The organism is Sinosporangium album (assembly GCF_900100605.1).
GTDB classification, from domain to species: domain Bacteria; phylum Actinomycetota; class Actinomycetes; order Streptosporangiales; family Streptosporangiaceae; genus Sinosporangium; species Sinosporangium album.
Window position 1 is genome coordinate 1,177 of record NZ_FNCN01000010.1, and the last position, 57,671, is coordinate 58,847.

The window sequence follows — 57,671 nt, forward strand, 5'->3', positions numbered from 1 at the left end:
GTTTCGATGCTCACCGGCCGCGAAGGGCCGGTGCAGGTGTCCCCGAACAGGAAAAACGCTTCCGAGAGACGTTCCCCGCAGGCGTCGAGGAACCCGAACGTCACCTATGTCCCCGATTGCGCTTCGGAACCCCCGGCGTGTCGCATGAGCACTGGAGGTTCCTAGATCATCTAATGCTGGCACTCGCTCTCCCAGGGCTGCGACACCAAGCCCCCTCGGCCGGCCCTCACGCCCAAGCGGGAAAAGACGCTACGGCTTCGCTCCCGATTCTCTTGTCAAGCAACACAACCAGGTCGAACACACGGACCTACATGATCAACGGATCGCTGTGGGGAACCGGCTCCGCCACCCCAAGCCGATGAACCGCGGCGAACCCGTTCGCCGGAAGCCGGTAGATCCGGGCCGAGTCAGCGGACGCGTCCATTATGCGCGTCGAGCCGTCGAGCGGCGTCAGCAGCTTGGCGTCGTCGCAGACGATCTCAAACACCGACTTCTGCACCCTGTGGCCGTACTCCTCACAAAGCTTGGTCATCTCGCACTTAGGCGGGCAGGATCACGCCGGATATGCCGGGCCGGCACAGGCGACTGTACAGCAGACAAGGTATGCCTGGCCTGGGGCTTCACGTGCGGCCGCTGTACTGCCGTTAGTTGTGGATTGTTGGTTGCGGGGCCGGGGTGGCCGAGCGGGGGCGTCGCCGGTGAGGGGGTCGGAGCAGGATGCGTTGGATTATGAAGTATTCGGCCACGATTACGTTGCCTATCAGGGAGGCCCAGCCGCTGGCGGTGTAGATGTCTTTGAAGGTGAGCTCGGGGGTCAGTGGGAATAGTTGCAATCCGGTGATCAGGTAGACGCGCAGGGTCACTGCCGTGAATGTTAGTGCGTAGTTGCGGATCATCCATATGCGGTGCATGGTGATTTCGCCGCGGCGAATGTTGAGGAATGCCTGGGCCAGGGTGTAGAGCCAGAGTGCGGTGATCAGGTAGAAGGCGACTTGGAGTGCGAAACCGCTGAGTGAGACTGCGGCGGAGAAGAGTGCGGCGGCGGAGGCGGCGATGACGGAGGCCATGTAGATCTTGCCCAGGATCCGATGTAGTCGGGGGCGGCGGGCGCGTAATGCGGTGATGAATTGCAGTGGGCCGATGGCGAGGGCCAGGCCTCCGGGAACTGCGTGGACCGCGACGGATAGGTAGTGCAGGGTGACGTCGGGGTCGAGTGGCACGATGCTGAGAGCCGGGCCGCCTGCGAGGTAAGTCGACACGGTGTAGCCGGCGATGCCGACGGCGGCGACGGCCATCAGCCCCCACAGTGTCTGCCGCCGCCAGCGGCGGGAGGTGGAGTCGGTGTTTGTCATCGCGGCTCCTCTGTCGTGGGTGGGCACTTTTAAAGGCTCAAGGAAAATGGATGGGGGCGTGGGGAACGCTCGGTCTAGGCGTTGTCGACGGCTCTGGCCAGCAGTTGCATCGCTACGGCGACGCGGTGGCAGGTCCCTCTCATTGGAGGGGTGCGTCTTATCTGTGCCATCGCCGGCTTCGCCTCGACTCGCTCGGAGACTTCCTGTGCGGCAGGCGCTTGGGGTGCTTCTCACCATGCGCCGTTTATCCTTGCGGCAGCGTGGGATCAGCTCTCACGACTGCGTCGACCGGTCCCACACGTGCGCTATCGCGAGCGCCGGATCCGCGGCGGCGCCCTTGCCCCGCTCGATCCGGACGCGCTCGATCGTCTTGAATGCGCGCACGTGAATGCGCCGCTACGCAGAATAGCGAGATTCTCGGAGAGAAGAAACGGTCACCGGCTATGAAAAAGTCGCCATGTCTCGACTTCACGTGGAGACATGGCACGTCACACGGAGAGTATGCGGGCCTTTAATGGGGTGGCTGCGGCAGCGCCGCAGCCAGACCTTCACCATCTTTCCGCGAGCCCCGCTGCCGCCATGGAGGCGGCGCTACTCCGGGGCCATGACCGAGCCGCTTCTTCGCGTGTCGCGCGATGCAACAAGATCAATTTTGGTGCCCGGGGGTGCCGGCCGCTGCGCCGAGCCGGTTCGGCTCGGCGCAGCGGTTGTTCGGTTAACGGTGGCAGGGACAGCCGGCCGGCCGAATGGTGCGCGAGTGGCGAGAAAGCGGAGTGGAGGGTCGAACCAGGCGAGCGGCGAGGTGCTGCCCAGTTATCCGCACCTTGGCGTGGCGCGCCCACATCAAGGCGCTGCAAACGCTACCTGCGTTTCTCGCGATCCGCCACTTAAACGGGCAGAAATACATTCCCCTACTGCCGTTGACGAGGAATTGTCTTTAAGCTCAGACAAGGGTTTCCAGGACTCTCCCGGGTCTATGTTGACTATGTCCGAAACGCCAATGTGGGCAGCGATGGTGAATCCGGCGATGAGGTTTATCCGTTGTTCTCCCCGGCTGTGGTGCCGTCTGTCGATACGTGCTTCTCCCCCGGGCCTCGCGTCATCCGAGACACTAATGGCCGCTCGGCTGAATGCCCTCGCCGAGGCGGGCGGAACGCGAACGGCGGAGCCGGGCATCCGCCCGGCTCCGCCGTCTGCTGTCGAGGGGTTGCTACGCCTTCTGGCAGGTGCTGCCGTACCGGATACCAGGTGTCGTGTACTTCTTACCCTTGTAATGGAGTTTCAGGACGAACTCGCCGGTATCACTGCCCCGCATGGGTGCGGTCACGGAGAGACGGATCTGCTCGTTTTCGGCTCCCGTGAACTTGGCCTTGCCCGCGTCGCCGATGCGGGTCCACGTGCTTCCGACGAGCTTGTACCACTGGTAGCTGAACTTGGCGCGCGTGCGGTTGGCGGTGACCGTGGCCTTGGCGACGCGTGCCTGCAGTGTGTCGCAGTATTCGGGAGCGTTGTCCTCGGTCACGGTGACGACGGTGAGGTCGCGGCGACTGTTCGCGCAGAGGGAGCTGTAGTGGTTCGTCGCGGACACCTTGCCGTGGGCGGGCAGGCTGATGGCCACAGAGCCCGAGGTGGCCGCTTCGCCCTTCAACGACAGCGGGACGGCGGTGACGGTCTCGCGCCCGCCCTTGTGGTTCTCGGCGTCATGGCGGACCCCGACGGGCTTGCCATTGTGAATCCACTCGTAGGGGACCTTGCCCGGTCCGCGCCCGAACTTCACGTGCCCCTTCGCGTTGAGCTGCATGGGCCGCTCACAGGGAGAGTCCCAGGTTCCGGCGAACCCGATCTCGGTGACTTCGGCGATGGCGTCCAGCACGGGGGTGGGGGTCGGCACGCACGGGGAGCCGGTCGGGCTGGTCGAGGGTGTGGCGGTCACGGTGGGGGTGGGGGTCGGGGTGAACGTGCGGGTCGGCGTCGCCGTGGGCGTGCGGGTCGGCCTGGGGGGCCTGTCGTGGCCCCGGAGAGCGGCGACTCCAGCGGTCGTCGTCGGTGACGCGGAAGGAGTGGGAGTGACCACGCACGTGGGAGTGGGGGTCGCCGTGCTGGTGGGCGTGGCGCTGCCCGTGGGCGAGGCGGTACCGGTAGGTGAGGCCGTGTTGGGGGGCGTGGCGGTACCGGTGGGGGTGGCCGTGGCGGTGGGCGACGGGGTGCCGGTGACGGTCGGGGAAGGGGTGGCGCTGGGCGGGACGGTGGGCGTCTTCGACGGCGTCGGGGTCGAGGTCGCGCCGCCCTTGCCGCGCTCGCCGGCCGTGGTGTCGCCCAGCGAAATGGCGGGACCGTCGCCCGTCACAGTGCATTTGACCGAATACTTGGCCTTGCCGTACCGCTTGGGCTTGGCGCCCAGGACCTCTACGGCCTGCCAGCCCGTAGAGCTCTTGCGGAAGACGAAGGAGTCGGCCACTGAGACGGTCTTGCGTCCCTCGACCTTGAACGACCTCACCTTTCCGCGTGCGCCGTTGTCACGCACCCAGCGGTAACGGACGACACCCGTTCCGGCGGTCGTGAACGTGGCGCGGAACTTCACTTCCACCGGGCATGTGCCGCGGTAGCGCGGCGGCGTGGCCTTGACCTTGCCGACCGACGACACTTTGACCGCGGTCACCGTACTGGGCGCGGCGGCATAGGCGGGTACGGCGAGCGCCGGCAACGCGGGCGCGGCCACGGATAACGCCGCTGCGGCGCTCAACAACCATCGAGACGATCTCAAGGCGCATTCCTCTCTTAAAAGTCTCGATGATCCTGCACCAGGCATGACATAACCGCTATGGCAGATACCGGCTCTTCATCACCTTTGATGAGCAATGCGATGAATCTAAACATCACAATTCAGAAAATGTGATCAGATAGCCGCCGGACGACAAGCCGCAGAGCCGGACGAGGGGGCCGACGCGGGATTCTCCACCTTCCACGAAGGAAGTTACGGCCGACCATTATCAATCCAATACCGCCAAGGCCAGCTATCGGCCCGATGGGGGGCGGCGGCTTCGAGGTCGATGCCATCGGTCTCGTCACCCGGGTCGCGGAAGGACGCAGTGGATCACGGAAGGACGCAGTGGGTCACGGAAGGGCACGGAAGGACACGGAAGGAAACCGTGGAGCACGGTGGGGCACGAGCGGCATTCCCCCGCCGTGGTGCCCGTGGATCGCCAATGATCTCAAGGGGCATCGGGGGGATTCCCGCGACGGTCGCGGGCCGGTCGGCTTCCCAGGGGGGACGAGGAGAGGGCTTCCGCAGTGCCGTGCGTGCCACGTCGTTGGGGCACGCACACAGTGCAGTGAGCGGCGCTGCGCGCCGGGGTGTCGGGCTAGATCAGCCCGAGCATGTTCATGGCGGACGAGACTTTGAGGAATCCGGCGATGTTGGCACCGGTGACGTAGTCGCCCGGCTTCCCGTAGTCGGCCGCGGTGGTGAGGCAGATGTCGTGGATGCAACGCATGGTTTCGGCGAGCTTCTGGTCGGTCTCCGGGAACGACCATTGGGCGCGCGACGCGTTCTGCTGCATCTCCAGGGCGGAGGTGGCGACGCCGCCAGCGTTGGCGGCCTTGCCCGGGGCGAAGGCGATCTCGGCTTCTTGGAAGACGTTGACGGCCTCGGGGGTGCAGGGCATGTTGGCGCCTTCGGCGACGGCGATCAGCCCGTTCTTGACCAGTGCGATGGCGTCGGCTTCGCCGAGCTCGTTCTGGGTGGCCGAGGGGACGGCGATGTCACAGGCGACGTTCCACGGGGTCTTGCCCGCTACGAACTTCGCGGTGGGGACGGCTTCGGGGTAGGCGTCGAGTTTGCGGCGGCGGACATTTCTGATCTCGTTGAGCACGTCCGGCTGGATGCCCGCGGGGTCGTAGATGTAACCGCTGGAGTCGGAGCACGCGACGACGGTCGCGCCCATCTCCTGGAGTTTCACGATGGCGTGCTGGGAGACGTTGCCGCAGCCCGACAGGACGGCGGTCTTGCCTTCGAGGGACTGTCCACGCTGGGCGAGCATGGCTTCGAGGAAGTACACAACGCCGTAGCCTGTGGCCTCCGGACGCACGAGGCTGCCGCCGATGGGCAGGTCCTTGCCGGTGAGGGTGCCGGCTTCGAAGCGGTTGGTGATGCGCTTGTACTGACCGAAAAGGTAGCCGATCTCGCGTGACCCGACGCCGATGTCACCTGCGGGGACGTCGGTCTGGGCACCGATGTGCCGGTGCAGCTCGGTCATGTAGGCCTGGCAGAAACGCATGATCTCGCCGTCCGAGCGTCCGCTCGGGTCGAAGTCCGCCCCACCTTTTCCGGCTCCGATTCCAAGCCCGGTGAGCGCGTTCTTGAAGATCTGCTCGAAGGCGAGGAACTTGACGATGCCAAGAGTGACGGTGGGGTGAAAGCGCAGGCCGCCCTTGTAGGGGCCGAGCGCGGAGCTGAACCCTACGCGGAACCCCCGGTTGACGTGCGCTGCGCCGTTGTCGTCGGTCCATACCACCCGAAACATGCTCTGCCGCTCCGGCTCGCAGAGCCGCTCCATCAGCCCGGCGTCCCGGAGGGACGGGTCGCGCTGCAGCGCGGGCTGGATGGAATGCAGAACTTCCGCAACAGCCTGGTGAAACTCCGCCTCCGCAGGGTTGCGGCGGACGATGTCGCGATAGAGGGCCGTTGTGGCGGCATCGAGAGTCATCGGCACCGGTCCTTCCTGGTTGATCCGTGGAAAATGGTCACACCCGCAGGGTACGCTCCGCTGCGAGCATGACTGTGCACCGATGGGCGACCGGAACCGCCGGTCACCAGGGTGTCGGCCCGCCTGAGAAGTGATCGGGCCGCGGGCGAAGACGGGGATCATCGCGTCCGGCACGTTGTCGCAGGCTTCGCCGTTCAGGTGCGGGTTCATCACGATCAACCTGATGGTGCGCATCACTCCTATCACCGCATCAGGCGTGATATCGCTGATAGTGAGGCCGTTTGCCTGCTTCTTGGCGTTGTGTTCCAGTCGGCGGACCGATGGCGTACGGCGTGACCCGGGCGACCTCATCGCGGCCGATTCTTCCGGCCACGGCCTGCAGTACGTGGGGGTGCGTGAACAGCCGCTGGTAGAACGGATCTGTGGTGAGTATCACCGTCGAGGTCCGCGTCACTTCCGCCCGGGACTCCACACTCTCGGGCGCGGTGGGGTCGTGCGGTGAGCTCCTCAAGGAGAAGTGGACTCAAGGGGAAGTGGACGACCCACCGCCGCGATCTCGCTGCCGCTATCCCACCGCCGCGATCTCACCGCCGCGATCTCGCTGCCGCTATCTCGCTGCCGCTATCTCATCGCTTGTCGAGCTTCGCGAACACCCAGCGGTTGCTCGCCAGGGTGTCGTTGGGCTCGGGGAGCGGGCCGCGGCCGTGGTGGCGGGCGAAGTCGAAGGGGGTGTGGATGGCGGTGGACCAGCCCCGCGCCTCCAGGGAGCCGGCGGAGTCGGGGCGCGGCTCCCTGTCGAACAGGGCGAGCAGATCAACGCCGATCTGCTGTTTTGTCGTGGTGTAGACGGGGTTGGCGCGGACTTCTGGGGACTCTGTGCCGAGTTTCACCTCAAAGGCCAGCGTGCTGCCGTCGACACTCAGGTCATCCACAATGTGGATGAGACGCTGTTCGGCGGCCGACGGGAGATAGAGCAGCAGGCCCTCGGCCAGCCACGCGGTCGGAGCGGTACGGTCGAAGCCCGCGTTCACCAGCGACCGGGCCCAGTCGTCGCGCAGGTCGGCCGCGATCGGGCGGCGTGTCGCGGTCGGGGTGGCGGCGAGGCCGTCGAGCACACCGTGTTTGAACGCCAGGACGCCGTCGCGGTCGATCTCGTAGACGGTCTGGCCCTGCGGCCAATCGAGCCGGAAGGCCCTCGTGTCGAGGCCGGCGCCGAGCAGGACGACCTGCCGGATGCCCGCGCGGGCCGAGTCGGTGAGGAAGTCGTCGAGGACTCGGGTGCGCAGGCCGAAATAGCGGCCCAGCCTGCCCCACAAGGGGTTGGCGTCGCCGTACGGCACCTCCTCGGGGCGGGTCGGCCACGCCGTGGACGCCCTGGAGGCGCGGACGAAGTACTCGGCGAAAGTGTCGGAGGCGAGGGAATCGGGCCGGTGGGTCTCGATCGCCCGCGCGGCGGCCACCATGAGGGCGGTCAGACCGACGCCGTCTTCGACGCCGGTGCGCTGTGCGGTCGGCACGTGTCCTCCTCCTCCGCCGGTGGCGCCCATTCGTCGGCGAGGTGGTGGGTGGTGGTGTGAGCGCCGTAGACGGTGGCCATGAAGCGCAGGATGTCCGTGTCTGACAGGTGCAGGCTCGCGGTGCAGTCGGTGAGCACGGTGACGTGGAGGCCCTTTTGGAACGCGGTCCGCGCGGTGGAGTCCACGCAGACGTCGGTGTAGAGGCCCGCGAACGCGAGACGTCCGACACCGCGCTGGGCGAGATGCTGCTCGAACCCGGGGGCGAGGAAGGCGTCGAAGCATGCCGGCTTGGTGAAGACGGCCTCCCCCGGCAGAGGCGACACCGTGTGGAACTCCGCCCCCCATGAGCCGTCCAGGCACTTGGGGCGCTTCCCCAGCACCCGGTCGCGGCGCCGCCAGCTCGACCCCTGGTGTACGGCGTCGCCGGCGAACCTGACGAAGACCACGTCGATGCCGCGGGCCCGCGCCTGCTCGACGGCCAGCGCGGTGTTCGCCGCGACGTCGTTCAGCCTGGCCGGGTCGCCGGCGTATCGGGCGAGGGCGGTGGGCCCGGCGCAGAAGTCGTTCTGCAGGTCGACGACGACGAGGGCCGTCTTCTCCACAGGGCTCACGAGTCCCCCGCCAGGATTGGCCGCCCCTCCGGCTCCAGCGCGTCGAGCAGCGCGTCCACCACGGCGGTGGTCGAGTGCCGTCCGCCGAGGTCCGGGGTGCCGATGCCCTGGAGGCGGAGCGTTTCGAGGCCGCGCTCCATCATCCGCACCGCCCCGGCGCAGCCGGCGTGCCGCTCGGCGAGCATTGCCGCCGCCCGTACGGTCGCCACCGGGTTGACCGTGTCCTTGCCCTCCAGGTCGTCGGCCGAGCCGTGCACGGTCTGGTATTCGGCCAGTCCGTGCAGGGCGGGGTGCAGGTAGACGTTCTCGGTGCAGCAGTTCTCCTGCCGCTCGGAGCCGAAGCGGTCCAGCAGGATCACGTGCATGATGTCGGCCCATTCGTTGCCCGCGATGATCAGGGTGCGGGGGCGCGGGCCGCGTTCGATCAGGTTGCGGTTCACCGTGTCCGGCTGGCACAGCCGGATGGCGACGCCGTGCCGCGCGGCGCTCTGGGCCACCCACTCGTCGAGGGCGCCGTCGAGCAGGTGGAATTTGTAGGCCATGACGATCTCGTCGGCTCCGCCGTCCGGCCATTCTTGTCGCGCTCGCCGTACGGCGAAGGCGATGATCTTCTCGGTGATTTCCCGGCTGAACGTCATGGTGCGGACGAGGGCGCCGGGAACGTGGGTGTTCTCCCCGGTGTAGAAACCCTGGGCCGCGTCGCGGACCAGCAGCAGCGACGTGTCGGGGGCGGTGATGAGATCGATTTTCACCGCTTGGAGGCGCCGGCGGACGAGGTAGAGCGACTGGGCGTTGATCGCGGTGCGGAAGACGGCCGGGACTCCGAGGGCCGCCTGGGTGCGGCAGAACTCGGCGTAGTGGTCGGCGTCCTCCCGCGTGAGTTCGCGAGTCTGTTCGATCCCGGTGTCGGCCTTCAGCGATGAATACGAGTGGTAAAGCCTTTCCGATCGCGTGAGCTGGATTCCGACGTCGTATATGTCGTTGATCCTGGCCAGTACGCGCTCGAAGACGGCCGCGAGCTCGGGGCCCGTTCCCCGGCCGACGGCGAGTCCGATGACGGGTTCCACCTGTTCTCCCTTTCCGATGGCCGGGGCGTGAAGGCAGCGGTGCCGATCAGGCCGGGGTCTCGACCAGGCGGTCACCCGGAATTCCAGCTTTTTCCGGGTTGTAGTAGTCCTTGATTCCGGCGGCCCAGACGGAGACCTCGATCTGGTCGTCGGCGGACGGCTGGAACGCGTCGAAGAGCGCGTCGATGTTGGCCCGCTGGAAGCCGATGGCCGTCATGAGCGCCACGAAGCGGCTCCGCTCGATGAGGCCGTCGCCGTCCGGGTCGCCCAGTATGGCCAGCCCCTCGGCGAAGTCGTTGAGCGCCGCGTCGAAACGCTCGGGGGCGAGCACGCAGGCGGTGTATTCCTCGAAAGTGATCCGGCCGTCGCGGTTGGCGTCGAGTTCGGCGGCCAGGGTCGTCCAGTAGCGCCGGAAGGCGGCGATCATGGCCGCCTTGGCCGCTTCACCGGAGTCGGGGGACACGGCCACCACTCGGGTGGCCATGAGCTCGAAGTCCTCGGCTTCAAGAGCGCCGGTGCCGTCGGCGTCGAACAGGGTGAAAACCAGCTTGACTCGGTCGATGGCCGCTTGCTGCATTTCCCGTGCCTTTCTTTGGTCGCCACTCACGATGAAAGTCGCGAACGCTGCGGACGCTGCGAACACCGTGAACAAGGTTCAGACGAGAAGTACTATGCCAGACCATGACCAGCTCTTTGCAAGAGAATAGGCATTCGGACAAACGAAAGATATATCTACTATTCATCAGAGATTCAGGCGATTCACCCTGCCACTCCGCAGCACCGACCACCCAAAAGATCCGCAAAATACACTAATTACCGGTTCCTATGGAATTGGCCATCGATATCGCGAACACCGCTTAAATCCGTACCGGTCGGGGCGGGCCCGGTCGGGGCGGAGGCCGGCGCGACCGCCCTCCCCCGCCCTCGGCGCATGTCGGGTCAGGGACCGGTGATGGTGTTGACGAGTTCGCCGATGCCCTCGATGGCGACCCGGACCTCGTCGCCGGCGCGCATGAAGACGGGAGGCTTGCGGCCCATGCCGACCCCGGCCGGGGTGCCGGTGCTCAGGACGTCGCCGGGCTCGAAGGTGAAGTAGCGCGACATCTGCTCGATCAGCTGGGGGATGCCGACGAGCAGGTCGGAAGTGTGCCCCTTCTGCATGAGCCGGCCGTTCAGGGTCGTGGTGATCGTCAAGTCCGCGGGGTCGGCGATCTCGTCGGCGGTGACGACAACGGGCCCCATGGGGCAGAAGGTGGGGAACTGCTTGCCCAGCAGCATGTCGGTCCAGGCCCAGCGCCCTTCCTCCGGGGTGGTGGCCTTTCCGATCGCGATGAAGGCGTCACGGGCGGAGACATCGTTGATGATGGTGTATCCGCCGATGTAGTCCATCGCGTCCGCGGCGGTGACGGCGTGGCACGTACGGCCGAAGACCACGCAGAACTCGCCCTCGAAGTCGACCATGTCCGGTGCCGCGCGGGGAATCCGCACCGGGGCCCCGGTGCCGATCACGGAGTTGGAGGACTTGATGAACCACGCGGGCTTCTTCGGCGGCTCCTCCCCCATCTCCTCCACGTGCGACCGGTAGTTCGTGCCGGCGGCCACGATCAGGACGCGCTCGCCGAGAGGGGCCAGGAGGGCGACGGGCGGGGGAACCACCCAGCCCCGGGCCTCGGCCTGCCGGTCGTCGCCGGCGACATCCGCCAGCACACGCCGTACGGACTCCTGGTAGTCCTGCCCGCGCCGGAAGACGTCGGCGACGGTGGAGGGCGCCGCGACGCCGTGCGCGTCGAGGACGCGTGACAGGTCCACCACGCCGACGTCCGGAAGGTCGGCGCCGGGAGCCGGCCTTCCGGACGGGTCCATGTAACTGACGAGACGCATGAGGTTTCTCCAAGCTGGTGGCGCGCCGTCGGGCCGCGCCGGTGGGTGGGTGGTGCGGCGGACGGCCCCGCCCGGGGGCGTGGGCGGGGCCGTCCCGCATCGGTGCCGGATGCGGGGCCGCTGCTACATGAAGCTCTCCGGCGGGAACGAGCCCCACTCGTCCATCGACCGGTGGTCGCCGCCCGACCAGCGCTGGGGCGAGTAGTTCTCGTCGTCGAGGATGGTCTCCTCCTCCGAGGAGAACTCCATGATGTGCCCAACATGGTCGCGGAAGTAGATCGCGACATTGTGGCCGGGACCGTGGCGCACCGGCCCCCAGAGCACCTCGACGCCGTTCTTGGTCATCGACTCGTGGGCCTCGAGTACGGCGGGGCCGTCCTTGACGGTGAACTGCACGTGGTGCAGCCCGTCGACCTCGGAGCGCGCCAGCGCCAGGCAGTGGTAGAGCTTGTTGGCGCGGAAGAACACCATCAGCGGGGAGCCGTCGGGCAGCTGGATCCGCGAGCTTTCCATCAGGCCCAGCGTCGTCGCGGCGTAGTCGATCTCGGCGTCCATGTCGGCCGTGCGCATCACGACGTGGTCGGACGCGATCGGCGCCGGCGCCACGTTCGGCCGCCGTGTCGAGGCGGCCACCGGCACGTTCGGCGCGTGGCCGATCCTGAGCTCGATCGGGTGGCCGGCCGGGGTCTGGAAGCGCACGGTCGGTCCCGAGCGGAACTTCGAGGTCTCGTTGCCGCGGGTGATGGCGATGCCGGCCTTGGTCAGCGTCGCCGCCGCCTCCTCAAGCGCCGCCTCGTCGGTGACGATGTAGGAGATGGCCTCGATGCCCTTCACGCCGGGTGTGTAGACGAGCGAGTAGGCGTCCGGTCCGTGACCCGCCAGGTAGTAGCGGCCCTCCTCGTCGTGGCCGGCGTGCAGGAAGCCCAGCTTCTCGACGGCGTACTCGGCCGACGCGGCGGGGTCGGGGCTGAACAGCGTGACGTGGCCGGTGCGGTGGACGCCCAGCCCCTTCGGCTTCTGGATGGGGTCGCCGGTCTGCGGGATCTGCAGGAATGTGGATTGGGAGTCGACGGACATCGTGGTGCTCCAATCGGTGACGGGTGCGATGTCTGGCATGTCGTTGTGCTGGGTGGATGTTGTGCTGGGTGGATGGGGTGCGGCCGGGTCAGCCCGCCGTACCCGCGGTTTCGATGCCTTTGGTGACGGCCTTGATGGACTCGGCTCCCAGAACCGAGATGATGCTGGCGATGTCCTCCTCGCCGTAGCCCTGCGCGCAGGCCTCCTCGCAGATCTTCAGGGTGGCGCTCAGCAGGGGCATCGTCGCGCCGGCTTCGGCGGCCGTGGCCTTGATGGCGTCCATCACGTCGACCATGCCGGCGACGGTCCCCTTCACCGGGCGGAACCGGTTCTCGGCCATCATCGGTGCGCGGACGTTGAACATGGTCGACGCCGCGGCGGACGGTTTGATCCGGTCGATGACCTGCTGCAGGTCCAGGTCCATGGCCTTGGCCAGCGCGATCGCCTCGGCGGCGACCGCGGTGTGCACGGCGACCAGGGTGTTGGCGACGAACTTCATCTTCGACCCCGAGCCGAACGCGCCGGTGTAGACGATCGAGCCCAGGGCGGCGAGCGCGGGGCGGACCCGTTCGAACTGGGTCTCGTCGCCGCTGGCGAACACCACGGCGCGGCGCTCGGCCACCATCGGCGGGGTGCCGCTGACCGGGGCGTCGAGCATGGTGATGCCGTTGGCCGCGAGGACGTCGCGCGCGGCTTCCTTGCGGCTGAGGGCCATCGCTCCGATGTCGACCACCAGGACGTCGGAACGGCCGGCTGTGAGCAGCCCCTGCTCGCCGCTGATCACTGTGTCGAGCGCGTCCGCGGAGGTGACGCAGGTGTAGATCACGTCGACGCGTTCGGCGATCTCTTTCGCCGAACCGGCGGCCTTGCCGCCGAGCGCCTCGAAGTCGGCCATCGAGCCGCGCCGGTAGCCCCACACGGTGTAGCCGTCGGCGATGAGATTGGCCGCGAACGGCAGGCCGATCTTGCCGGGTGCGATGAGACCGACGGTGGGCCCGGAGCCTGGTGTCGTCACGGGAATGCCTCCTTGCGGTGCGCGCCGTTCACGCGGGGGGTGTTTGCGCCATCGGGGTGTGTCATCGGGTGTGTCATCGGGTTGGGCCGGGTCGCGCCATCAGCGCAGGTGGTAGGTGCGGTCTGAGAGGTCGACGGCGATGTCGATCCGGCCTTGGTGCACCTGCCACTCCTGGACTCGGAACGACCGGGCGCCGCTGCTGTGGAAGGGGTCGCCGGCGGCGATGGCGGCGGCCTCGCCGGTACTCGTCGCGCGGACGATCAGCATGCCGCTCGGGCCGGGGTTGCCCGAGACGTCGAGGAACGGCCCGGACATGAACAGCGTGCCCTGCTTTTCCAGACCGGTGAGGTAGTGCAGATGCGCCGGGATCTGAGCGGGGAGCTCGTCGGGCCGGGGCCCGGCGTCGGAGAAGATCACGAAGAGCTGCTTGTTCAGCGAGCCCGCGGTGGGGTTCGGCTGCGGCGCGGAGCTCTGCGTGGTCATCCCCGCGCGCCCTTCTCGGCGGCCAGTTCCATGATGCGGGCGTTGCCGTCGTTCCACAGCAGGGTCATGGTCACCGCGTCGATCCGCCAGCCGGATCCGGCGCGGACCAGGCCGAAGGTGTATGTCCCGTTGGTCGAGGTGGAGGGGCTTCCGCCGGGGTTGGATAGCCGTATCTCGACCCGGGCGTGGACGACGCAGCTCGCGTGATCGCCGTTGACGGTGATGTGCGGCAGCGACAGGAAGTGCTGGGAGGCGTCGGTGTGCACGAGTGTGGCGTTCCACCGGGCGGCGAGGTCGTCGGGGCCGAGTTCGGCGGCCGGGCGGCCGTTCACCGACTCGTAGTTCCACGTGACCCGTTCGGCGAGGCGGTCGACGGCGCCTTTGATGTCCCGCGTGTCCAGTGCGAGGACGAAGCCCGCGATCGTGTTCTCGATCTTGGCACGTTCCAACGCGTAGTCGGTCTGCGATTCGAGGTTGGTCACTCCGCCCTCCCCGGGTGTGTGCCGATGGCGATCACGCCTGCCGCGGGCATGACCGCTCCTGGTAGAAACCGAGTGCCTTGAGCACGGGGATGTCGGTGTGCGAGAAGAGGACGGCCGGCTCGTTCTCGGTGTTGATGTGTTCGTGCACCGACCATCCCGGCACCGCGAAGGTGTCGCCCTGCGACCAGTCGAGCACCTGGCCGTCGACGATCGTCCGGCCGCGTCCGCGCACCACGTGGTAGATCGCACTGCTGGTGTGCTGGTGCGCCTCGGTGTGCATCCTGGCCGGCAGCGCCTGGATGTAGGCGCCCATGGTCGGCATGATGGAGCCGCCGCTCCTGGGGTTGGTGAACTCGAAGATGACGCCGTCGGTCGGCGAGCCGCTCCACTCGTCGAGCGCGGACTTGAGCACCTGCTCGGTCACGCTCCACGGATAGTTGATGATGGGCGAGTACGGCTTGTCCCACGCCTGCCAGGCCGGGTTCAGCCTGCTCGCGGCGTAGAGCCGTTCGGTCGAGTCGGCGGGGCGCAGTTCGTCCTGCACGTTCTCCGGCCCGTCGACGAAGAAGTTCGCCTCCAGCTTGTTGATCAGCGGCAGGTCGAGCCCGTCCATCCAGATCATCGGCTCGTCGCTGTAGTTGCCGTGGTCGTGCCAGGCCCAAGACGGGGTGAGCACGATGTCGCCGGGGTTCATGTGCGCCCGCTCGCCGTCCACCGCGGTGTAGGCGCCCGAGCCTTCGATGATGAACCGGAACGCGGCGGCGGCGTGCTTGTGCATCGGGGCGATCTCGCCCGGCAGCACGAGCTGGATCCCGGCGTAGAGGTTGTTGGCGGTTTCGACCTCGGGCGCCAGACCCGGGTTGATCAGCATGAGGACGCGTCGTTCGGCGTCCTCGGCGCTGATCAGCCGGCCCGCGGTCATCAACTGCGCGCGGATGTCGTCATAGCGCCAGACGTACGGCACCGCACGGCTCTTCGGCTCGCCCGGCAGCAGTCGCGGGTTGGTGTTGCGCCACAGCGGTTCGACGTTGAACGAGTCGAGGGCGGCGTAGTAGCGCTCCGCGTCGGCCTCGGCGGCTTCGCCGTACACACTCGTTTCTTCCATGGACTGAGTCACGCGTTCTCCTCCTGACTACTCACTTGTCCTGCTCGGCGGCCATGCCGTGCTCACCAGGTCCACCGGTTCACCAGCCGCGCTTCACGACGGGAAGGCTCAGTTCGCCCAATCCGTCGATCTCGGCGCGCACGACGTCGCCGACCTCGATCGGGCCGACGCCTTCGGGGGTCCCGGTCGCGTAGATGTCGCCTGGGCGCAGCGTCACGACGTTGCTCGCCTGCTCGATGAGCTCGCCGATGCCCACGATCAGGTCGCGGGTGTTGGCCTGCTGGCGCAGTTCGCCGTTGACCCACAGTTTCAGGTCGAGGTCGCCCGGGTCGGGCACCTCATCGGCGGTGACGATGAACGGGCCGATCGGGGTGAAGGTCTCGAACGACTTGCGCATCGTCCGTTCCTCCTGCCTCTCGCCCTCGGTGCGCAGGGTCAGGTCGAGCAGGATGACGTAGCCGAAGATGTGGTCGGCCACCCGCTCGGCCGGCACGCCGCGGGCAGGCTTGCCGATGACGATCCCGAGCTCCACCTCGTGGTGGAAGGCGCGGCCCGGCATGGGGGGCAGCTCGATCGCGTCGGACGGCCCGGAGATCGACCCGGAGCTCTTGACGAAGAAGCCCACCTCACGCGGGGATTGCAGCGCCTGCGCGTTGGTCGGCCGATACTGCGAGGTGCTCATCTCGGTGACGTGCGCGTGGTAGTTCGCCGGTGCGGCGAGGAGCTGTCCGGGGCGTGGGACCGGCGGCAGCAGTGTCACGTCGGCGAGCGGGAGCTCCTCCGCCGAGGCGAGCGCCGCCCGCAGCGGCGCCTGCAGTTCGTCGAAGTGCTCGATCAGTTCGTTGATCACGTACGGCGTGCCGTGCCACCGGCTGTCGACGACATCGGTGACATCGCGTACGGCTGCGCCGTCGACGATGCCGATGCGGTACTGATCGAAGAGTGCGATACGCATGGAGCGGGTGTTCCTTCGTGGTGTGAAGTCGAGGCGGTGTGCCGGCCGGTCGGTGAGCCCCGGGCGGTCAGTGAGCCCGCGGTCAGTGAGCGCCTTCCGGCGGCGCGGGCGGCGGGGGCGCCCAGCCGGGTGAGACGCCTGCCGCGTCGAGCAGCTTGGCGGCGGACTCACCGGCCCGCCGGCTGAGCTCGGCCGCGTTCACGCCGACGAGTTCGCCGTCGCGTTTGACGGCCTTGCCCGCGACGAAGACGGTGTCGACGGTCTGCCGGCTCGCGTGGTGGACGATCGAGGCGACCGGGTCGAGCACCGGGGCCATCGAGATGTGGTCGGTGCGGATCATCACGATGTCGGCCTGCTTGCCCGGCGTCAGGCTGCCGGTGGCACGTTCCATTCCGAGTGCGCGGGCGCCTTCGATGGTCGCGAATTCGAGCACGTCGCGGGCGGACAGGTCGAGCAGCCACGGGTTGACCGAGCTCTCCAGCGCACGCTGGTTGGCGAGGCCGCGCGGCACCGCGAGAGCGAAACGCATCGCCGTGAAGGGGTCGCCGCCGACGGCCATGCAAGTGTCGATGCCGATGTTCGGTCTGATGCCGGCGTTGAGCAGTTGGGTGATGGGCGGCCAGCCGTGCCCCATCGCGGATTCGTCCTCGGGGGTCACCGAGGCCGAGACGCCGGCGTCGGCCATCATCCGGAACTCTTCGTCGGTGAGCAGGTTGCAGTGCCCGAAGATCAGGTCGTCGCCGAGGAGGCCTTCGCTGTGCAGCCTGGTCACGTTGGGCCTGCCGTACGGATCGAGCACGGCCATGCCGATGTGGGTGTTGATCCGCAGGCCGAGTTCGCGGGCGAGCCTGAAGTCGGCCCGCACGATGTCCATGGGCGAGGAGTCCGGCCCGCGTACGGCGAGGCCCATGGTGACCAGGCCCGAGTCGGAGGCGAAGTATCGGCCGCGGACCCTGCGGATCTCGGCCTCGTTGCTGGGTGTGGTGCTCTTGAAGGGCGGCGACAGGATTTCCAGCTGTTCGGCCATCGTCCCGCCGTACCCGAAGATCGCGCGGATGCCGGTGCTCTGCAGTGCGCGGACGGCTTCGTCGGTGTGCTCGGGGGTGGACTGGTTGTGGGAGTAGTCGAAGACGGCCGTGACGCCGGAGTCGAGGGCGTCGTAGGCGCCGAGGGTCGTGCCGAGTGACATGTGCTCGGGCGACATGCGCGGGCCGAGCATGCCGAACATGGTCGTGAAGTACTGGAACAGCGACCAGTCCGCGGCGAGTCCGCGCATGAGCGCCTGGAAAAGGTGTCGATGGGAGTCGATGAAGCCGGGGATCACGATGTGCCGCGAGGCGTCGACGATGTCGGCGGCGCCCTCGGCGATGTCCAGGTGGGGGCCTATCGCGGTGATCGTGCCGTCTTCGATGAGCACGTCGCCGACCAGGTCGCCCATGGCCGGGTCCATCGACACGATGTGGCCGCCTCGCAGCAGTGTGCGGGTCGTCGTCATGCCGGTGGGGCCTTGTGCTGAGCGGAGTTCATCCTGAAACGCCTCCTTAGGACACCGGTCTGATACTGTTCTGTTCTGCATAGCAGAATAGGGGTCCGTGATGCGGAACACTATGTGCGCACTTTGGGGCTGTCAAGGTTTCGGGAACGTTAAGCGCGGTGGTCACAGCACCGCACCGCACGGCCCCTTCTGCTGCGAACGACAGGCGTCCACCTACTGGAGCCGACACAATGCCTCGATCACGGACACGTACTGAGGAGGAGTGCTAAATGACCGTCCTGGACAAGAAGGCGGACGCTTCCACCCCCAACTACCCCATCGGCTCGGTCGACAAAGCGCTACGACTCCTACGAGTCCTCTCCGAGGACCGGGAGCTACGGGTCTCCGATGCCAGCCGGGAGATCGGCGTCGCCCGCTCGACGGCGCACCGGCTGCTGGAGATGCTGCAACTCCACGGATTCGCCCAGCAGGACCCGCTGACGCGCGCCTACGCGCCCGGCCCGGCGCTGCTGGAGATCGGGCTGGCCGCGCTGCGCAACCTCGACATCCGGGAGATCACCCGGCCCGTGATCGAGGCGTTGGTGGAGGAGGTCCAGGAGTCGGCTCACCTGGTGATACTGTCCGGCACCGAGATGTTCCTCATCGACGCGGTCGAGAGCAAGCAGGCGCTGCGCGTCGGCACGCGGGTGGGCGGCCGGGCCCCCGCATACGCGAGCGCCGGCGGCCGGGCACTCCTGGCGGAGCTGCCCGACGACCGTGTGATATCCATGTTCCCGAACGAGGAACTGGAGCCGGTCACCCCGGAGACCTTGACGAGCCGCACCGAGCTCATCGGCGAGTTGGCGAAGGTGCGCGAGCGCGGGTTCGCCGTGTGCATCGCCGAGGTGGAACTCGACGTCGCCACCGTGGGCGCGGTCATCCCGAACGGCGACCGCCTGACTCCGGCGGCGATCACCATCTCGATCCCCCGCTTCCGGGCCTCCGAAGACGACCTCACCCGCCTGGGACACGCGGCGATGCGGGCCGCGCGCCGCTGCGCGGGCGCGGCCTGAGCCCGGGCTTCCCGTCCAGACGCTAGATCCTCTGTCTCCTTCCCCAGCACAAAGTTGAAACCGCGCGAACTGCGCTAGGCACGGCATCGGAGGTGGTCGGTCGTGGTGATGAGTGCCGCGTCGGCTGGTTCACAAGACATGGACAGCCCGCAGAGGGACGCGCTGAAGACGCTTCAGGCGGTCGAAAGCCGGGTGTTGTGGCTGTCGACGGCGATCATCGACCAGGCGAACCGGGTTCGCCCCAACCCGGACGGGCTCAAGGTCGGCGGCCACCAGGCGTCCAGCGCCTCCATGGTGTCCATCATGACCGCGCTGTGGTTCCACCACCTCGGCGCGGGCGACCGGATCTCCGTCAAACCGCACGCCTCGCCCGTGCTCCACGCGATCAACTACCTGCTCGGCGAGCTGGACGAGTCATACCTGAGCAGCCTGCGCGCCTTCGGCGGCCTGCAGAGCTACCCCAGCCGCTCCAAGGACCCCGATCCGGTGGACTACTCCACCGGATCGGTCGGCATCGGCGCCACCGCCCCGATCTGGGGGGCGATCGCCCGCCGCTACGTGGACGGCCGCTTCGACCGGGTCGGCCAGGGGCGCCAGTTCTCGCTGCTCGGCGACGCCGAACTCGACGAAGGCGCGATCTGGGAGGCCGTCCAGGACCCCATGGTCGCCGACCTCGGCGAGATCGTGTGGATCGTCGACCTCAACCGGCAGTCCCTGGACCGCGTGGTCCCGGGCATCGCCGCCGACCGGCTGCAGGGCATGTTCGGCGCCGCCGGCTGGCAGGTGCTCACCCTCAAGTACGGACGGCTCCTCAACGAGCTGTTCGCCCGCCCCGGCGGCGACGCACTGCGGGTGCGCCTGGACTCCATGGGCAACCCCGAATACCAGCGGCTGCTGCGCTGCGCCCCCGCCGAACTGCGCGACCGCCTGCCCGGCGGCGGATCGACCCGCGAGCCGATCGCCAGCCTGATCGCGGAACTGGACGACTCCACGCTCTACGCCGCCCTGCGCAACCTGGGCGGCCACGACTTCGGCGCCCTGCTCGACGCCTACGCGAGCATCGACGACACCCGCCCGACCATCATCTTCGCCTACACGGTCAAGGGGCACGGGCTCGCCAGCGAAGGCCACCCGCAGAACCACTCCTCTCTGCTGACCGAGGGGCAGATGCGGGAGCTGGCCGCGCGCATGGGCACCGACGTGGACGCCCCCTGGGGCCGTTTCCCGGACGGCAGCGCCGAGGCCGCGCTGTGCGCCCGCGCGGCCGAACGGCTTCGCCGTACGCCCGCGGCCGGGCAGCAGGCGGCGGCCGTGCCCACCGACATCGGGCGCACCCCGTCGGGCACCGGCAGCACCCAGCAGGCCCTCGGCCGGGCCCTGCTCGACCTCACCCGGCAGGCCCCCGAGGCGGCGGCCCGCATCGTGACCGTCAGCCCCGACGTCAGCTCCTCGACCAACCTGGGCGGCTGGATCAACAAGGTCGGCATCTGGTCGGCGTCCGAGCGCGTCGACTGGTTCGCCGACGACGCCGAGACGATCCTGCACTGGCGGGAGCGCCCCACCGGCCAGCATGTGGAGCTGGGCATCGCCGAGACGAACCTGGTGGGGCTCCTCGGCGAACTCGGCACCACCTGGAGCCGCTGGGGGCAGCCGCTGCTGCCCATCGGCGTCGTGTACGACCCGTTCGTCAACCGCGCCCTGGAGCCCTGGTCGTTCGGGATCTACGCCGGCGGCCAGTCCATCCTGGTCGGCACCCCCTCAGGCGTCACCCTCGCCCCCGAGGGCGGAGCCCACCAGTCGATCACCACTCCCTCGCTCGGCATCGAGCAGCCGGGCTGCACCAGCTACGAGCCGGCCTTCGTGCTGGACACCGAGTGGTGCCTGCTCGCGGCCCTGAACCGGCTCGGCAGGCCGGACGGCGAGTCGGCGTATCTGCGCCTGTCCACCCGCCCGGTGGACCAGACCCTGGCCGCCGTGCCCGCCGACCCGGTCGCCCGCGAACGGCGCCGCCGCCAGGTGGTCGCCGGCGCGTACGCGCTGCGGCGGCACGAGACGCCCAAGGTGACCATCGCCGCCATGGGCGCCCTCATCCCCGAGGCCGTGGCCGCCGCCGACCGGCTGGCCGCGCTCGGCATCGGCGCCGACGTCGTCTGCGTCACCAGCCCCGACCTGCTCTTCCGGGCTCTCCAGGCGCGCCGCGGCCTCGCGGAAGGGTCGCACTGGATCCTCGACCAGGTCTTCCCCGCCGACCGGGGCACCCCCCTGGTCACCGTCCTCGACGGCCACCCCCACACCCTGGCCTTCCTGGCCACGATCAACAACGTGCCCGCCACCACCCTCGGCGTCACGAAGTTCGGCCAGTCGGGAACGATCCAGGATGTCTACCGCTACCACGGCATCGACACCGACAGCATCGTCGGAGCGGCCCTCGACCTCACCGACTGACAGGCTTCGACAAGGGACCCGTCCCGCCGATGAGGGCGGGACGGGGAGGGAAACCCTGGGGTCAGGCCCGGGGAAACAGGTCCGCCTGGAGCAATTGCCGCCTGGAGGTGATGTTCAGCTTCTGAAATATCTTCGACAAGTGGTACCTGATGGTGCTCGAACTTATCGAAAGGCGGCGGGCTATCTCCGGATTGGTCAGTCCTTGGCTGGCCATCTGAGCGACTCGCAGTTCCTGCGGTGTCAGGGAGCTCAGGCAACCCGGCACGTCTCCCGAATCGGCCTGGCAGCTGTAGCCAGTGGAACGCAGTTCCGCCGCCGCCTGGTCAAGCCACGGCGCGGCACGGAGCGAGGTGAAGACGCCGACCGCCGAATGCAGGTGCCGGCGGGCATCCTGAATGCGTTTCTCGCGGCGGAGCCGCTTTCCCAGCAGCAGCTCCGCGCGGCCCTGCTCGAAGAGAGACCCCTTGGACCCGGCGATCGCCTCGCTGAGAAGCCGCTCGCATTGGGAGGAGTCCGCGGCGAGCAGGGCGCGTGCCCGCAGCATGGGACCGAGCAGATGCGGTGCGCCGCTGTCGAGCTTCCATTCCTGGGCCTGCTCAAGTACTTTGCCCGCCTCCTCCGTCTGCCCGACCGTCACGTGGCACTCGATGAGATCGGCGCTGACAAGGAAAGAGATCACGTAGTGGTAGGCGTTGTCCTTCGGCGAGGTCACGCGGGAATAGTGCAGGATCGCCGAGTGCGGGTCGCCCGTGCTCATCGCGGCGCGGCCCAGCGCCCAATGCGCGATCGCATAGGTCAGGTGGTCCTCACGCGGCGACGAATTGCCCAGCGCCTCATCCACGAGGCTCCGGCACCGCTCGCTCTGGCCTCGCGCTCCCGCGATCAACGCCAGCATCGCTTGCACTTCGGCGGCGACGGCCCGCTGCCCGAGCCGGTTCGCCAAGAGCAGAGCCTCCTTTCCGAGGGCTTCGGCGTCGTCCCAATCGCCGAAGAAGTGCTCCAGCGCGAGAAGCGAAACGGCCAGGAGCGGGAGAACGCCCGTCGCGCCCTGCGAACGGAGGTCTCTGAACGCCTGGGCGAAGGCTTCGCGTGCGGTGCCGCCCATGGCGGGAAGGTGAGGGAGCACTGCCGGCCACACGGTCGGCTCCCCGGCCAGCAGTGAGCGGAGCAGGCCGACCGCGGATATGTCAACGCTCCCGGATTGCCGGAGGTCCTTGTCCGCCAGGCGCTTCAGTGCCTCGCCGAACAGTCTGGCGGGATGGTCGGGGTCCAAGGACAGCTCCGAGAGCTGCCGACCGATGGCGCGGAGATTCCTCCGGTTTCCGGAGGAGAGCTCCACGCGAGCCGCCAGCAGGAGCAGGTGGGCGGCTATGGAGGGGTCGACCAGAGCGGCCTGCGATGTTCTGTCCAGCAGAACTCCGCGGGCGATCCCGGAGTTGACGCTCGTATACGCCACGACTCCCTGCAGTAGCCCCCCGGCGGTGAACAGATAGGGGTCTTCGGTGCTGCAGGGCACCTGCTTTTCAAGAGCCTCGGCACGTGATGGTCTGCCCGCCTGCCAGGCACAGCTCGCCGCGTCGATGAGAAAACGGAAGCGTGTCATCGGCATCTGACTCAGCCGGGTCGCGCGCTCCAGGGCCCGCAGAGCCGTGACCATGCCACTCATATGTCGGGCGTGGCCGGCACCCGCCGTGATCTTCTTCGCCACTTCCTCGTCCGGCTCATACGTGGCGGCGGCAAGGTGATATGCGTGGCGATACGGAGTGGTGGCGGTCGCATTCGCCAGCGCACGGTGAGCGGTCTTCCGCTCACCGAAGGTGGCGTTGCTGTACACAATGGTCCGCAGGAAAGGCGGATGAAAGATCAGTTCATCGTCGACCACCGTCGCCACCATCGACCGCTCCGCGGGTGCGAACGCGGCGGTGTCGATCCCCAGGGCCGCGGTGGCCGAGAACGTGGTGTGCACGTCCCTCTTGTCGTTCGCCGCCGCTATCAGCAGCATCCGCTTGGTGGGGTCGGGGAGATCGGATATCAACCTGCCGAACGTACTCTTCAGCCGTACGCTGCACGGCAGCCCGTCGGGCATGTCCGCCCCCTCGCCGGTCGAGAACGCGAGCGAAGCGGCGATCTCGATCGCGACCAGGGGGTTGCCCGACGACTCATGGATGATCCGATCGACCAGCGGATCGGCGAGATCACCCACGACCTGTTTGATCAGGAAGCCGACGTCGGAAGGGGACAGCGGGCTCAACCGGATCTCCGGCAGGCCCTGCAGACGGCCATAGGTCGGTTCGTGTTCACGGGCCGCGATGAGCACGAGAACCGGCACGTTGTACAGGCGGCGCGAGACGAAGAGGATGGAGTCCAGCGATGCTTCGTCCAGTTGCTGGACATCGTCGATCACCAGGAGCAACGGCTTCTGCTCCGCCGCCAGAGTGAGCAGCGCCAATGTCGCGCAGGGCAGAGACAGTCTGTCCTTGGGCGGTTCAGAGAGGCCGAAGACCCCGTTCAGCGCAGCCGCGTGACCGTCCGGAAGATATTTGAGGCGATGCTGAAGCGGGTGGAGGATCTGGTGGAGTCCCGCGAACGGCACGGCCACCTCGGACGGGGCTCCGCAGCACCACAGGACGGTGAAGTCGGATTGCGCCGCCCTGCTGACCTCCTCCAGCAGACGTGTTTTTCCCATTCCAGGGCCGCCGGTCACGGTGACGCTGCCCCCTTGGCCGGCGGTGAGCGTCCATTCGGCCAGGGCGGAAAGTTTGCCCAGTTCGACGTCTCTTCCGATCAGGGTGGGTATGGATTCAGGGTGTTTCAGGGTGTTACCTGCCCCGAGTAATGCTTGATCGAAAATCCCTCCCGAACAATCTTCCCTCGATATCACATACATCTTTGCCTCGCACGCATAGCTGTCCCTAAGTCGCAAACCGTTGCTCCGGGATACAGGCAGACCCCCGATCGGGAGGTCCGCCGTCCAGTGCCCGCAACTTCTGTCTTCGTACCGGAACCGAGCAGGAGGTATGGTCACCCCTGCACTGGAGCTCACCGTGCACGGACGCCGATTTCGCCCCTACGCCCGCATGCCAGATTAATCTCGTTTAAGTATGCACCGAGGCTCTAAATTATGCAATATTAACCTTACGTGATTACCAACAGGCTCCCTTCACCCTGAGTCATCAAACTCTCCGCATTCCCATTTCGAATACGGCTCCGCCGCGGCCCCACCCGGATATCATCTTTCGACTGATATCCAGTGGCGAATCCGCGGCCAGAGCCGCCGGCCGCTTCCCCAATGCCGAAGGGCGCCTTCGAGCACCGGCGATCGTATAGCGATCGGGGTCACGGAAATCCGCTGATAATCAGAGCCGGCCGTGGCGTTTCAGTTCGTCTCGCAGCTCGGCGGCGTTGGTGAAGAGCACCGTCCCCATGCCCAGAGCCGCCGCCGCCTCGGTGTTCGCGCGGTTGTCGTCCACGAACAGCGCCTGTTCGGCGGAGAGGCCGAAGCGGTCCAGTGCATGGTGGTAGATCGCGGGGTCCGGCTTGGTCAGTTTCACCTCGCCCGACACCACGACATCCTCGAACAGTTCCAGGACGGGGTGGCGCTCCACTGCGGCCGGATATGTCTCCGCCGACCAGTTCGTGATCGCGAACATCGCGGTCCCGGACCTTTTCAGCTCACCGACGACTTCGGTCGTGCCGGGTATCGGGCCGCCGAGCATCTCGGGCCACCTGCTCCAGTACGCCTCGATCCACTCCCGATGCTGCGGATAGCATCCGCTCACCTCCTCGATCGCCTCAGCGAACGTCCGTCCGCGATCCTGCTCGGCGTTCCAGGCGCTGGAGCACACTTCGGTCAGGAACCACTCCATCCTTGCCGAGTCGGCGATGAGCTTGCGGTACAGATACCGCGGATTCCAATCGACGATCACTCCGCCTATATCGAAGACCACGGCGCTGAAGCATTGCGCCGAGGTCTTCGATGCCGCCATCTCACCCATGCGTCTCCCCGCTTTCACACCAGGATCACAGCCACACCAGCACATTCGATCTTGTCGAGTTCCGCGGTCGGCGCACTGTCGTCCGTGATGATCGCGTCGAGTTCGCTCACCGGACAGACGTGGCCGAGACCGGTCAGAGAGAATTTCGAGCCATCACATACCGCGATCTTTCGCTGAGCCGCGGAGAGCACGGCCTGCTTGATCGGCACCTCCGCCAGATCGTGTGCCGTCAACCCGTGCTGCGACGACATCCCGCAGACGGAGAGCACGGCGGTGTCCACGCGCAGCGCGCGCAGGGACATCTCGGTGAGGTGTCCGGCGAAGGAGAGCGTTCTCGGCAGGATCTCCCCGCCGGGTATGAGCAGCTTCACGTCTCCCCCACCGCTGAGAACGTTCGCAGAGTGCAGGTCGAGGGGGATCGCGGTGATCCGCCGGTAGGCCAGCGCCCGGGCGACCTGCAAGGTGGTGGTGCCGCTGTCGAGAATGACGGACTCCCCGTCCGCCACCAGTTCGTTGAGCTTGCGGCTGATCCGCTTTTTGATGTCTACCGCCTCGTGCTCGCGCACGGCGAACGGCGGCGCCTCCCCTCTCAGCATCAGGCTCACGGCGCCCCCTCGCACGCGCCGCAAGACCCCCTGATCGGCTAACTGATCCAGGTCCCGGCGGATGGTCATTTCCGAGCACCCGGTCTGCTCGGCCAGCTCCCCCACCGTGACCCGTTGCGCCGTTCGCAACCTGGCGATGATTTCCAGCAAGGCGATTCGAACCTTCCATGTGTGCTACTTCACGTGATAGATGTGTCTATGTCAAGCATTCGCTCAGGTTTGCCGACGCACGCCGCCCACACATGTCCGCAGACCGTGATGAGCAGGGAAGGCCACCGGCACCACCCGAATGCTCTGTATACGGAGGTGAGCGCTTTGCGGCCACACTTTCCGCGCCGGTACCGCAGGGCGCAGGTCGAGTAAAGATCTACCAGAAGGAGTGTGAGATTCTCCGTGCGGCCGCCCGGCCGCGCACGGATCTTCGATCCGCCCTTTTCACCAACACCCTCGCCCGCCACATCGCTTATGGGGTCTCATGACTAGTACTGCAGCCGCGCCCCCCGGAACAGGAACGGCAACGAGCTTTACCCGCGTGGCCATGCTCGGCATGTTCGTGTCGTTCGTGGTGATCGGTGCACTCCAGGCCCTGTACGGCCCGGCAGTGCCCGGCATGCAAGACCGCTTCGGTATCTCCGCAGGCGAGGTGGGGCTGGTGCTGGCGATGCACTTCGTCGGCGCGCTCCTCGGGGTGCTGGGCACCTCCCGGATGCGAAGGTGGGGCAACCGGGCCTTCCTCATCATCGCGCTCACGGCGACCGCCGTCGGATGCCTCGGTTTCGCCATGGCACCGGTGTGGCCCGCGGCACTGGCAGCGGCGTTCGTGGTCGGCCTTGGCTTCGGCTGGATCGACGTCGGGGTGAACGAGCTGTTCATCGAGTACTACGGGTCGAACGGCACCGGCATGCTGAACCTGCTTCACGGCGTCTTCGGCGCCGGAGCCGTCCTCGGTCCCCTATTCATCGGGGCGCTTCCCCGGCAGATGTACGTATGGTCCTTCGTCGTATGCGCCGCGCTGTGTTTGATCGCACTCCTGACGGTGCGAGGCGTCTCCGGACGCCCCGTGCGTCACACGCGGCAGGATGTCCGCTGGGCGGCCGTGGGCCGAATGACCGCGCTTTTCATGATCTTTTTTGTGCTGCACGTGGGGGTCGAGTCCGGCGTCGGCGGCTGGGAGACGTCCCACCTGGTAAGCCTGGGCTGGGCAGCCGGCCCGGCCGCCATGGCGACCTCCGCCTTCTGGCTCGCGTTGACCGGCATCCGGTTCGCCATCAGCCCGATCGCGCGCTTCTTCACCGCGCAGCAGATCGTGCTCGCGAGCCTTGTGCTGGTCATGGTCGGCACAGTTCTCGCCCACTGGAACCCGGCGGCCCCCGTCGGCTACATCCTCACCGGCATTGGTGTCGGACCGCTCTTCCCGACCGGCCTGATCTGGCTGACCGAAAAACTGCCGGGCGTCCCTGGAGTCACCTCCTACGTCATCGCGATGTCCATGCTCGGCGGGGTCTTGCCAAGCCTTGTCGGAGGTGCGGTCGAACAATGGGGACCTGGTGTCATCCCCACCACGATCGCCGCCATGGGAGCCGTGTGTGTGCTCGTGGCGCTGGTCATCAGGTCTTTGGCATCGCCGCTGCGCGCTCCTCACGACGCGCCTGCGAACCGCGTCTCCGGCGCCGCGAAGGGAGCCACGTGACCTCCTTCGGTTGAGCCGGAACGGTGGTAGGCCCCCCATGGTCGGAGGGCCTACCACTAACCACGTTGATCAGGCCGGCGACCGTTCACCGGGCCCGTCCGGCTCATCTGGCCCGTCCGGCTCATCCGGCCCATCCGGCTCCTCGGGCCAGACCTGCCATCCGCGCGCCGCCCGCCGTCCGGCGACATGACCGTGAACGAGCATCGGGGGCTCACCCACCCCCGTCCCGATCTGAGCGGGCTCCCCGCCTTCCGGACCGGTGTGGATCAGGAAGCTGCGGAGTTCATCCGCGACGGTCACCAGTACGGCGGCGCCGTGAGGCGCCAGCCGTACGGAGACCCCCGGGGCCAGGAAGGCGGCGTCGACCTCCTGAGCCGTGTCCGAACGGCTGAACAGATAGATCACGGTGGTGTCGCTCGCGGAGTCGCTCCGACGCAGAATCAGCAGGCCGCCATCGGCGGACGGCTCGGTATCCAGCGCCCGCAGGACATCGCGTGCCGCCGTATCCAGATCCGCGGCCACGGGGATGACATGACAGTTGGCGGGTGAGGCTCGAAGGGCTCGATCCAGCAGATCGCACGGCTGTCCCGTCTCATCCCTTTCCGGGACAGGCCCCACGACAACGCATCGCCGTCCGGCGGCCACCAGCTCCGCCAGCTCCCGCTGGCGGCCCTTGCTCATTGCCCCGCCGCCGGCGACCAGCCAGGTCGCGGCGGCGTCAGGAGCGGACGGCGCGTCGGCCGGACCCGCCAGGTCCACTTCGACGCCGCTGTTCAGCATCCAGAGCATCGACGCCTCGGCGGCGACGCTCGCGGGTGCCGGCCCTCCAGCCGCCCCGCCATCCGGCTCGACGGGCCAGGCCGACTCCGCCACGGTCACCGGATCGAGGACCAGGCGGGCCCGGGGCTCCGGCCGTACCCTGCGCAGTGCCCCACCCGCCCAGTCAGAGAAGACACTGATAAGACGCATCGCCAACGCGTTGGGGTGCACCCCACCGGACTCGTCCAGAGGAGCCCCCGGGCAGTACGGCGGGGCATAGTGTTCCGCTTTCTTGCCTTCGGCGCGCAATGCTTTGTCATCAGGGCCGATTTCCGGTGCCCAGTGGTACGTCGTGCACGCGGTGTAGATGCTGACGACGCTGGATCCGAACGCGAGGCCCAGCAAGGAGTTGTACAGCGGCACGGAGGGACTCGCGTAGGACTCGTCGCCCCAGGTGAATCCCCAGTTCTCCTCCAGACAGTCGGTCCGGTGCAGCCGCATCCCGAGCCAGAGGGCTGTCAGCGCCCCGTCCGAGGAGAACGGGTTGCCGGTCCAGCTCGTATTGGTGGCGACGACACCGTCCGGCAATGCGGAGGTGGAGCGGACTATCCACGCCTCCGGTGCCCGGTGCGGACCGGGAAGGCCCGGCAGCGAGAGGTTGTGCACTATCGGTATGCGGCTCTCCAGAGCGTCGCGATAGGTCTCCAGGACATCGTGCATCCCTACACCGCTCCACAGGGCCCACTGGGCGCGCCGGACCGGATCCGCGGGGATCGAGGGGACATCGCCCGCCCATTTCGCCTGCTTTTCCAGCGCCGCGGTGGAGAAGTCCTCGGCGTCTAGAGCGGCATGCAGTTCACCGAAGATCCCCTCGTTGCCGATCTGGAGACCGACGATCGGGCCGTCGGGCCCCGCCAACGGCTCCACGACGTGCCGCCGAAAGGCGTTCAGCCACTCGACCGCGTCACGGGCGAAATTCTCGTCGAAGCCCGACGGCATGGGGAGCAGTTCCTCGGTGAGGGGATCGCCGACCGCCGACCTGCGAGGCGGCCGGCGGGTGACGCGATCCGGCAGGCCGCCGAGCCGTACCTCACCGTGAATGTAGGGCCCCGGTTTGAGGATCACCAGCAATCCCGCGCGAGCGGCCTGGTTGATGAACCCCAGCAGATTCCGCTGCGGGTGCGTGTCGCCTTGGAAGTCGAATTCCAGCTCGCTGTCGGAGGAAAGGCCGAGCTCGTGAAGTCGCCACGGCACATAGGTGGCTATGACGTCCGCACCGAGCTCGCGCAGAGCGCGAAGATTCGGCTGCCAGGCGGTCGCGTGGGCCCGATAGTACGGGTACTCGGCGATGATCGGGATGCGGCGGGGCGAGAGCGGCAGCAGGTCGGCGAGACGCGCAGCCGCTCCCGCGCCCGGCTTCATTCGGTCGCCCCCGCGCTCTGAATCACGACTTTCAGCGCGCTGTAACCGGTCTCCGGAGCGGCTGCCAGTACGGCGAAGGCATCCTCGTGCTCCTCCAGCGTGAACCGGTGAGAGATCAGCCGTTCCAGGGGGAGCCGGGCCGCCAGCTCGACGGCGCGGGGAAAGTGCGGGCCGCGGTAGTCGCCCGCCCCGGTGACGCGCAGTCCGCGTTGCAGGATCTGGAGGGGGCGGACGGTGGCCTCGGCCCGGCTGTCGTAGCCCATCACCACGACGCTGCCGGCGTCCTCGACCAGGTCGATGGCGAGGCCGAGCTGGTTGCCCACTGTGTCGATCACTGTCGGCGCCCGGTCGGGACGATCATCCGAACCGGCGCCCACGACGTCGACACCGGAGGTGAAGAAGCCGTCGATCAGCTTGTGGGCGTGGTCACGCCGGAAGGAGTCGCGCTCGATGAGGGTGACGGCGCTGCCCAGATGTCGGGCCGCCACAGCGCAGACCAGACCGATGGGGCCCGCTCCGATGACCACAACGGGTTCCGCGGAAGGGATCTGCGCCGCGTCCAGGTTGTTCAGGGCGCACGCCAGAGGTTCGGTCAGAACAGCGCGATCGTAGGAGACGTCGGCCGGGATGAGGTGCAGGAACCGGTCCTCCAGCACCATGTAATCGGCGAAGGAGCCGTCTCGGTCGATGCCGATCTCGTTACCGGTCTTGTCGTGGCAGAAGTTGGTCTGACCCCGCAGGCACATGTCGCAGCGTCCGCAGTACAGCGTCGGGTTGACGATCACTCGGTCGCCGGGGGTGAGAGCGGTCACCTCCGGTCCGATCTCGACGACCTCGCCGACCGCCTCATGCCCCATCACCACGCCCGGCTCGGCGGAGAACTTTCCCACCAGAACGCTTCGGTCTGTTCCGCACACGCCGGTCTGATGAATCTTCACGAGCACGTCGTGCGGTGACTTCACCGTAGGACGCGCACGCTCGCCCAGTTCCAGGCGCAGGTCATCGGTCAGCAGCAGGGCTCGCATCACAGAACGCCTTCCTTGGCCGTATGGGCGGTACCGTTCAGGTCCCAGACAACGGATTCGAGAATTCGCTTGTGGAGGGTCGGAGTGGACGCGGCGATGCACGACTGCTGGTTCTCCGGTGAGAGATCGAACAGGCGAGTGCCCGCCAACGAGCGCCCGTAGGCGTCGGTGATGGTGACGCCGGCGCGTTCGGCGAGGAACACGCTCGCGGCGATGTCGTAAGGGAAGAGGTGCAAGATGCTTCCCCGACCGGCCTTGCGGAACGCGGCCTCGGTCTCCGGGTGATCGTGCAGCAGCCGGTTGCCGATGTCGACGTAGGCGTCGAGCTGGCCGGTGATGATCCGCGAGATGGAGAATGAGGCGCTGTTGAAGACGAACACGCCGCCCGTGTTGGCCGACACATCGACGAGGTGGGCATAGGCCGCGGTCATCAGGCTCATCGGATGCCCGTTGAACTCGATCGACCAGAACATGGTGGCGAGTTCCTCGTTGCGGCTGAGGTTCGGCAGGACGCCCGCATAGCCCTCGCCGGTGATGCCGGCCTGGTCGGCTCCGCCGTACATCCAGTTGCCGGTCTTCAGTTCGAGGAGCAGCGCGTGGTCGACGGAGCCGAGGACCGGATCGTCCGACATCGGAGCGGCGGCGATGGAGACGTTGGCCAGTTCCAGATCGGCCGAGGCCGGCCGCGTGCCGTCGATGGGGTCCACGATGAGGACGTGGCGGGGGTCGGGTCCGGTCGTGCGGAGCCCGCGGTCCTCGGTGTAGACGGCGATGGGCTCGGTGGCGTTGGCCTGGAGGTAGTCCCAGGCGACCCGTTCCGCGGTCTCGTCGATATCGAACTGCGCGTCGCCCCCCGGAGAGTCGCCGAGAACCCGCCGGGCCTGACCCACCAGGCGCCCGGCACCGAGTTCGGCGCGAATGGCGCGCGCCATCCCGAGCATCAGGTCTTTCATGCGAGCTCCTCGTGGAAGAGACCTTCAAGCCGGTCACAGATGAGGTCGGCCTCGGCCATGGTCAGAGTGAGTGGCGGCCGGATCTTGAGGACGTTCCCGAACCCGTAGCGGGAAGTCCTCATGATCAGGCCGTGTTCCATGGCCTTGTCGGCCAGATGGTTGGTCAGCGCGACATCCGGCTCCCCCGCCTGATCCTCAAGCTCGAAGCCGATCATCAATCCGACTCCGCGAATGTCCCCGATCTGCGGGAACCGCGCGCGGAGATCGGTGAGGCGGGCGCAGATGTGGTCACCGACGGTGCGCACGTTCTCCAGGAATTCAGGCTGGGCGACGATGTCGAGCGTGGCGTTGGCCGCGGCGGCGGCCAAGAGATTGGAGCCGTAGGTGAAGGAGTGGTGGTGCCCCGGCAGACCCGCCAGCCGATCATTGGTCAGGATTCCCGCGACCTGCGCGCCGGAACCTCCGAGTCCCTTGGCCACCGTGATCGCGTCGGGCTCGACGCCGAAGTGCTCGGCCGCGAACATGCGCCCGGTGCGGCCGATGCCGGTCTGGATCTCATCGAAGATCAGGACAATGTCGTTGTCATCACAGAACTGGCGCAGCGCCTGGAAATACCCGTCCGGCGGCACGATGTTTCCGCCGTTGCCGGAAATCGGCTCCACGACGACCGCGGCGACCCTCCCCGAACTCGCGAATTCCACGAAGTCGTCGATCCGCTTGACGCACAGAAGGCCACAGCTACTAGGTTGCTGTGCATAAAAGCACCGGTGGCAGTAGGGATCCGGCACATGAATACCACCGGGGTAGATGACCGGGAAAGGCTCCTTCCTGAAAGCGTTTCCCGAAAGCGATGACATCATCATCGACTGCCCGAGATGGCTGCGGAACAACGTGATCACATCACGCTTTCCGGTGGCCACCTGCGCCATCTTGATGGCGCCCTCATTGGCCTCCGAACCGCCGGAGACCTTCAGGTGGACCTTGGTAAGGCTCTTCGGCGACACCTCGACGAGTCTGGCGACCAATTCGTTGATGGGGTCGGACTGGAAGCTCGACGTCAGATGGATGAGCAGGTCCGCCTGATCCTTGATGGCCTGGATCACCGTGGGATGTCCGTAGCCGAGGCTCAGGTTGAATGTGGCGGCGGCGCAGTCGATGTAAGAGCGTCCTTCGGAGTCGTAGAGGAACACCCCCTCGCCGCGGAGCATACGCGTATCGGCGACCGAATAGTAGATGTGTTCCTTGATGGTCTGTCTGACATCGTGCTGAGTTACGACCGAGGTCACGGCCGGCCCCCTTCTATGTCACGTTGAGATACAGCACAAGGTGCACTGGTCTCGATGAATGTCAGCCGAGGACTTTCGCTACAACAGAGGTGAACTCCTTGGCGATACGGTCGATGTCCGCCTCTTTACTGAAGGGGCCGACTCCGTTACCGGCGCCGAGATAGCTGTCGGAAACACCGGTCGACAATGCGATCGACCGCGAAAGAATATCGTCGGTTTTCGGGAGCGCTCCCTTGCCGTAGCTCTGGCACAGGTCGCTCTCCTGAGGAACGCGGAAAGGGGTCGGGCCGCGTTCGCCCCGCCCGAGCGCCGCCAGGGCGGGCAGCCCGCCGTAGTAGTGCTTGGGAGAGTCGATCAGGGTCTTGCATCCGAACGACTCCCCCACCGATGCGGCGGACTCGGCGGAGTCGAAGATGAAGACGGCCAGCGTTCCGCACTCGCCGTCACCGTCATGAAGAAGCCGGCGGCGCATTCCTTTCTGCTCGGGAATCCCCTCCAGCAGACGCGTTTTCACGGCCCGTGTCCGCGCCAGCACCGAGTCGAGCTTCTCCAACTGCGCGAGGGCGACCGCCGCATTCAGTTCGCTCATCCTGAGGTTCAGCCCGAACATCAGATCGCCCTCACCGACCTCCTGCCGGTGGGGGAACCATCCCTGGTCGTGGAACGAGTGCGCCCGCTGGAACAGCCTCTCCTGGCTGGTCAACACGAAGCCGCCGTCCATGCCGGTGACGACTTTGAAGTGATTGAGGGAGAAAGTGCCGACGGTCCCGATCGTCCCGAGCAAGGCGCCCCGGTACGTCCCGCCCGTCGCCTGCGCATTGTCCTCGATCAGTGCAAGGCCGTACTCATCGGCGACTTCCTGGAGTGCGGCGAGGTTCGAGGGCGCCCCGAGCATGTGCACCGCCATGATGGCGCGGGTACGCTCGGTGACCCGGGCTCGCACGTCCACCGGATCCAAGGTCAGCGACTCGTCGATCTCGGCGAGCACCGGAGTGGCGCCACTGTGGACGATGGCGCCGATCGAGGCCACGAACATGTATCCCGGCACGATGACCTCGTCACCCGGGCCGATGCCGAGCCCTGCCAGCGCCGCCAGCAGAGCGGAGGTCCCGCTGTTGACCGGCACGCAGTACGGCACATCAAACCTCTCCGCCGCCGCGTTCTCAAACCGCAGCACCATTGAGGTCGAGCCAGGATTGTCGAAGTCGTAGCGATGTTCACGCCAATAGTCGAGGACCTCCAGCACTTTGTCGCGTTCATGCTCGTCCATGAAGGCGTATCCCGGACCGGGCACGGTACCTCCTAAAGAAATATCGCCAGGGCGATAGTCGTCCGGAAGGAGATCAGAAGATGGTGGGGCAGAAAGGCGCGGGATCGTGCCTGAACGCGGCGGCGGCGACCGCCAGCGCACCCGGCCGGAGCTCGGTGACCGCTCCCGCCGCGGCCAGCTGCTTGAGCGAGACGCCGCCCAGGTAGGCGGCCCCCAAAGCACGGATCGAGACCGACAGGTCGGCCTGGTCGTGAGTGCGATGGCACTCGGCTGCGCTCACTCCGCCGCTGAGCCGCCAACGTCCCCGATTCCAGGGGCAGAGGTCGTCCTCGACCTCTAGGACCAGATCGACGTCGCAGCCGTAGGTCCGTGCGGCCAGCGCCCGATCCACATCCACCAGACGCACGTGGAGTTGGTCACGGAGTGTGGGTACGGCGGTGCGAACGTCGGCCAGCATCGCGAGGACGGGGTCGTCGACCGGCCTGGTCTCGGCAAGGACCGTCGCCGTGAGATCCAGGTCCAGAAGGGTCGCCCAGATCTCCGCATAGGCGGCCGGATCGCGGGCGTAGATTTCCCTGACCAGCACGATGTTTCGGGGAGATGAGTCCACCCAGTTGGAGCGGACGGTGTAGAGCGCGTAGCCGCGCGCCCCGTCATCGTCTTCGACGACGACCGCCTGAAGCGGCGCGCACCCGCCTCTGGCCTCCGGAGGGTCCATCAGGGCGCGATGGGTCCACAGGGCATCGCGACGCAACATGCCCGGGCGGATAGGCACGTTGACGTCGTAACAGGGCGCCACCAGATCGGCGATCTCTTCGGGGCGGGTCGCCCGTAGGCGGAGCGACGGATCACGCGGTCGCTCCGGTAGGAGGGCAGCCGCTCCACGCGGAATCGTCAGCCGCACAACCTGGCCGGCCATGCCGTACCCGAACCGGCCGTAGATCCCCGCCTCCGTCGAATGCAAGGCGGCGACCGGTTCGGCCTGCGTCTCATGCAGCGTCGTGAACGTGTGCGTCATCATGCGGCGCATGAGCCCGCGGCGGCGGTGGTCAGGCATGACGCTGACATAACCGACACCGGCGACCGGCCGAGGGCCGCCCGGCACGGTCATCTCCAGGGAATAGATCGTGCTGGTCGCGCAGATCCGGCCGTCACGCCGAACGACAATGGCCCGGTCGAACTCAAAGATCTTCTGATTCATCTCATGGAATTCCGGCGGATCAGGGAATCCGCCGTATGCCCGGTGAATCGCCGCGGCCAGTTCGTCGAACTGATGCGGCTCCGGCGCGCAAAGCTCGTAGCCGTCTCCCGCCAACGTCATTGTCAGTCCCCTTAGGCTTATCAGCCGCTGTATTCCACACAGATGAGTTCAGCCGCCTGTTCCGCGACGGCGTAGGCCGGCGCCTGCGGACCACCTGTCGTGATCTCCGGCAGCACCGAGACGTCCGCGACCCGGACGTTCGCAAGACCCCGGACACGCAGATCCGGTGCCACCACGGCCAAATCGTCCGTACCCATCCGACATGTGCCGACCAGATGAAACTGAGTGCCGGCGGAGTGGCGGACATAGTCGGCCACCGTTGCGCGATCAGCCTTCAGCACCTCAGGAGGCGCGCCGCCCCAGAGCGGCCGCAGCGCCGCGGTGTGAGCCAGGTCCACGATGAGCGACACTCCCTCGGCCAGATCCTCGAGATCGGCGGAGGAGCTGAGATAGCCGGGGTCGGGCACGGGACTCCGGTCCGCCTGCCACACGAGCCTGCCCCGGCTCGCCGGATGGGTGAGCCCCACTGCCAGTGAGAAGAAGCGCCCGTCGGCGTCCGTGCTGGGGCCAAGCCAGACGTGGTGCCGGTCTCCGGCGAACAAGCCCGCCTCCCCGAGGCCGGACCGAGACGCGGCCGGGTCGGCGTCCGCCGCGGTGAAGGCGACCGACAGCGCGATGTGGTCGTGGAGGTTCTCGCCCACCCCTGGAAGATCGACATGTTGGTCCAGGCCGAGTTCACGCAAACGCCCCGCGGGACCGACACCGGACAGGAAGAGGAGATGCGGACTGCCGACCGCCCCGGCTGCGAGGAGCACCTCGTGCGTGACTCCGACAACTTCGCTGGTGCCGCCCCTGCGGTATTCCACCCCCGTCACCCGATCGCCATGAATGACGAGGCGGCTGACCTCGGCTCCCGTTCGAACCGTCAGATTCGGCCGACCCGCGGCAGGCGTGAGATAGGCGTCCTTGGCGCTCTGGCGGCGCCCCTCCCAAGCCGTAACGCTGTAGTAGCCCACCCCGGTGAGCTGCCCCTGATGAAAATCGGGCACGAACGGGAACCCCGATTCCTCAGCCGCCTGCACGAAAGAGCGACACCAGGGGTGGCGCCCTTCGCGCCGGGTCATGCGAAAACCGGTCCCCGACTCGTCCACGGACTCCGCGCGCTCGAAAGCCGGCCAAAGCTCCTCGGAGCCCCATCCGGGAATCCCCCAGCTGTCGAAGTCGCGCCGGTCCCCGCGAATCCACACCATCGCGTTCATCGACGTGCTGCCCCCGAGCATCCGCCCACGTGGGCAGCGGACCACGCGATCCTTGAGCTCCGGCTGAGGCGAGGTACGGAAATCCCAGTCAAGCTCGGTGCCCTGCAAAGAGGCCCAGCGCTCCGGGTCGGCGATCCGTGCCTCCTCGATATCGGGCCCCGCCTCCAGAAGCAGGACCCGCGCAGTGGTGCCGGTAGCGAGACGATTCGCAAGGACCGCTCCGGCTGCCCCACCACCCACGATCACGAAGTCGAAGGCTTGTTCCGTTCCCACTTTCCGGCCTCCCCGAAAGATCCGTCGACCTGTTCCACGTCAAGCTTTCGACTCGGATCCCGCAGGGGCATCTGACACCTGACCAGTCATCTGACGACCAGTCGCTGCCCTCCGGGGCAGCGACCGGAGACGCCGTGGGCATCGCACTCGATCATGTCAGGGCCGCTTCGGCGCACGGACACCATGATCGGCGAGCAGGCTCCACCCACGATCGATCCCAACGTGACCTGCGTTTACGCGGCCTTCCCCACATGAAGTCGCAGCGCGCGAAGCATGGCGTAGAGCCCGCGCTCAGGCGCGGCGAAAAGCAACTCCGGGTTTGGTCACGGGCGGGTCCCTCCATAGGGTGCCCCGCACAAGCGGATTATCCGCCGCCTTGATTTAACAAACACCGCTAGGTTCCGCGGGGTCACCGCGGCCGAAGGGGAAGGACGGCCTCTTCATGTCGTCGAGACAGAGTGCCGACGAGGTCTTCGTGAGCCATCGCGGACGGTTGTGGGCCGTGGCGTATCGCGTCACGGGGTCCGTGGCTGACGCCGAGGACGCGGTGCAGGAGACGTGGTTGCGGTGGCAGGCGCTGTCGGCGGCCGAGGTGGAGGAGATCGTCGACCCGCGGGCCTATACGACCGGCCGGTCTACGCGCTCGGCAGCCGCACAGGCACATACGGTCCACAGACCGGGCGTGCGGTCTACACTGCCGAGAGCGCGGCGGCGCTGCACCGGCACCTCGCCGGCGGCCCGCGGTCCGTGGCGGTCGTCGGCGGCGGCCTCACCGGCGTCGAGATGGCCGCCGAGATCGCGGAAGGCGGCGGGGGCCACCGGGTAAGTCTGATCACGGCCGGTTCCCTGGGCCAGGGCTTCTTGCGGAAGGGCCGCGACCACCTCCGTACGGTTCTCACGTCCCGAGGAGTGCGCGTGGAGGAGGGCCGGCGGGTCGCGGGCGCCGACGACATCGAGGCCGACGCCGTACTCTGGGCCGCCTCGATGGCGGCCGGCACCGAACTCGCCGGCCTCGGCGGGCTGTCCCTCGCGCCGTCCGGCCGCATCGCCGTCGACCCGGCGCTGCGCTCCGTCTCGCATCCCGAGGTGTATGCGGCGGGCGACGCGGCCGACGCCCGATCGGTGGTGGCGGGCCCGCTGCGCATGGCGTGCGCGACGGCGCTGCCCGCCGGGTCGGCGGTCGCGAGCGCGATCGTCGCCGAGATGCGGGGCGAGGAGCCTCACCCTCTGAGCTTCGGGTTCGTCATCCTCTGCGTCAGCCTGGGGCGGCACGACGGCCTCGTCCAGTTCGTCCGGCCGGACGACTCCCCGCGCGACGCCGTGCTCACAGGCCGCCCCGCCGCCTGGGTCAAGGAGCAGATAGTGCGGTCCACCGTCAGGTTTCTCCGGCTCGCGGCCCGCGCGCCCTGGGCCGTACCCCTCATCCCCGGCATCGGCCACTGACGGGTGCGGCCGGGACCCGCTCGGTTGTCTCTCCACACGGGGACAGCGGCGCCGAGCTCAATCCACCCGTCGCGGCCATCCCTGCGGGAGACTGATCACGCTGGCCAGTGGCCGCCTCCGAATTCCGCACAACTTGGCGAGTGAGCCGGGAAGAAGCTTGCCGTTGGGCTGACGGCTGGTGTAGTTGTACGCGGTCAAACCGGTTGGCGGGTGCGTTCACGGGGCTGCGCGATAACTCGTTCGGCGGTGTCCAGAGCAGCAACGACTTCAGTGAGTTGCACTTCGGGGATGGCGCCGATGTCGAGACCACATTCGTTGACGAACGCGGCGAGCTGACGATTCTGCTGGTGGGTGGCCATGCTGAGGCAGCCGGGATGAGCCAGTACGTCGCGAGCGGCGTACCCGTCGCGGGCAGCGTGATGGATTAGTCCTGCGGCGATTTGTTCGGCCGCCGGATGATCGGCGCCGAGAGCGTCGAGCAGCGTGAGGCCTAGCCGGATGTGGAAGACCACAAGACCGTTCTCGGAGGGACCAAGGTCAAGGTAGGAGGAAAGGTCGGTGTGCACTAGGTCGGCTGGAACGCCATCGGCGGCCACGAGCATAGACAGGCATGCGGTGACTGCGTTTTCCCATCCATCACCGGGGTGAGTGGTGTCCACCACAATGCGGGCCCGGTGATGGCGGCCGGAAACGGCGTGGGCGATGACGGTGATCTGTCTGCCGTCGAGCATGCGGTTGCCGAATCCTTTGTATTCGATGAGCCGGTGTCTGGCTTCCTCCCATCGTCCGTCGACGGCCAAGGCGTGGGCGCCGGTGCCCAATAGAACCTTCCAGAGCCAGGAGCGCACTTTGGCGTGGACGCCGGGTGCGTCGCTGACCCTTGACGCTTGGATGGTGAGGCCGTCGATCACGGTGTCGGTGCGGGTGTCGATGGCCCGAAACAGGGTTTCCAGCAGGGTCCAGGCAGCTGTGCCGTTACCGGCTCGAACATGGAGGCGGGCCAGATTAACGACCGGTTCTAGCCCGTGCCGGGGATCACGGTCATTGTCGAGGGCAGCGCCTGCCAGCCGATGGCACCAGGAGCGGGCAAGGTCAGGCAGTCCACAGTCGGAGGCCAGCAGCGCGGAAAGGTTGAACACTGCGGTCGCTGCGGTCACGTTGTCGGTGTCTTGGGCCAGGGCGGCGCGTTCCTTAAGCTCGGCGACCCGCTCGCAGCCACATTACTAACCGAGAAAGAGCAGTGGCGTGACGCACCCGCCGAAGCCGCATTTCTTCGATACCGATTGCTTCTACTCGCCGACCGAGATGGATCTGCGGAATCCCCCGCGTACGCCCGCGCACTATTCGGCCTGCTGCGAGAGGCTCGAACCGGCTGGACAACGCTGCCTCAACAGATCCTTGAGAGGTTGACGGTCAAGGGGCAGGTCAGCAGTAATTGGCTGGTCCGACGTGAAGCCAAAGCCATAGCTACCACGAACCAGGCTGACCCCGTCATGGTAGGTGAGGCTGACGGCATGGCCCGACGCGAGGACTTCCGTCGGTTACGGGGCCAATATGCCGTGCAGATCGCACTCGACCTGCACGATCTTGACCATGCTCTTCATGTTGCCGAGGCACTCGCCACCGTCGGCGTCGACTTCATCGAAGTCGGTGATCCCTTGATCAAGCAGGTTGGGGTCCATGCCGTCGAGCGCGTCAAGCAGGTCGTGGGAGCGACTCGGGTGGTAGCCGAGATGATGTCAGCGGACTGGGGTCGTGACCAGGTTGAACAGGCCGCCGAAGCCGGCGCTGACGTCGTCTTGTTGATCGGATCCGCCACGGTGGCGAGCGTGTCTGCCGCAGTCGAGGCCGGGCGGCGGCTGGGCACTCCCATCTTGCTCGACGTCCCGCCCCTTCACGCGTCTCAACAGTGGGTTCGTGACATGGAGAGGGCTGGCGTTGACGGCTTCACCATCACCTCGAACATCGATATCGGCATCGGTGTCAGCCACCCACTCGCCCGCGCTCGTGCTGTGCGCAGTTGGTCACGGCTACCCGTCGCCGTTTCCGGCGGGTTCAGCACGACTGATCTACCTGTCATCGTGAGCCAGGACTGGGACATCCTGATCGTGGGTCGTAGCATAACCGAAGCAGTTCGACCAAGATCAGCTGCGGAGCAGCTTCTCAAGATCGTACGCACGCAGCGGAAAGGACGAGACAGTGCGTATCACCGCCCTTAATCAAGACCTTGCCGATGAAGTCCTGAAGCTGATGAACTTGGGTTCACCGTACGTCAGAGCGCGAACACCGTCCGACTACTGGCTCTACGCCCGCCTGTTCGCATCGACTTGCCCGGTGGCACTCGTCGACGGCCTCGTAGTCGGCGCATTGATTGGCATGCGCAGCCAGGAGGACCCATTCGAGATCTACATTCAAGACGTCATGACGCACCCAGACCACCGCCGCAGAGGCGTTGCCGGTGCCTTGGTGGACATCGTTCGTCGTCGAGGCCGCGAATGGGGCTGTCGGCGGATCTACCTCACATCTGAGCCGGACAACGCTCGTGCCTACGCAGCGTGGACCTCGATGGGATTTGCAAACACCCCTGGCGACTACACCACCAACGGCGTCTCGATTACCCGAGACTTCAAGGGACTGGGTAAGGATCGCGCCGTCTTTGAACTGCTGCTGCCTTAAAGAAAGCAGGGCACCGTCACGTCTGACCGGCGCTGACCTCGTCGCCGCGACGTGGTACCTGGTCTGGATCGAGGGATCACAATCACGGTCGAGGACTTCCGCCGGGTCCCCGGCGCCTCGCTCACCGTGAACGACATCGCGGTGACGGCGTGAGGGCGGGGACGACTCGGGCTAACCCACCCCGGCCGGGGAGAGCCGGTACGGCTACGGCCTCGGGGTCGTCGGCCTCCCCTGTGACCCGCCCTGGCGGACCGAGGCGGGCCGAGATCGCCGGGCCACCCGCTTCGCCGACTGGGTGGATCCATCGCCTGGCGCGCTGGGTCTGGTCGACGTCCAGAAGACGACCGTTCGGGTTCGCCGGCGACCGGGTGGGCCCGGACAGCGTTCGCGTGGCGAGCAGTGGCCGAGCCGTGACGTCTACGTCGTGACCACTACCCGGAGACGCTGCCTGCCGGGCTTGTCCAGGTGTAGAGGGAGAGGCGCAGCCCCGGGTACCACTCGGGGGCCAGGGGGCCCACCTCGTGCCAGCCGAGGTTCGTGTAGAGGCGGGCCGCAGGCGTCTGCGGACTTGTGAGGAGCCAGGCAGTGGGCCAGGAGGCGGTGGCCCGGGTGAGCAGGTGGCGGCCGATTCCCCGCCCTTGGCTGTCGGGGCGGACGAAGAGTTCGGCGACTTCGAAGGCGCCGCGGGTGAGGTCGGCGGTGGCGGGCAGGCCGAACGCCTGGATGAGGGAGTCGTAGACCCGGTTGTCTCCCAGGTCGGCGGGGGTGGGCCAGCCGTAGCAGAGGCCCGCGAGCCGACCGCTGCCGTCGCGGGCGGTCCACGCGGCGAAACCCGGGCGGTCGAGGACGGCGGCCAGTTTGGCGGGGAAGGCGTCGAGTTGCTCGGCGGTCTCCGACCACGGCGGCGCCCCGTAGCACCGCCGGTAGAGGTCGGAGATCTCCGCGGACATCGGTGCGAGGCCCTGCCCGTCGTGCCGGCGGTACTGCTGTGCCATGACTCCCTCACTTCTGTCGAACTCGGTGAACTCGGCTGTCTCGGCGAACTTGGCTGTCTCGGCGGTCCCGCTTACCCGTGTCCGAATCCTTTCCCGCTGCGGTCCAGCGGGTCCGGCTCCAGGCCGAGGTAGGTGGCGCGGAGTTCGTCCCAGGCGGCCAGCCGCTCGAAGTCGGGCGGGGATTGGATCTGCTGGCGGTCGGTGAGGAACGGGTTGGGCAGCAGCACGGTCATGAGCTGCTCGTCCCTGCCGTTGAACAGGCGCACGCCCCACGAGGACGGGCTGCCGTCGGCCCTGATGGAGCGGTACATCTCGGCTCGGGCGCAGCGGCGGATGCGGCCGAGTTCGGGGCCGGAGGCGGTGTGCTCGCCGATGCACAGGTGGAAATGCCAGCGGCCGAAGTCGACGGTGACGTATCCGTCGTACATGCTGATGCGCTCGGGCGCGTTGGGGGCGGCGACCTCCCAGGCGGCGCCTTGGATGATGACGCCGAACCAGATGTGCTCCCAGTGTTTCTCGAAGATGTCCGTGACCAGTGAGAGCAGGGTCTGCTCGTCGGTGGGCAGCGCCCAGACGTGCTGGGTGCCGCTTCCCGGCTCTTCGACGACGGTGTAGCTCACTGTGCTCCCTGTGCTCACTGTGCTCCCTGAGTTTCTCGTACGGCACGAGCCCACTGGTCGCGCCGCGTGTCGGGGTCGATCAAAGCGCAGTCGCCGCACTTGCCCCCGCTGGGCAGGCGGTAGTACAGGCAGCAACTGCGACGGACGAATAGGGGGAGGCCGGGGGCGGGCTCCGCCAGTTGTCCGGTGTCGCGTAGCAGGCCCAGGTCCAGCAGTTCGCGGCCCAGCGTGACGGCCGCCTCGCCCAGTTCGGGCCGCACGCGGACCAATGCCCGGACGGTTCCGGCGAGCGCCGAGGCCACGTTGCCCCACAGCAGACCGGGGGCGAGCTTCACGATGCCTTGGATGGTGTCGGTGAGCGGTTCCAGCAGCCTGGCCACGACGGTGTCGTACACCGTGGCGGCGGCCCGCGCCGGGTCGCGGACGTGCCATCCGGGAAGGCCGTCGGCGCGGAGCGGCAGGGGCCCGCGGGAGGCGGCCCGCCAGTGGACCCGGTCGGGGTCCAGTTCGACGAGCAGCCCGTGGGCGAGCAGGGCGCCGAGCGGGGGCGACCACACGCGGGCGGCGATCCCTTGGAACAGGATCGAGGCCGCCACGCGGGTCTCGTCGGTGCCGAGGCTGTCGGCCGTCGCGTCGATCCTGGCCCGCAGGACGGACGGGTCGCTGAACAGGTCGGTGAGCGGGCGCCACTCGGCTTCAACCGGGCCGATGTCCAGTTCGAAGTAGGCGCCGACCGTCGAGATGTCGGTGACCGCGCCGGCGACGGCCGCGGCGTCGGCGGGCAGCAGCCCCGGAGGCGCGTCGCGTAGCCGTTCGGCGGTCGCCCGGCTCCACGCGGCCAGCTCGGGCAGCGTGGCGAACGCGGTGGTCCCGCCGTCGAAGGCGGCGGCGTATCCGCCGGGCCCGTGCCGTACGGCCAGCTCCACGGCATCGGCATCGCGTGCCGCCCCGGGGGTCCAGCCTTCCCTGGACAGCGCCCGCTCCACGAGCGGGCGGTGGACGTCGTCGGCGGACACCCGCACTTTCCCTCCGTCGCCCCCGTGGAGCACGAACACCCCGGAGGCGGGATCGAAGGACAGCTCGTCCCCGTCGAAGGTGGTGCCGATGGCGCCGCTCGCGGTGAGCTCCTCCGGAGTTCCCGTCAGCAGCCGGCCGCCGGTGGAGAGCAGCCACAGCCGGTCGGCGACGCGCACCGCCAGCTCCAGGTCGTGCGTCGACACCACGACGGCGAGCTCTTTCTCGCGGGCGAGGCGGCGCAGCAGCCCCATCAACGCGACCCGCGAGGTGACGTCCAGGAATGCGGTCGGCTCGTCCAGCAGGATCGCCGACGGCTCCTGCGCGAGGGCGCGGGCGACGAGCACGCGCTGGCGTTCGCCGTCCGACAGCTCGGTCACCGCGCGCTCGGCCAGGTGGGTGGCGTGGACCGCGTCCAGCGCCCAGCTGACGATGTCCGCGTCCGCCGCCGACAGCCGTCCGGTGAACCCGGTGTACGGATGGCGCCCCAGCCCGGCCAGTTCCCGAGCGGTCAGCAGCGCCGGCAGGTCCCGTTCGGTGAGCACGACGGCGAGCCGCCGCGCCAGCTCCGGCGGGGGCACCGTCTCGACGGCGACGCCGTCGATGACGACCCGCCCGTCGAGGGCGGGTTGAAGCCCGGCCATGGTCCGCAGCAGGGTTGACTTGCCGGTGCCGTTCGGCCCGATCAGCACGGTCAGTTCGCCGGGCGCGGCGACCGCGTCGAGCCCTTCGAGCACCCGCCGTACGGCCCGGCCCCGCCGCACCGTGTACCCGGCGCACAGGGCGTCCAGCCGCAGACCCCGATCGTTCATCGTCATCACACCGCCAACCCGGCTCTGGCCGCGCGGCTGCGCAGCAGCACGAGGATCACCACGGGTGCCCCGAGGATCGTGGTCACCGCGTTGAGCGGCAGCACGACGCCGCCGCCGGGCACCTGCGCGGCCACGCAGCACAGCAGGGCGACCACCGCGCCGAGAAGCACCGCGCCCGGCATGAGCAGCCGGTGGTCGGCGGTGCCCAGCGCCAGCCGCGCCAGGTGGGGGATGGCCAGGCCGAGGAACGCCACCGGCCCGCAGTAGGCGGTCACCGCTCCGGCCAGCACCGAGGAGATCAGGAGGGTGACCGTACGCGTCAGCCGTACGCGCACCCCCATGGTGCGGGCGTAGTTCTCGCCGAGCAGCAGCGCGTTGAGCGCCTTGACCCCGGCGAGAGCCGCCGCGAGCGCGACCAGGCAGACCGGTGCGAACAGCGTGAGGTCCGCCCAGGTAGTGCCGGCGAAGCTCCCCAGCCCCCAACTGACGAACTGTTGTGCGCGCTGCGGGTCGGTGTACACCAGCAGCACTGTGATGAGCGACGTGGTGACCGACCCCACCATCACGCCCACGATCAGCAGTGTGATCACCGACCGCACCCGCCGCGACAGCGCGAGCACCAGAGCCAGTACGGCTGCCGCCCCGGCGGACGCCGCCACCACCGTGCCCGCGCGTCCGAGCCCGGCCACGCCCGCCGTGAACGCGCCCGCCGCGCCTCCCCAGCCGATGATGATCAACGACACGCCCAGGCTGGCCCCCGAGCTCACCCCGAGGATGTACGGCTCGGCCAGCGGATTGCGGAACAACGTCTGCATCTGCACCCCGGCCACCCCCAGCGCGGCTCCGGCCAGGGCGGCGGTGATCGCACGCGGTAGCCGTACCGTCCAGATGATCTCCTGTACGGCTGCCGCCGCCGAGCCGTCCCGCATCAGCGCCGCCAGCGCGTCGCGCAGGGGGATCGAGGTGGAGCCGAGGGTGACGGCGAGCGCGAACGCTACCGGCACCCCCAGCGCCATGGCCGACAGGACGATCGTCCGGCGCTGACGCACCACCGGGACGGCCGTCGAGACCGCTGCGGTCACTTGGTCATCTTCTGGTAGAACGCGAACTCGTGGCCGGGGGCGAGCTCGGGGTGCAGGATCGCCACCAGGTCGCCCAGGATCAGGTCCGGACGGGCCACACCGCGCTCCCAGTAGTCGTTGCCGCCTCCGGGGCCCATGACCTTGTTGGCCGACCACACATCACCCGACTCGAACGCGTCGAACTTCGCGTAGCGCGCGTCGGACTTCTCCACGTCCTTCAGCGTCTTCCATTCGTTGACGATGGCCAGCCACACCTTCGCGTCCTTGGCCTTGGAGAGCACCGCCTCCAGGTCCATCGTGGCGCTGCCGGCACCGGAGGTGTCGGCCCACGCGTAGGTGCCGCCCGCGTCCTTGATCAGCCCCGCGACGTAGCTGTCTCCGCTGGGCATCGACCACTCGCCCTGGAACATCTGACCCGGCAGCACGGTGACCGGCGCCGCGGCCTTCGCCTTGGCGGCGAGGGCCGTGTAGTCGGCCTCGATCTTCCCGAACACTTCGTTCGCCTTGGCCTCCGTGCCGGTGAGCGCCGCCATCAGCCTGATCCACTCGGCGCGGCCCAGGGCGCTGCTCTCCAGCCATTCGGCGTTCGCGACCACCTTGATCCCGGCTTGACGCAGCGGGCCGTACGTCTTGTCCTCGGTGCCCCCGGACATCAGCACGCCGGGTTTGGCGCCGATGACCTTCTCCGTGTCGACCTCCCGTCCGGAGGCGTACTCGGTGACCGCGCCGGACTTCACCCGCTCCAGCACCTGGGGGGAGGTGATGAACCCGGCGGAGGCCACACCGGTGAGCCGGTCCAGCACCCCCAGTTCGGTGATGAACGGCAGGTGCGTGGTCGACGCGGAATACAGCGACTCGATCGGCGTCTCGACCGTCACCGCGCCCGCGAGCTCACCGGTCAGCTCGGGTGCCGGCGTGCCGCAGCGCACCAGCACATACTTCTCGGGCTTGGCCCCCGGCGCCGGCTGCTTGACCGTGACGACCTGGTAGTTCTTCGCATAGGTCAGGGTGAAGTTGGTCGCGTGCTTCAGGGTCTGCTTGGCCGGGAAGTAGTCCTTGTTCGCGTCATACGAGGTAACGCAGCGGCCTTCCGCGGCGTTCGACGCCGCTGCCGTCGGGGATGCGGCTGGACCGTTCCCGCCGCAGGCGGCGGTGGTGAGCAGGATCGCGGGCAGTGCGGCGAACAGCGCGCCGCGAAGCGGGCGGGGGATACCCATCGACGGTCTCCTGGAGACAGGCCGCGGCCGCCGTTCCTCGACGGCACGCCACGGCGGACGAGGAGACGGATCACCATGAGAGGCCCACGCGGGCGGCCGGTCGTGAGACCGCCACCTGCCGTGACGCACACGACCACGAAGGCGTCACGCCAGTCGTACGGCATGGCGACCACCGTTCCTCTCTTGGGGAGATCCGCCCCAATTTCTCTGAGGAGGCGACCGCGTGAGTCTCCTGGCTCTCGGGTCGAAGCTCACCCCGGCCTTCCCACCCGCATGCGCGGGCAGTGGCGTTATCGGGGTTCGCTCGCCGATCACAGTGGCGGGACCGCGCCGGATTCACACCGGCTTCCTCGTTCCGCCGTCGCCTTCGCGACCATGTTCGCATACAGCCCTTAGCTCACAAAGGGGTGGCCCTTGCGGGGGCGGGCTGTGCCGTACGGAAAGGTACGGAAGTCGTCCGCCGCCACACGGGAATCGCCTTTGACGCCTACGGCCACGACCCCGCGGAACCTAGAGCCCTCCGCTGCGTTCTTCGACCAGCACCTACGCGGGCGGCCTGCCGCTCTGCTGAAGGGCCCTCACCTGACTTCCCCGAAGTCGTCTACAGGAGGTGACGGGGGAAGCGCTGGGCGCGGCTCGCGCCTGCTCTTAGAGGGTGACGATGATTTTTCCGCGTTGGACGCCGCTTTTCATGCGGTCGTAGGCGGCGGGGGCCTCGGACAGGGGGTAGGTCCGGTCGATGACGGGCTTGTGGAGGACGCCGTCGGCGATCAGGTCGGTGACGAAGGCGACGCCGCGTGCCAGGGCCGCGGGGTCTCGTGTCTCGTTGATGAGCGAGTAGCCGTACAGGGCGGCTCGGCGGCGGACGAGGGGCAGGACGGGGAAGGTGATGTCGTTGGCGCCCGACAGGGCTCCGTAGATGTAGGCGATTCCCTTGTCGGCGAGGGCGTCGATGTAGTCGGCGACGAAGGCGCCGCCAATGCCGTCGGCGATGAGGCGGGCGCCTTCGCCGCCGGTGATGGACATGATGGCCTTGGTGGTGTCCTCCTCTGTTGTGGCGATCGTGGCGTCGGCGCCCTGGTCGATGAGGAACTGGCGTTTTTCGGAGGTGCGGGTGGTGGCGATGACGCGGGCTCCGAGGGCTTTGGCCATCTGGATGGCGCCGAGGCCGGAGCCGCCGGAGGCCGCGGTGATGACCACCCAGTCGCCTTCGGCGACGGGGAAGAGCTCTTTCATGGGGAAGTACGCGGTGAGGTATTGCATCCAGTAGCCCGCGGCTTCGGCCTGGGACCAGCCTTCGGGCCATGGGGTCGCGAACTCCTCGCGTGCGAGGGCGTATTCGTTCGCGCACGAGTAGGGGCCTTCGGTGTTCGGGATGGTGGTCACCCGGTCGCCGATCGCGAAGCGTGTCACTCCGGCGCCGACGGCGTCGACGACGCCGCTGGCCTCGTAGCCGATCCGCATCGGGAAGTCGGAGCGGGTGTAGTGGCGTCCGGTCATCAGGAGGATGTCGGCCTGGTTCAGGCCGTACGCGGAGACGAGGAGGCGGATCTCGCCGGGACCGGGTTCGGGGATGTCGATGTCACGGACGACGAGACCTGTCGCGGCGTCGTCCTCCTCGCCGAGGCGGTCGTATACAAGCGCGCGCATGGGGTTCTCCCTGTGGTCGAGTGGGCGCGGTCTGAGAGGGGGTGCCGGGGTCGGGTGTACGGCTGCCGCTGCGGTGCCGCCCGCGTCAGCGGGACATCTCTTCGACGGGGCGGTAGTCCAGGTCGTAGCCGAAGTGGCGCGGCCCGGCGATCCGGATGCCGGCCTCGGTACGCCAGTGCGGGTCGCAGGGGAGGCCGACGACCGCGACGCGGTAGCCGTACCGGATCTCTTCGGCCGGGATGGGTTCGCCCGAGTCGATCTCCATGGTCATGATGAGGTCGGGGGTGGTGGCGATCACGCGCCCGTCGCGTTCGGCGGCGAGGTGCTCGTTCTGGAAGTGGACGGTCATCCGGTGCCCGCGGTCGTCGTCGAGTCCGCTCATGTGGGCCTTTCCGACCGTCCAGCCTCCCTCGTTGCGCCGCTCGACCTCTTCCACTTTGCCGGTGAACAGGAGCACGCCCCGCTGTTTGGCGAGCACGGCCTCGACGGGTGAGGTGTGTGCGGCGCGCGCTTCCCGGATCGCCCTGCCGAGGTCTTCGGCGAGGGTGATGGCGTTGCGGACCAGGCGTTGCTTCGCCTCCGCGCCGGTCATGGGGTAGACCGCCACGGCGGCGTGGGCTCCGCTCGCCACGACGGCGGCGCGCACGTACGACTCCGACCACACGTTCGTCTCGCTGGTGAGGTACATCGCGTTGCCGTGCTCGTCGAGCATGGCGAGCGGGGTCGAGCGTCCGCCGTACAGCGTCGGCGTGACGAGCTGCAGTTCGGGGAAGGCGCGGCCCATCCCGTCGGCGTCGATGACGGGCACTCCGGTGACCGCCGCGGTGGCGAAGGGGGTGATCCCGTTGAATCCGCCGGCCTCGGCGGGGCAGACGTAGGAGTATGTCTTGCCGGTGAACCGCTCAAGCTCGCCGAGCACTCCCGCGTATTCGTTTTCGCGCGGGAGTTTCTCGACGAGGACGCCGGGTGCGCCGAGGCCGGCGATGAAGACGATGTTCGCGTCGTCGGGGACCTCGTCCACGTCGACGAGCGGGACCGGTCCGTGGCGGCGGATCGCCTCGCGGGCGAGGAGCATGCCGACGTAGGGGTCGCCGCCGCCGCCCGATCCGAGCACTGTCGAGCCGAGGGCGATGTCGGCGAGCGCGGTTTCGTCGATGAGCCGCATGGTCAGTGTCCTTCCGGGATCGCGACGAGGGTGCGGAACGGGCCTGCGGCCTTCACTCTGATGTGCACCGCGCCGCCGCCCGGCAGGTGCGTGAGCGGGACGTCCTCGGCGTCGGTGATGCGTACGGCCTCCGGGTCGGCTCCCGCGTCGACGGCGCGGGCGATCGCCTCGGCCTTGGCGCTTTCGAGCGCGGCGGCGCGGGTCGTGCCTTCGAGGGCGTAAACGCGGTCGATCTCACCGCCGGCCTCGGCGAAGGCGGCGCCTACGGCGTTGGCGACGTCGGCGTGCTCCGGGATGATGACGTCTCCGAGGCGGGGGACGGCGTTGAGGAGCGGTCCGCCGCCGCCGACCACGATCACGGGGATCTCGGCCGATGTCAGTTTGGCCTTGTCGATGGCCCGCACCAGCCGATCGCTCGCGATGTCGAGTGCGCGGCGGACGGTGTCGGCGGGGACATCGGAGACCGCTGCGGGGTCCCCGATCGGGGCGGCGCCTGCCGCTACCGCGATGTCGGTGAATGTGAGGGTGTCCCCGCCGAACACCCGCGCCTCGCGCGTGATGTCGAGACCGACGCTCTCCGGGCCGACCGTCGCCCCGTCCTCGGCGACGTGGGTGCCGCCGCCGAGAGCCAGCGAGAGGACGTCGGGGATCCTGAAGTTGCTCCGCACTCCGGCGAGGCTCATCGCGACGGTGGACTCGCGCGGGAAGCCGTGCTGGATCACCCCGACGTCGGAGGTGGTTCCGCCGACGTCGACGACCACGCCGTGGTCGATGCCGGTCAGGAGTGCTGCGCCGCGCATGGAGTTGGTCGGCCCTGAGGCGATCGTGAAGATGGGGAACCGCCGTGCCCGGTCGAGGGTCATGACGGTGCCGTCGTTCTGCGACAGCAGGACCGGGGCGGAGATGCCGGCGCCGGCGACGACGTCCTCAAGTCCGTCGATGACGCGGCCGGCCAGGTCGAGAAGCGCTGCGTTCAGGATCGTCGCGCTCTCGCGTTCGAGGAGGCCGGCTCGGCCGATGAGCGTGGACCGGGTGATGGACGCCTCGGGCAGTTCCTCGCGGAGGATCTCCTCCGCCCGGATCTCGGGTTCGGGGTTGACCGTCGAGAAGATCGAGCTCAGGGCGACGTGCCGCACGCCGGATGCGGCGATCTGCCGCGCGGTCCCGCGCAGGCCGGCTTCGTCGAGTTCGTTGAGCGGCGATCCGTCGAACTGGGCCCCGCCGGCGCACACGTAGACGCCCCCGTCCACGACGCGTCGGAGCCGGTCGGGCCAGTCGATCATCGGCAGGAGGGATTGGGGAGGCGTGGCGAGCCGTACGGCTGCGACGCGTCCGAGTTCCCGCCCTTGCGCGATGGCGTTGATGAAATGTGTGGTGCCGATGAAGACCGAAGCGACCTCGTCCGCGTCCACGGCGTGAAGCACGCCGGTCAGGGCGGTGAGGATGCCCGACGTCACGTCCTGTGATGTCGGCGCCTTGGCGGCGATGACCACACGTCTGCCGTCGAGGACGACCGCGTCGGTGTTGGTCCCGCCGACGTCGATTCCTATGCGTAGTGGCACGTTGTGTCTTCTCCTTGCTGGGGGGCGTGTGCGCACCCGGGTGGTTCAGGTGCGGCGATCGGGCTGCGGGAACGCTCCAACGCCGGGGTGGAACGGGGGGCCGACCGCCTGGACGAACGACCGGAGGGCGCCGCCGGACATGTAGCTCGCCTGGGTCTCGACGACCTGGCGCACCTCGGTGCTGGCCGGGTCGGCTCCGGCGAGGACGGCCTTGTCGATGGCCAGCCGCCTGGCCGCGGCGAGTGTGTCCGCCCGGTCGTCGCCGACGCGGGCGAAGCTCCACACGTTCGCCGATACCGGTGCGGTCGCCGCGCCGACGGCCGCGGCGACCCCGTGGGGAGCGGGATCGTTGGAGTGGAGTACGGGCAAGCCGCCGACCCTGCGTCTGAGCCGGCTCACGAGTCGGTCTTCGGTCACGCCGGCCGGGGTCGTGAAGCCGAGCGGCACGGGCTGGTTCGTGCGGACGCCCGCGAGCGTCGAGGTCGGCTCCAGCACCAGCCGCCCGTGGCGCAGCACTCCGGCGACCGGGGCTCGGCGGTCGCCGGCGCCGTCGAGAGCGGGGGCGCCGGCGCTGTCGACGACGATGGCGTCCTCGGTCTCGCCCAGTCGGGTACGGCCGCGCACGGTCGACGCCAGGTGTCCGGCGACGAGGTGGATCGGAAGGGCCGACGCGAGCGAGGCGGTGGCGAGGGTGCCGTCGTTCTGCGCGACGAACAGCTCGGCTCGGATGCCGAGCTCCCAGAGCGTCGACTGCACCATGATGATCAGGGTCTGGGCATGTCCGCTCAGCGCGGCGTTGAGGATCGTGGCGTTCTCACGCTCCAGCAGCCCGAATCCGCCGATCTCGCCGCTCAGGGTGATCGAGGCTTCCGTTCCGAGGACTTCCCGCAAGGCCGCGGCGGCGGCACGCTCGGGGCCGCTGTCGAGGTAGGAGAAGGACCCCGCGATGGCGATGGCGGCGACGCCGACCCGGCAGCGCTCGGCGAACGCCCGGATGGTGACGAGGTCGAGGTCGCCGTTGACGGAACCGTCGATGTCGGTGCCGCCGCCGGTGATGAGCCAGGGGCCGGCGAGGCGATGCACGGTGGCTTGCGGCCATCCGGCGTACGGCGGCACCGCGGTCGTGGGTGTCGCGCCGACGCGGAGCACCGCCACTCGGGCCATGTCTCGGGCCATGTCTCGGGCCATGTCTCGGGCCATGTCTCGGGCCATGTTCCGGTAGTCCTGGAGGCAGTGGGCGAAGGCGTCCGTCGTGAGCATGGACAGCCCGATCTCGCGAGCGTCGACCTGTTTGAGGACGCCTCCGACGGCGGCGGCGAGACCGCCGCCGCCGGAGGCGAGGTCGCCGCGCCCTTCGGCGGTCCCGCTCGCGACGATGTCGTCTCTGTGGTCGACGACGACGGCGCTGATCCGCGGCCCGGCGGCGGAGATCCCCAGGCGTAGCGGCATGCGGCGGCGCATGACGTTCATCTCCCAACACCTCCGGACACGACCGAGAAGTCCACGTAGTCGAGCCCGTAGCCGAGCGCCCGCGGGCCCACCAGCGCGAGCCCCTTCGGCGTGCGCCAGCGGTCGTCGGTGGGGAGCGCCACGACATGGACGTCGCGGTCGGCCGTGGCGTCCTCCGTCGACAGCGGCTGCCAGCTATCCCGGTCCGCGACGACGAGGATGTCCGGTGCCGAGGCGAGGACCTCGCCGGCTCGGACGGCGAGTTGGAACTCGTTCCGCAGCTCGACCCGCAGCGGCGCCAGGGTGGGATCGTCGGGCTCGATCGACAGCGACGACCGCGGGCCGAGCGGGTCGGAGGTGGACAGGCGCTCGGTGATGACACCGCTGCCGAGGACGGCGCCGCCGTGGCTCCGCAGTACGGCGAACGCCTCCGGTTCGTCGAACGCCGACAGCCCGCCGAAGACGTGGCCGAGCTCAAGGCACCGGGTCACCGAACCGCGGAGCGCGTGGGTCCGGCAGAACGCGGCGCTCAGAGAGGAGGTGCTGACCACCGTGAGCCAGCCCATGGTCTCGACCACCGGACGTACCAGCCGCTCGGCGGAGAAGCCGCCCGACGTCTGAAGCACCACGACGCGGCCGTTCGGGTCGCACAGGTAGTAGGCGTCGGGTTGCACGTCGTCGAGTTCGAGCACCGTCTGGTCGAGGCTCGGCACGCCGCGGCCGGTGAAGTCGCCGTCGACGCAGGGGACGCCCAGCAGCGCCGCGGCGGCGAGCGGGTAGAGGGCGTTCATCCCCGCCATCTCGAACGGGATCACCGCCGATGGGGTCCGGCCGCGGAGTGCGTCGCCGTCGAAGAGGATCGACGGCTCGGCGGTGCCGAGGAGTTTCTCGGAGAGCGCGTGTGGTGCGCCCAGAAGGACGAGTGGGGCGATGTCGGCGTCGTCGTCGAGCTCCTCGACGGGCACGATCTCGATCGTCCCGTTCTCACCGAGCACCTCGCCGAGCATCACCTCGGCGAGGAACGGCTCGCCGCCTCCGCCTCCGCCGAGGACCGCGGCGCCTCGTGCCATCGGCTCGATGTCGTCAGCCGTGAACCTCATGGGCTGGACCATGGCCTGGACTCCTTTGTGCTTGCGTGAAGCATCGCGCAGCGGGTGGTCTGCGTCACTGTGCAGGTTGCCTATACTTTTCGACCACACTGGGCACTTTGTCGTGGGAAGTAGCTGGGGTGACGTGGTGTGTTGAACGTGGGGGCGATCGTGCAGAACTTCGCCGATCAAGACGTCCGCGATGCCGTGAGCGGTGGCGAGGCGGCCCTGGGACACCTCGTCGGTTCCGCGGTGATCCTGTCCCGGATCGAGGAGATCGCGATGCTGAGCCCCGGAGCACTCGTCATCGTCCCCAAGCAGGTCGCGGCGGGCGGCGACGTCGCGTTGGACCTGATCCTGCGCCGGGCTGCCGCCGCGCGGGCGAGCTGTGTGGTGGTGGACGCGGGCACCGGCGAACTCCCCACGCCCACGCGCCGGCTGGCGGAGCAGTTCCAGATCGCGCTCTGGCGCGAGCCCGGCCTCGACCCCGGGCAGTTGTACGCGCGCGTCGAACAGCTCGTCCGGAATCCGGAGCTCGTGGGCGCGCGGGTCGTCCGTACCGTCAGCGGGGTCATGGTGAACCCCGCCCGCGACGTCGGCGAACTCGTGGAGCGTCTCGCGCGGGTGATCGCGTTCCCGGTCGCGCTGATCGGTCTCGACGGCCACTCGGTGGCCGGTCCCGCGCTCGCGCCGGCCGACGAGCTGGCGCAGGTGCTGTCCTCGTTCAGCGGACGCGCCGGATTCAGGGACGCGGTCATGGAGACCGGCGCGCGGGAGAGCGTGGTGGTGGCCGCCGGGTTCCCGCTGGCGACGGGCCGGCCTCGCCTGTGGCTCGGCGCGCGGGTGCCGTACGGCCTCGACGCGCATTCCGGCTATGTTCTCACCTCATTGCGGATCGCCTCTCTCGCGCTCTCGGCCCACCTCGCACAGGCATCCCTGACCTACGAGCGCGAGAACCGCGAAGCCGGCATCCTGCTCGACGAGCTGCTCCGCAAAGGCGACGGCGTGGCTCTCGCCGACATCGAACGGGCCGCGGCCCTGGGCTGGCAGCTCGTGGGATGGCACGTGGCGGTGCAGGTGCGGGCGAGCAGCAGCCTCGCCGACCTGCCGCCGGCGACGCTCACGCGGTCACTCGCGCATGCTCTCGCCGCCAACTCCGTGCCCGCCCAGCCGGTCGACACCGGGCAGGCTTTCGTGTTCTGGACGACGACCACGGCGGCACCGGGCCCTGAACGGCTGGCGTCCCTGGTGGACGGCGTCCGGGCGGCCCTCGGCGAAGTCGAGCGTGGTTATCCCCGCATCAGGCTGCGCGCCGGGATCGGCGAACCGCACGAGGGTCCGCGCGGGATCGCCCTCTCCCTGGGCGACGCGCGCCACGCGCTGGCGTTCGCCGAGGCGCGGCAGGGACGGGCCGTCGTGCAACGCTCCGACGCGATGACCGCGAACCGCCTGGTGCGGACCTGGCTCCCTGACGGCGCCGCGCGGGATGTCGTCGCGAGCCTGACCGATCCGATCCGTGACGCCGACCCCACCGGCCAGCTCATCACCACCTTGCGGACGTTCCTCGACAACGAGTCGAACGTCTCCAAGAGCGCGGCCGTGCTGCATCTCCACAGGAACACCGTGATCCAGCGGCTTCAGCGGATCCGCTCCCTGCTCACTGTCGACCTCGACGACCCCAACGACCGGCTCGCGCTGCGGCTCGCCCTGCGGCTAACGCCGTAGACCACGCCCCAGACCCGTCAGTACGTCACGGTCAGTACGTCACTGGTCAGTAGGTCACTGGTCAGTAGGTCACCGGTCAGTACGTCACGGTGAGTTCGCCGTCGCGTTCGTCCACGGTGATCAGGGAGCCGTCCGGGACGTCGCCTCGGATGAGGGCTCGGCCGATGCGGGTTTCGACCTCGCGGGCGATGAAGCGGCGGAGCGGGCGGGCGCCGTACACCGGGTCGAAGCCCTGCTCGGCGATGAAGCGGCGGGCGGCCTCGGTGACGTCCAGTTTCAGGCGGCGGTCGGCGAGGCGGGCCCGGATGTCGTTGAACATCAGGTCCACGATGCGTTCGATCTCGGACTCGGTGAGCGGTTTGAACAGGACGATGTCGTCGACCCGGTTGAGGAACTCGGGGCGGAAGTGCCGCCGGAGGTCGGCCATGACCTTGTCGCGGTTCTCCGGCTTGATCTCGCCGTCGGGGGTGACGCCGTCAATCAGATAGTGGGAGCCGATGTTCGACGTCATGATGATGACGGTGTTGCGGAAGTCCACCGTGCGGCCCTGCGCGTCGGTGAGGCGGCCGTCGTCCAGCACCTGGAGCAGGGTGTTGAAGACGTCGGCGTGCGCCTTCTCGATCTCGTCGAAGAGCACGACCGAGTACGGCTTGCGCCGTACGGCCTCGGTGAGCTGCCCGCCCTCCTCGTAGCCGACGTAGCCGGGAGGCGCGCCGAGGAGCCTGCTGATGGTGTGGCGTTCCTGGTATTCGCTCATGTCGATTCTGACCATGTTCTCCTCGGTGTCGAACAGGCCCTGCGCGAGCGCTTTGGCGAGTTCGGTCTTCCCGACTCCGGTGGGGCCGAGGAAGATGAACGATCCGATCGGCCGCCGCGGGTCCTTGATGCCGGAGCGGGCGCGGATGATGGCGTCGGCGACGAGCTGGACGGCCTCGTCCTGGCCGATGACGCGCTGGTGCAGGATCTCGTCGAGGCGCAGCAGTTTCTCGCGTTCGCCTTCCTTGAGGCGGCTGACCGGGATGCCGGTCCAGCGGGAGACGATCGTGGCGATCTCGTCGTCGGTGACGACCTCCCTGAGCAGCCGTTTGCCGCCCTGTTTGGAGGCCAGCCGCTCTTCCTCGGCGTGGAGCCGCCGTTGGAGGTCGGGCAGTTCGCCGTGGCGCAGTTCGGCGGCGCGGTTCAGGTCGTAGTCGCGTTCCGCCTGTTCGGCGAGCCGGTGCACGGTCTCGATCTCCTGGCGGAGCTCCTGGACTGTGCGCAGGGCCCGCCGTTCGGCCTCCCACTGGGCGCGCATGGCGTCGGCCTCGCCCCGCAGGTCGGCGAGTTCCTTGCGGAGCTCTTCCAGCCGGGCGCCGCTCGCCGGGTCGCTCTCCTTGGAGAGGGCCGCCTCCTCGATCTCCAGGCGCATGACGCGCCGGGTCAGCTCGTCGAGTTCGGCCGGCATGGAGTCGATCTCGGTGCGGAGCATGGCGCACGCCTCGTCGACGAGGTCGATCGCCTTGTCGGGGAGGAACCGGTCCGCGATGTAGCGGTGGCTGAGCACGACGGCGGCGATCAGGGCGCTGTCCTGGATTTTCACGCCGTGGAAGACCTCCAGGCGTTCGCGCAGGCCGCGCAGGATGGAGATGGTGTCCTCGACGCTGGGCTCGTCAAGGAGCACGGGCTGGAGGCGGCGTTCGAGGGCGGCGTCCTTCTCGATGTACTTGCGGTATTCCTGAAGGGTGGTGGCGCCGATCATGTGCAGTTCGCCGCGCGCGAGCATCGGTTTGAGCATGTTGCCGGCGTCCATGGCGCCTTCGGTGGCGCCGGCTCCCACGACGGTGTGCAGTTCGTCGAGGAAGAGCAGGATACGGCCCTCGGCGGCCTTGACCTCGTTCAGGACGGCCTTGAGGCGCTCTTCGAACTCGCCGCGGTATTTGGCGCCCGCCACGAGCGACCCCAGGTCGAGGCTGAAGATCGTCTTGTCTTTCAGGCCCTCCGGGACGTCCCCCCGGTGGATGCGCTGGGCCAGGCCCTCGACGACGGCGGTCTTGCCGACGCCGGGATCGCCGACCAGGACCGGGTTGTTCTTCGTCTTGCGGGACAGGATCTGGATCACGCGCCGGATCTCGGCGTCCCGGCCGATGACCGGG

45 protein-coding genes, 1 pseudogene and 1 riboswitch (1 of these 47 running past the window's edge) are annotated in these 57,671 nt (G+C 68.1%); of the genes and pseudogenes, 8 read left to right on the forward strand and 38 right to left on the reverse strand.

Annotated features, from left to right (window positions below; all coding sequences use genetic code 11):
* Positions 1–307: 307 nt before the first annotated feature.
* The 16 genes from cas2 to BLQ73_RS12415 form a co-directional block, all read right to left on the reverse strand.
* A complete protein-coding gene (cas2, locus tag BLQ73_RS12330; protein WP_093170568.1) occupies positions 308–532 on the reverse strand; it encodes a CRISPR-associated endonuclease Cas2 in 225 nt (74 codons plus the stop codon).
* 112 nt (positions 533–644) lie between these two features.
* Complete coding sequence (locus tag BLQ73_RS12335; RefSeq protein ID WP_093170569.1) at positions 645–1,352, reverse strand: DUF2306 domain-containing protein; 708 nt, start codon at positions 1,350–1,352, stop codon at positions 645–647.
* Between the two features lie 1,210 nt (positions 1,353–2,562).
* The gene (locus BLQ73_RS32350) at positions 2,563–4,116 is read right to left on the reverse strand and encodes a hypothetical protein (protein ID WP_176955399.1); all 1,554 of its coding nucleotides are present in this window, start codon (positions 4,114–4,116) and stop codon (positions 2,563–2,565) included.
* 598 nt (positions 4,117–4,714) lie between these two features.
* The gene (gdhA, locus tag BLQ73_RS12350) at positions 4,715–6,058 is read right to left on the reverse strand and encodes an NADP-specific glutamate dehydrogenase (protein WP_093170724.1); all 1,344 of its coding nucleotides are present in this window, start codon (positions 6,056–6,058) and stop codon (positions 4,715–4,717) included.
* A gap of 626 nt (positions 6,059–6,684) precedes the next feature.
* A complete protein-coding gene (locus tag BLQ73_RS12360) occupies positions 6,685–7,575 on the reverse strand; it encodes a class I SAM-dependent methyltransferase (protein WP_245691030.1) in 891 nt (296 codons plus the stop codon).
* On the reverse strand, positions 7,530–8,186 hold the full coding sequence (locus tag BLQ73_RS12365; protein ID WP_093170573.1) for a cysteine hydrolase family protein: 657 nt from the start codon (positions 8,184–8,186) through the stop codon (positions 7,530–7,532). The genes BLQ73_RS12360 and BLQ73_RS12365 overlap by 46 nt, the downstream gene beginning before the upstream one ends.
* Positions 8,183–9,253, reverse strand: a complete 1,071-nt coding sequence (locus tag BLQ73_RS12370) for an isocitrate/isopropylmalate family dehydrogenase (protein WP_093170574.1) — start codon at positions 9,251–9,253, stop codon at positions 8,183–8,185. Before BLQ73_RS12370 ends, BLQ73_RS12365 begins: the two co-directional genes overlap by 4 nt.
* Positions 9,254–9,299: 46 nt before the next feature.
* A complete protein-coding gene (locus BLQ73_RS12375; protein ID WP_093170575.1) occupies positions 9,300–9,830 on the reverse strand; it encodes an EF-hand domain-containing protein in 531 nt (176 codons plus the stop codon).
* A 362-nt stretch (positions 9,831–10,192) separates the two neighbouring features.
* On the reverse strand, positions 10,193–11,134 hold the full coding sequence (locus BLQ73_RS12380; RefSeq protein ID WP_093170576.1) for a fumarylacetoacetate hydrolase family protein: 942 nt from the start codon (positions 11,132–11,134) through the stop codon (positions 10,193–10,195).
* Between the two features lie 123 nt (positions 11,135–11,257).
* Entirely contained in the window at positions 11,258–12,250 is a 993-nt protein-coding gene (locus BLQ73_RS12385; RefSeq protein WP_218125809.1) for a VOC family protein, read from the reverse strand.
* 49 nt (positions 12,251–12,299) lie between these two features.
* Entirely contained in the window at positions 12,300–13,226 is a 927-nt protein-coding gene (locus BLQ73_RS12390) for an NAD(P)-dependent oxidoreductase (protein WP_093170578.1), read from the reverse strand.
* Between the two features lie 99 nt (positions 13,227–13,325).
* Positions 13,326–13,709, reverse strand: a complete 384-nt coding sequence (locus BLQ73_RS12395) for a YciI family protein (RefSeq protein WP_093170579.1) — start codon at positions 13,707–13,709, stop codon at positions 13,326–13,328.
* Complete coding sequence (locus BLQ73_RS12400) at positions 13,706–14,191, reverse strand: nuclear transport factor 2 family protein (RefSeq protein ID WP_093170580.1); 486 nt, start codon at positions 14,189–14,191, stop codon at positions 13,706–13,708. The genes BLQ73_RS12395 and BLQ73_RS12400 overlap by 4 nt, the downstream gene beginning before the upstream one ends.
* Positions 14,192–14,222: 31 nt before the next feature.
* Positions 14,223–15,308, reverse strand: coding sequence for a cupin domain-containing protein (locus BLQ73_RS12405; protein WP_218125810.1), 1,086 nt, complete (start codon positions 15,306–15,308; stop codon positions 14,223–14,225).
* A 67-nt stretch (positions 15,309–15,375) separates the two neighbouring features.
* Positions 15,376–16,251 carry a fumarylacetoacetate hydrolase family protein gene (locus BLQ73_RS12410; protein ID WP_093170582.1) on the reverse strand — a complete coding sequence of 292 codons (876 nt, stop codon included), beginning with the start codon at positions 16,249–16,251 and terminating at the stop codon, positions 15,376–15,378.
* Positions 16,252–16,333: 82 nt separating this feature from the next.
* A complete protein-coding gene (locus BLQ73_RS12415) occupies positions 16,334–17,746 on the reverse strand; it encodes an amidohydrolase family protein (RefSeq protein ID WP_093170583.1) in 1,413 nt (470 codons plus the stop codon).
* Between the two features lie 269 nt (positions 17,747–18,015).
* Between BLQ73_RS12415 and BLQ73_RS12420 the strand changes: the two genes are divergently transcribed.
* Both BLQ73_RS12420 and BLQ73_RS12425 read left to right on the forward strand, forming a co-directional pair.
* A complete protein-coding gene (locus BLQ73_RS12420; RefSeq protein ID WP_093170584.1) occupies positions 18,016–18,798 on the forward strand; it encodes an IclR family transcriptional regulator in 783 nt (260 codons plus the stop codon).
* 138 nt (positions 18,799–18,936) lie between these two features.
* On the forward strand, positions 18,937–21,243 hold the full coding sequence (locus BLQ73_RS12425; protein ID WP_093170585.1) for a transketolase-like TK C-terminal-containing protein: 2,307 nt from the start codon (positions 18,937–18,939) through the stop codon (positions 21,241–21,243).
* A gap of 61 nt (positions 21,244–21,304) precedes the next feature.
* Here the strand turns inward: BLQ73_RS12425 and BLQ73_RS12430 are convergent, their stop codons facing one another.
* The 3 genes from BLQ73_RS12430 to BLQ73_RS12440 form a co-directional block, all read right to left on the reverse strand.
* Positions 21,305–24,130, reverse strand: a complete 2,826-nt coding sequence (locus tag BLQ73_RS12430; RefSeq protein WP_093170586.1) for a helix-turn-helix transcriptional regulator — start codon at positions 24,128–24,130, stop codon at positions 21,305–21,307.
* Positions 24,131–24,599: 469 nt separating this feature from the next.
* Entirely contained in the window at positions 24,600–25,238 is a 639-nt protein-coding gene (locus BLQ73_RS12435) for an HAD family hydrolase (RefSeq protein ID WP_245691031.1), read from the reverse strand.
* Positions 25,239–25,252: 14 nt separating this feature from the next.
* Positions 25,253–25,993, reverse strand: coding sequence for a DeoR/GlpR family DNA-binding transcription regulator (locus tag BLQ73_RS12440; RefSeq protein WP_093170587.1), 741 nt, complete (start codon positions 25,991–25,993; stop codon positions 25,253–25,255).
* Between the two features lie 388 nt (positions 25,994–26,381).
* Between BLQ73_RS12440 and BLQ73_RS12445 the strand changes: the two genes are divergently transcribed.
* Positions 26,382–27,533: an MFS transporter gene (locus tag BLQ73_RS12445; protein ID WP_245691049.1), complete on the forward strand. Its 1,152-nt coding sequence runs from the start codon at positions 26,382–26,384 to the stop codon at positions 27,531–27,533.
* Positions 27,534–27,602: 69 nt separating this feature from the next.
* Here the strand turns inward: BLQ73_RS12445 and BLQ73_RS12450 are convergent, their stop codons facing one another.
* The 7 genes from BLQ73_RS12450 to BLQ73_RS12480 all read right to left on the reverse strand — a co-directional run bounded on the left by BLQ73_RS12450 (position 27,603) and on the right by BLQ73_RS12480 (position 37,041).
* Positions 27,603–29,714 (reverse strand): beta-galactosidase, encoded by a 2,112-nt coding sequence (locus tag BLQ73_RS12450; protein ID WP_093170589.1) that lies wholly within the window; start codon positions 29,712–29,714, stop codon positions 27,603–27,605.
* Entirely contained in the window at positions 29,711–30,739 is a 1,029-nt protein-coding gene (locus tag BLQ73_RS12455) for a zinc-dependent alcohol dehydrogenase (RefSeq protein ID WP_093170590.1), read from the reverse strand. Before BLQ73_RS12455 ends, BLQ73_RS12450 begins: the two co-directional genes overlap by 4 nt.
* A complete protein-coding gene (locus tag BLQ73_RS12460) occupies positions 30,739–31,692 on the reverse strand; it encodes an inositol monophosphatase family protein (protein ID WP_093170591.1) in 954 nt (317 codons plus the stop codon). The genes BLQ73_RS12455 and BLQ73_RS12460 overlap by 1 nt, the downstream gene beginning before the upstream one ends.
* The gene (locus tag BLQ73_RS12465; protein WP_218125811.1) at positions 31,689–32,978 is read right to left on the reverse strand and encodes an aspartate aminotransferase family protein; all 1,290 of its coding nucleotides are present in this window, start codon (positions 32,976–32,978) and stop codon (positions 31,689–31,691) included. The genes BLQ73_RS12460 and BLQ73_RS12465 overlap by 4 nt, the downstream gene beginning before the upstream one ends.
* Before the next feature lie 61 nt (positions 32,979–33,039).
* A complete protein-coding gene (locus tag BLQ73_RS12470) occupies positions 33,040–34,272 on the reverse strand; it encodes an aminotransferase class I/II-fold pyridoxal phosphate-dependent enzyme (RefSeq protein ID WP_093170592.1) in 1,233 nt (410 codons plus the stop codon).
* A gap of 49 nt (positions 34,273–34,321) precedes the next feature.
* Positions 34,322–35,569, reverse strand: coding sequence for a GNAT family N-acetyltransferase (locus tag BLQ73_RS12475; protein ID WP_093170593.1), 1,248 nt, complete (start codon positions 35,567–35,569; stop codon positions 34,322–34,324).
* A gap of 20 nt (positions 35,570–35,589) precedes the next feature.
* Positions 35,590–37,041: a GMC family oxidoreductase gene (locus BLQ73_RS12480; protein ID WP_093170594.1), complete on the reverse strand. Its 1,452-nt coding sequence runs from the start codon at positions 37,039–37,041 to the stop codon at positions 35,590–35,592.
* 442 nt (positions 37,042–37,483) lie between these two features.
* On the opposite strand from BLQ73_RS12480, the pseudogene BLQ73_RS12485 reads away from it, so the two are divergent.
* Positions 37,484–37,624 (forward strand): annotated as a pseudogene (locus BLQ73_RS12485) (sigma factor); the annotation flags it as partial.
* The gene (locus BLQ73_RS12490; protein ID WP_218125812.1) at positions 37,609–38,484 is read left to right on the forward strand and encodes an FAD-dependent oxidoreductase; all 876 of its coding nucleotides are present in this window, start codon (positions 37,609–37,611) and stop codon (positions 38,482–38,484) included. The pseudogene BLQ73_RS12485 and the gene BLQ73_RS12490, both read left to right, overlap by 16 nt.
* 194 nt (positions 38,485–38,678) lie before the next feature.
* Here BLQ73_RS12490 and BLQ73_RS12495 read toward each other — a convergent pair whose 3' ends face one another.
* The gene (locus tag BLQ73_RS12495) at positions 38,679–39,641 is read right to left on the reverse strand and encodes a hypothetical protein (RefSeq protein ID WP_176955401.1); all 963 of its coding nucleotides are present in this window, start codon (positions 39,639–39,641) and stop codon (positions 38,679–38,681) included.
* A 357-nt stretch (positions 39,642–39,998) separates the two neighbouring features.
* On the opposite strand from BLQ73_RS12495, the gene BLQ73_RS12500 reads away from it, so the two are divergent.
* Both BLQ73_RS12500 and BLQ73_RS12505 read left to right on the forward strand, forming a co-directional pair.
* Complete coding sequence (locus tag BLQ73_RS12500; RefSeq protein WP_218125815.1) at positions 39,999–40,703, forward strand: orotidine 5'-phosphate decarboxylase / HUMPS family protein; 705 nt, start codon at positions 39,999–40,001, stop codon at positions 40,701–40,703.
* A complete protein-coding gene (locus tag BLQ73_RS12505; protein ID WP_245691032.1) occupies positions 40,684–41,160 on the forward strand; it encodes a GNAT family N-acetyltransferase in 477 nt (158 codons plus the stop codon). The genes BLQ73_RS12500 and BLQ73_RS12505 overlap by 20 nt, the downstream gene beginning before the upstream one ends.
* Positions 41,161–41,591: 431 nt before the next feature.
* Here BLQ73_RS12505 and BLQ73_RS12510 read toward each other — a convergent pair whose 3' ends face one another.
* From BLQ73_RS12510 to BLQ73_RS32355, 10 genes are all read right to left on the reverse strand, one after another.
* Positions 41,592–42,155 carry a GNAT family N-acetyltransferase gene (locus BLQ73_RS12510; protein ID WP_093170598.1) on the reverse strand — a complete coding sequence of 188 codons (564 nt, stop codon included), beginning with the start codon at positions 42,153–42,155 and terminating at the stop codon, positions 41,592–41,594.
* Between the two features lie 71 nt (positions 42,156–42,226).
* On the reverse strand, positions 42,227–42,775 hold the full coding sequence (locus tag BLQ73_RS12515; protein ID WP_093170599.1) for a DUF7676 family protein: 549 nt from the start codon (positions 42,773–42,775) through the stop codon (positions 42,227–42,229).
* Positions 42,776–42,789: 14 nt separating this feature from the next.
* The gene (locus BLQ73_RS12520; protein WP_218125817.1) at positions 42,790–44,601 is read right to left on the reverse strand and encodes an ATP-binding cassette domain-containing protein; all 1,812 of its coding nucleotides are present in this window, start codon (positions 44,599–44,601) and stop codon (positions 42,790–42,792) included.
* A 5-nt stretch (positions 44,602–44,606) separates the two neighbouring features.
* Positions 44,607–45,683, reverse strand: coding sequence for a FecCD family ABC transporter permease (locus tag BLQ73_RS12525; protein ID WP_245691033.1), 1,077 nt, complete (start codon positions 45,681–45,683; stop codon positions 44,607–44,609).
* On the reverse strand, positions 45,680–46,900 hold the full coding sequence (locus BLQ73_RS12530) for an ABC transporter substrate-binding protein (protein ID WP_093170601.1): 1,221 nt from the start codon (positions 46,898–46,900) through the stop codon (positions 45,680–45,682). Before BLQ73_RS12530 ends, BLQ73_RS12525 begins: the two co-directional genes overlap by 4 nt.
* A gap of 203 nt (positions 46,901–47,103) precedes the next feature.
* Positions 47,104–47,296, reverse strand: a riboswitch (cobalamin riboswitch).
* A gap of 252 nt (positions 47,297–47,548) precedes the next feature.
* Positions 47,549–48,550, reverse strand: coding sequence for a zinc-dependent alcohol dehydrogenase family protein (locus BLQ73_RS12535; RefSeq protein ID WP_093170602.1), 1,002 nt, complete (start codon positions 48,548–48,550; stop codon positions 47,549–47,551).
* An 85-nt stretch (positions 48,551–48,635) separates the two neighbouring features.
* Positions 48,636–49,715, reverse strand: a complete 1,080-nt coding sequence (locus BLQ73_RS12540; RefSeq protein ID WP_093170603.1) for an S-methyl thiohydantoin desulfurase family protein — start codon at positions 49,713–49,715, stop codon at positions 48,636–48,638.
* Positions 49,716–49,717: 2 nt separating this feature from the next.
* Positions 49,718–51,277 (reverse strand): hydantoinase/oxoprolinase N-terminal domain-containing protein, encoded by a 1,560-nt coding sequence (locus BLQ73_RS12545; protein WP_093170604.1) that lies wholly within the window; start codon positions 51,275–51,277, stop codon positions 49,718–49,720.
* 45 nt (positions 51,278–51,322) lie between these two features.
* Entirely contained in the window at positions 51,323–52,747 is a 1,425-nt protein-coding gene (locus tag BLQ73_RS12550) for a hypothetical protein (protein WP_093170605.1), read from the reverse strand.
* Complete coding sequence (locus tag BLQ73_RS32355) at positions 52,744–53,838, reverse strand: S-methyl thiohydantoin desulfurase family protein (protein WP_218125818.1); 1,095 nt, start codon at positions 53,836–53,838, stop codon at positions 52,744–52,746. The genes BLQ73_RS12550 and BLQ73_RS32355 overlap by 4 nt, the downstream gene beginning before the upstream one ends.
* Positions 53,839–53,964: 126 nt before the next feature.
* Here BLQ73_RS32355 and BLQ73_RS32360 point away from each other — a divergent pair, with 126 nt between their 5' ends.
* A complete protein-coding gene (locus tag BLQ73_RS32360) occupies positions 53,965–55,539 on the forward strand; it encodes a PucR family transcriptional regulator (protein ID WP_093170606.1) in 1,575 nt (524 codons plus the stop codon).
* A gap of 76 nt (positions 55,540–55,615) precedes the next feature.
* On the opposite strand, the gene clpB is transcribed toward BLQ73_RS32360, so the two are convergent.
* On the reverse strand, positions 55,616–57,671 hold the 3' portion of the coding sequence (clpB, locus tag BLQ73_RS12565) for an ATP-dependent chaperone ClpB (RefSeq protein ID WP_093170607.1). Its footprint extends 548 nt past the window's final position; only the last 2,056 of its 2,604 coding nucleotides appear in the window; its start codon lies off the right edge, out of view — the gene reads right to left on this strand; its stop codon occupies positions 55,616–55,618.

Excerpts from the sequence above, each read along its gene's own strand:
- cas2 (WP_093170568.1), bottom strand. The coding sequence starts at position 532 with ATGACCAAGCTTTGTGAGGAGTACGGCCACAGGGTGCAGAAGTCGGTG.
- BLQ73_RS12335 (WP_093170569.1), bottom strand. The coding sequence starts at position 1,352 with ATGACAAACACCGACTCCACCTCCCGCCGCTGGCGGCGGCAGACACTG.
- gdhA (WP_093170724.1), bottom strand. The coding sequence starts at position 6,058 with ATGACTCTCGATGCCGCCACAACGGCCCTCTATCGCGACATCGTCCGC.
- BLQ73_RS12375 (WP_093170575.1), bottom strand. The coding sequence starts at position 9,830 with ATGCAGCAAGCGGCCATCGACCGAGTCAAGCTGGTTTTCACCCTGTTC.
- BLQ73_RS12380 (WP_093170576.1), bottom strand. The coding sequence starts at position 11,134 with ATGCGTCTCGTCAGTTACATGGACCCGTCCGGAAGGCCGGCTCCCGGC.
- BLQ73_RS12385 (WP_218125809.1), bottom strand. The coding sequence starts at position 12,250 with ATGCCAGACATCGCACCCGTCACCGATTGGAGCACCACGATGTCCGTC.
- BLQ73_RS12395 (WP_093170579.1), bottom strand. The coding sequence starts at position 13,709 with ATGACCACGCAGAGCTCCGCGCCGCAGCCGAACCCCACCGCGGGCTCG.
- BLQ73_RS12410 (WP_093170582.1), bottom strand. The coding sequence starts at position 16,251 with ATGCGTATCGCACTCTTCGATCAGTACCGCATCGGCATCGTCGACGGC.
- BLQ73_RS12415 (WP_093170583.1), bottom strand. The coding sequence starts at position 17,746 with ATGACGACGACCCGCACACTGCTGCGAGGCGGCCACATCGTGTCGATG.
- BLQ73_RS12420 (WP_093170584.1), top strand. The coding sequence starts at position 18,016 with ATGACCGTCCTGGACAAGAAGGCGGACGCTTCCACCCCCAACTACCCC.
- BLQ73_RS12425 (WP_093170585.1), top strand. The coding sequence starts at position 18,937 with ATGGACAGCCCGCAGAGGGACGCGCTGAAGACGCTTCAGGCGGTCGAA.
- BLQ73_RS12430 (WP_093170586.1), bottom strand. The coding sequence starts at position 24,130 with ATGTATGTGATATCGAGGGAAGATTGTTCGGGAGGGATTTTCGATCAA.
- BLQ73_RS12435 (WP_245691031.1), bottom strand. The coding sequence starts at position 25,238 with ATGGGTGAGATGGCGGCATCGAAGACCTCGGCGCAATGCTTCAGCGCC.
- BLQ73_RS12445 (WP_245691049.1), top strand. The coding sequence starts at position 26,382 with ATGCTCGGCATGTTCGTGTCGTTCGTGGTGATCGGTGCACTCCAGGCC.
- BLQ73_RS12450 (WP_093170589.1), bottom strand. The coding sequence starts at position 29,714 with ATGAAGCCGGGCGCGGGAGCGGCTGCGCGTCTCGCCGACCTGCTGCCG.
- BLQ73_RS12455 (WP_093170590.1), bottom strand. The coding sequence starts at position 30,739 with ATGCGAGCCCTGCTGCTGACCGATGACCTGCGCCTGGAACTGGGCGAG.
- BLQ73_RS12460 (WP_093170591.1), bottom strand. The coding sequence starts at position 31,692 with ATGAAAGACCTGATGCTCGGGATGGCGCGCGCCATTCGCGCCGAACTC.
- BLQ73_RS12475 (WP_093170593.1), bottom strand. The coding sequence starts at position 35,569 with ATGACGTTGGCGGGAGACGGCTACGAGCTTTGCGCGCCGGAGCCGCAT.
- BLQ73_RS12500 (WP_218125815.1), top strand. The coding sequence starts at position 39,999 with ATGGCCCGACGCGAGGACTTCCGTCGGTTACGGGGCCAATATGCCGTG.
- BLQ73_RS12510 (WP_093170598.1), bottom strand. The coding sequence starts at position 42,155 with ATGGCACAGCAGTACCGCCGGCACGACGGGCAGGGCCTCGCACCGATG.
- BLQ73_RS12520 (WP_218125817.1), bottom strand. The coding sequence starts at position 44,601 with ATGAACGATCGGGGTCTGCGGCTGGACGCCCTGTGCGCCGGGTACACG.
- BLQ73_RS12530 (WP_093170601.1), bottom strand. The coding sequence starts at position 46,900 with ATGGGTATCCCCCGCCCGCTTCGCGGCGCGCTGTTCGCCGCACTGCCC.
- BLQ73_RS12535 (WP_093170602.1), bottom strand. The coding sequence starts at position 48,550 with ATGCGCGCGCTTGTATACGACCGCCTCGGCGAGGAGGACGACGCCGCG.
- BLQ73_RS12540 (WP_093170603.1), bottom strand. The coding sequence starts at position 49,715 with ATGCGGCTCATCGACGAAACCGCGCTCGCCGACATCGCCCTCGGCTCG.
- BLQ73_RS12550 (WP_093170605.1), bottom strand. The coding sequence starts at position 52,747 with ATGAACGTCATGCGCCGCCGCATGCCGCTACGCCTGGGGATCTCCGCC.
- BLQ73_RS32355 (WP_218125818.1), bottom strand. The coding sequence starts at position 53,838 with ATGGTCCAGCCCATGAGGTTCACGGCTGACGACATCGAGCCGATGGCA.